The organism is Bartonella sp. AP280QHHD (assembly GCF_042196125.1).
Lineage (GTDB): Bacteria > Pseudomonadota > Alphaproteobacteria > Rhizobiales > Rhizobiaceae > Bartonella.
The window spans coordinates 1-43,263 of record NZ_JBHIPQ010000025.1; the positions used below are offsets into that span (position 1 = coordinate 1).

General features: G+C 37.4%; 33 protein-coding genes, 1 tRNA gene and 2 pseudogenes. 19 read left to right on the forward strand and 17 right to left on the reverse strand.

The features are described 5' to 3' along the window. Together ACFIMK_RS03040 and ACFIMK_RS03045 are read left to right on the forward strand one after the other, a co-directional pair. Positions 1 to 486, forward strand: a 486-nt coding sequence (locus tag ACFIMK_RS03040; RefSeq protein WP_375693518.1) for a DNA adenine methylase, incomplete at its 5' end; no start/stop codon positions are given. A 65-nt stretch (positions 487 to 551) separates the two neighbouring features. After that, on the forward strand, positions 552 to 920 hold the full coding sequence (locus ACFIMK_RS03045) for a helix-turn-helix domain-containing protein (RefSeq protein ID WP_375683581.1): 369 nt from the start codon (positions 552 to 554) through the stop codon (positions 918 to 920). A 100-nt stretch (positions 921 to 1,020) separates the two neighbouring features. Here ACFIMK_RS03045 and ACFIMK_RS03050 read toward each other — a convergent pair. The 8 genes from ACFIMK_RS03050 to rpmH all read right to left on the reverse strand — a co-directional run bounded on the left by ACFIMK_RS03050 (position 1,021) and on the right by rpmH (position 7,841). Next, positions 1,021 to 1,105 (reverse strand) — tRNA-Leu (locus ACFIMK_RS03050). A gap of 114 nt (positions 1,106 to 1,219) precedes the next feature. Beyond that, on the reverse strand, positions 1,220 to 1,840 hold the full coding sequence (locus ACFIMK_RS03055; protein WP_375612252.1) for a 2,3-bisphosphoglycerate-dependent phosphoglycerate mutase: 621 nt from the start codon (positions 1,838 to 1,840) through the stop codon (positions 1,220 to 1,222). A 28-nt stretch (positions 1,841 to 1,868) separates the two neighbouring features. Then, positions 1,869 to 2,681: a 4-hydroxy-tetrahydrodipicolinate reductase gene (gene dapB / locus ACFIMK_RS03060; protein WP_375638529.1), complete on the reverse strand. Its 813-nt coding sequence runs from the start codon at positions 2,679 to 2,681 to the stop codon at positions 1,869 to 1,871. 1,214 nt (positions 2,682 to 3,895) lie between these two features. Next, positions 3,896 to 4,588, reverse strand: coding sequence for a glutathione S-transferase family protein (locus ACFIMK_RS03065; protein ID WP_375612254.1), 693 nt, complete (start codon positions 4,586 to 4,588; stop codon positions 3,896 to 3,898). A 139-nt stretch (positions 4,589 to 4,727) separates the two neighbouring features. Beyond that, positions 4,728 to 5,372: a ribosome biogenesis GTP-binding protein YihA/YsxC gene (gene yihA, locus ACFIMK_RS03070; RefSeq protein ID WP_375613494.1), complete on the reverse strand. Its 645-nt coding sequence runs from the start codon at positions 5,370 to 5,372 to the stop codon at positions 4,728 to 4,730. Next, positions 5,369 to 7,207 (reverse strand): membrane protein insertase YidC, encoded by a 1,839-nt coding sequence (gene yidC / locus ACFIMK_RS03075; protein ID WP_375613495.1) that lies wholly within the window; start codon positions 7,205 to 7,207, stop codon positions 5,369 to 5,371. Before yidC ends, yihA begins: the two co-directional genes overlap by 4 nt. Then, complete coding sequence (gene rnpA, locus ACFIMK_RS03080) at positions 7,197 to 7,589, reverse strand: ribonuclease P protein component (RefSeq protein WP_375612257.1); 393 nt, start codon at positions 7,587 to 7,589, stop codon at positions 7,197 to 7,199. Before rnpA ends, yidC begins: the two co-directional genes overlap by 11 nt. 117 nt (positions 7,590 to 7,706) lie before the next feature. After that, positions 7,707 to 7,841: a 50S ribosomal protein L34 gene (gene rpmH / locus ACFIMK_RS03085; RefSeq protein WP_375612258.1), complete on the reverse strand. Its 135-nt coding sequence runs from the start codon at positions 7,839 to 7,841 to the stop codon at positions 7,707 to 7,709. 584 nt (positions 7,842 to 8,425) lie between these two features. Here rpmH and ACFIMK_RS03090 point away from each other — a divergent pair. Continuing rightward, the gene (locus ACFIMK_RS03090; RefSeq protein WP_375638531.1) at positions 8,426 to 9,487 is read left to right on the forward strand and encodes an Mrp/NBP35 family ATP-binding protein; all 1,062 of its coding nucleotides are present in this window, start codon (positions 8,426 to 8,428) and stop codon (positions 9,485 to 9,487) included. A 373-nt stretch (positions 9,488 to 9,860) separates the two neighbouring features. Here ACFIMK_RS03090 and ACFIMK_RS03095 read toward each other — a convergent pair whose 3' ends face one another. From ACFIMK_RS03095 to ACFIMK_RS03125, 7 genes are all read right to left on the reverse strand, one after another. After that, positions 9,861 to 10,652, reverse strand: coding sequence for a pyrroline-5-carboxylate reductase (locus tag ACFIMK_RS03095; protein WP_375638533.1), 792 nt, complete (start codon positions 10,650 to 10,652; stop codon positions 9,861 to 9,863). A 56-nt stretch (positions 10,653 to 10,708) separates the two neighbouring features. Beyond that, on the reverse strand, positions 10,709 to 10,954 hold the full coding sequence (locus ACFIMK_RS03100; protein WP_375612261.1) for a hypothetical protein: 246 nt from the start codon (positions 10,952 to 10,954) through the stop codon (positions 10,709 to 10,711). 102 nt (positions 10,955 to 11,056) lie between these two features. Then, a complete protein-coding gene (locus ACFIMK_RS03105) occupies positions 11,057 to 11,425 on the reverse strand; it encodes a YraN family protein (RefSeq protein ID WP_375638555.1) in 369 nt (122 codons plus the stop codon). A 4-nt stretch (positions 11,426 to 11,429) separates the two neighbouring features. Next, complete coding sequence (gene rsmI, locus ACFIMK_RS03110; RefSeq protein ID WP_375613498.1) at positions 11,430 to 12,317, reverse strand: 16S rRNA (cytidine(1402)-2'-O)-methyltransferase; 888 nt, start codon at positions 12,315 to 12,317, stop codon at positions 11,430 to 11,432. A 2,056-nt stretch (positions 12,318 to 14,373) separates the two neighbouring features. Further along, positions 14,374 to 16,038, reverse strand: a complete 1,665-nt coding sequence (locus ACFIMK_RS03115) for a 4Fe-4S dicluster domain-containing protein (protein ID WP_375647183.1) — start codon at positions 16,036 to 16,038, stop codon at positions 14,374 to 14,376. Between the two features lie 3 nt (positions 16,039 to 16,041). Continuing rightward, the gene (locus tag ACFIMK_RS03120; RefSeq protein WP_375683086.1) at positions 16,042 to 16,962 is read right to left on the reverse strand and encodes an electron transfer flavoprotein subunit alpha/FixB family protein; all 921 of its coding nucleotides are present in this window, start codon (positions 16,960 to 16,962) and stop codon (positions 16,042 to 16,044) included. Between the two features lie 51 nt (positions 16,963 to 17,013). After that, positions 17,014 to 17,760 carry an electron transfer flavoprotein subunit beta/FixA family protein gene (locus ACFIMK_RS03125; RefSeq protein WP_375628246.1) on the reverse strand — a complete coding sequence of 249 codons (747 nt, stop codon included), beginning with the start codon at positions 17,758 to 17,760 and terminating at the stop codon, positions 17,014 to 17,016. A gap of 514 nt (positions 17,761 to 18,274) precedes the next feature. Between ACFIMK_RS03125 and ACFIMK_RS03130 the strand changes: the two genes are divergently transcribed. The 3 genes from ACFIMK_RS03130 to ACFIMK_RS03140 all read left to right on the forward strand — a co-directional run bounded on the left by ACFIMK_RS03130 (position 18,275) and on the right by ACFIMK_RS03140 (position 21,004). Next, complete coding sequence (locus tag ACFIMK_RS03130; protein ID WP_375641024.1) at positions 18,275 to 19,093, forward strand: hypothetical protein; 819 nt, start codon at positions 18,275 to 18,277, stop codon at positions 19,091 to 19,093. A gap of 178 nt (positions 19,094 to 19,271) precedes the next feature. Then, positions 19,272 to 20,192, forward strand: a complete 921-nt coding sequence (locus ACFIMK_RS03135) for a sulfite exporter TauE/SafE family protein (RefSeq protein ID WP_375613503.1) — start codon at positions 19,272 to 19,274, stop codon at positions 20,190 to 20,192. Between the two features lie 2 nt (positions 20,193 to 20,194). Beyond that, positions 20,195 to 21,004: a TIGR02186 family protein gene (locus ACFIMK_RS03140; RefSeq protein WP_375613504.1), complete on the forward strand. Its 810-nt coding sequence runs from the start codon at positions 20,195 to 20,197 to the stop codon at positions 21,002 to 21,004. A gap of 22 nt (positions 21,005 to 21,026) precedes the next feature. Here the strand turns inward: ACFIMK_RS03140 and ACFIMK_RS03145 are convergent, their stop codons facing one another. Then, complete coding sequence (locus ACFIMK_RS03145; RefSeq protein WP_375613505.1) at positions 21,027 to 21,308, reverse strand: DUF6460 domain-containing protein; 282 nt, start codon at positions 21,306 to 21,308, stop codon at positions 21,027 to 21,029. A gap of 1,090 nt (positions 21,309 to 22,398) precedes the next feature. Between ACFIMK_RS03145 and ACFIMK_RS03150 the strand changes: the two genes are divergently transcribed. The 12 genes from ACFIMK_RS03150 (at position 22,399) to ACFIMK_RS03205 (ending at position 40,540) form a co-directional block, all read left to right on the forward strand. Further along, positions 22,399 to 24,024, forward strand: coding sequence for an ABC transporter substrate-binding protein (locus ACFIMK_RS03150; RefSeq protein WP_375651310.1), 1,626 nt, complete (start codon positions 22,399 to 22,401; stop codon positions 24,022 to 24,024). A 342-nt stretch (positions 24,025 to 24,366) separates the two neighbouring features. Further along, positions 24,367 to 24,585: a hypothetical protein gene (locus tag ACFIMK_RS03155; RefSeq protein WP_375612270.1), complete on the forward strand. Its 219-nt coding sequence runs from the start codon at positions 24,367 to 24,369 to the stop codon at positions 24,583 to 24,585. Positions 24,586 to 24,941: 356 nt separating this feature from the next. After that, complete coding sequence (locus tag ACFIMK_RS03160; RefSeq protein ID WP_375675782.1) at positions 24,942 to 26,573, forward strand: ABC transporter substrate-binding protein; 1,632 nt, start codon at positions 24,942 to 24,944, stop codon at positions 26,571 to 26,573. Between the two features lie 909 nt (positions 26,574 to 27,482). Next, positions 27,483 to 29,114 (forward strand): ABC transporter substrate-binding protein, encoded by a 1,632-nt coding sequence (locus ACFIMK_RS03165; RefSeq protein ID WP_375638547.1) that lies wholly within the window; start codon positions 27,483 to 27,485, stop codon positions 29,112 to 29,114. 400 nt (positions 29,115 to 29,514) lie between these two features. Then, complete coding sequence (xseA, locus tag ACFIMK_RS03170; protein ID WP_375638549.1) at positions 29,515 to 30,945, forward strand: exodeoxyribonuclease VII large subunit; 1,431 nt, start codon at positions 29,515 to 29,517, stop codon at positions 30,943 to 30,945. Then, positions 30,923 to 31,549, forward strand: coding sequence for a DNA-3-methyladenine glycosylase I (locus tag ACFIMK_RS03175; protein WP_375638551.1), 627 nt, complete (start codon positions 30,923 to 30,925; stop codon positions 31,547 to 31,549). The genes xseA and ACFIMK_RS03175 overlap by 23 nt, the downstream gene beginning before the upstream one ends. A gap of 1,625 nt (positions 31,550 to 33,174) precedes the next feature. Continuing rightward, positions 33,175 to 34,800 carry an ABC transporter substrate-binding protein gene (locus tag ACFIMK_RS03180; RefSeq protein ID WP_375638553.1) on the forward strand — a complete coding sequence of 542 codons (1,626 nt, stop codon included), beginning with the start codon at positions 33,175 to 33,177 and terminating at the stop codon, positions 34,798 to 34,800. 361 nt (positions 34,801 to 35,161) lie between these two features. Further along, positions 35,162 to 36,778, forward strand: coding sequence for an ABC transporter substrate-binding protein (locus ACFIMK_RS03185; RefSeq protein WP_375612275.1), 1,617 nt, complete (start codon positions 35,162 to 35,164; stop codon positions 36,776 to 36,778). A 110-nt stretch (positions 36,779 to 36,888) separates the two neighbouring features. Next, a complete protein-coding gene (locus tag ACFIMK_RS03190) occupies positions 36,889 to 37,962 on the forward strand; it encodes an ABC transporter permease (protein ID WP_375612276.1) in 1,074 nt (357 codons plus the stop codon). A gap of 2 nt (positions 37,963 to 37,964) precedes the next feature. After that, positions 37,965 to 38,894 carry an ABC transporter permease gene (locus ACFIMK_RS03195; RefSeq protein WP_273790732.1) on the forward strand — a complete coding sequence of 310 codons (930 nt, stop codon included), beginning with the start codon at positions 37,965 to 37,967 and terminating at the stop codon, positions 38,892 to 38,894. Then, entirely contained in the window at positions 38,887 to 39,771 is an 885-nt protein-coding gene (locus tag ACFIMK_RS03200; protein WP_273790733.1) for an ABC transporter ATP-binding protein, read from the forward strand. Before ACFIMK_RS03195 ends, ACFIMK_RS03200 begins: the two co-directional genes overlap by 8 nt. Further along, positions 39,758 to 40,540 carry an ABC transporter ATP-binding protein gene (locus ACFIMK_RS03205; protein ID WP_273790734.1) on the forward strand — a complete coding sequence of 261 codons (783 nt, stop codon included), beginning with the start codon at positions 39,758 to 39,760 and terminating at the stop codon, positions 40,538 to 40,540. Before ACFIMK_RS03200 ends, ACFIMK_RS03205 begins: the two co-directional genes overlap by 14 nt. Before the next feature lie 550 nt (positions 40,541 to 41,090). Here ACFIMK_RS03205 and ACFIMK_RS03210 read toward each other — a convergent pair. After that, positions 41,091 to 41,841: pseudogene (locus ACFIMK_RS03210) on the reverse strand (autotransporter domain-containing protein); the annotation flags it as partial. On the opposite strand from ACFIMK_RS03210, the pseudogene ACFIMK_RS03215 reads away from it, so the two are divergent. Then, positions 41,812 to 43,263, forward strand: a pseudogene (locus tag ACFIMK_RS03215) (filamentous hemagglutinin); the annotation flags it as partial. The pseudogenes ACFIMK_RS03210 and ACFIMK_RS03215 sit on opposite strands and share 30 nt — an antisense overlap.

The window sequence follows — 43,263 nt, forward strand, 5'->3', positions numbered from 1 at the left end:
CCAGAAAGCCTTTCCAAAGTTGAAAGAGCCGCACGTTTTTTGTTTCTCCAACGTTGTGTGATGTATGGGAAAAAAGATTATGTCTCTTTTAGTTTTGGAAGGAAAAAGCCTATAGCATTTAATCCCGAAAAGCTGTTATCAAGGATGAGACGTGTTAGACAGAAGCTTCTTGATACGACGATCTTAAATTTGTCGTGGGAACGGGTTATCGAGCTATTTGATGCACCCGACAGTTTATTTTACCTAGACCCGCCTTATCTTGTGAAGAAGAAGTGTTACAGCTCTGGGAATTTTGTTGAAGATGATTTTGTGAGTATGGCAAAAGTTCTCAAAAGCATACAAGGCAAATTTGTCTTGAGTCTGAATGATTGTGATGCGGTTCGAGAGATTTTTAAGGATTTTGACTTTTTAGAATTAGAGACCCTTTGGACCTCTGGTTTTGCTAAAAAACCACCCCGAAAAGAACTCTTGATTCGCAATAATTGAAGAAAATCATAAAAAGATTTGTTAGAATCAGAAGAAAATATTTCTTCTCTAATAGGACTTTTTATATGGTTACATCTTTTGGTAAAATTTTACGGAAACTTCGCATTGATCACTCCGAACGCCTTTTAGATATGGCTAAGAAATTAGACATATCTGTATCATTTTTATCTTCTGTCGAGATTGGCAAAAAATCTGTTCCTGTAGGACTGGAGGAAAAGATCATAGAGCTTTATGGTTTAGATAAAGCTATGGCTTCTCTCTTAAAAAAAGAAGCCTATTCTTATCGAAAAAGTTTTACAATCAAGACTTCTGATCCGTTGAGGCATGAAGCTGTTGGTGAGTTTGTTAGAAATTTAGAGAATTTTTCACAACAAAACTTAGCAGAATTAAAAGACGTTCTTGAGAAAGTTTGCAAAAAAAGAGGCGTCCTATAGAGATAGGTTGAAAAATCCTATTCCCTAACTTTTATTTACGCGTCCCTCACTGTAAAAAATATATGGAAAATCAATAAATTATTTTGGATAAAAAAGAACATGGTGCCCAAAAGAGGACTCGAACCCCCACGCCTTACGGCACAGGTACCTGAAACCTGCGCGTCTACCAATTCCGCCATCTGGGCTTATAAAATTCATCTAAGCGCATGAAGCAACTCTGTCAATAAAATTATAGAATTTATTTTTTCAGCTTAAAACGATAGCATTGAACTTTTGAGGGAGATCATGATTTTAGAAGTTTAAGGTGTGAGGACTGTCTTTGATAAAATTGTTGAATCCGGATTAAATGTGTAAATAATAGGAATGCCGGTCGCTAATTCTTGAGATATAATTTCCTCACCGGAGAGACCTTCAAGCACCATAATAAGAGCACGAAGAGAATTTCCATGTGCTGCGATCAAAACAGTTTGGGAGCGCAAAATATAAGGCTGGATATGGTAAAGATAATAAGGCCAGATGCGTGCACCGGTATCGCGTAGGCTTTCTCCATTCGGCGGCGCAATCGTATAGGAGCGGCGCCACATTTGCACTTTCTCCTGCCCCCATTGTTGGCGTACTTCATCTTTATTTAAACCAGAAAGATCACCATAATTACGTTCATTTAATGCGGGATTTTTTATCACTTCTAAATCTGATTGTCCCATTTGCTCTAAAATGTGCTGAGCGGTTTTTTGAGCTCGCTGTAAGGCAGATGTATAAGCGATATCAAACCTCAAACCATATTCTTTCAGTTTTTTTCCTGCTGCTATCGCTTCTGCATGACCTTTTTCTGTTAAATCGGGATCTTTCCAACCGGTAAAAAGGTTTTTGAGATTCCATTCACTTTGTCCATGACGAATTAGTGTAAGTATGCGTCCCATTATAAATTGCCTCTATTCTATTGATTACTTAAAATTCATCGTTCAATCCCAAAACATCGAACATTGAATAAAGACCGCTTTCATGATTTTGTGCCCATAAAGCTGCTTTTAATGCGCCATTGGCAAAGATAGAGCGTTCTTGCGCTGTATGTGAAAGAACAATGCGCTCATTGGAACCAGCAAAAATGACACTGTGTTCTCCAACAACTGTCCCACCACGTGAACAGGAAAAGCCAATGGCGCCTTTTTTGCGTTTACCTATATGACCATTGCGTTCGTTGACACACACATTTTTAAGCATAACATTGCGGCCTTCAGCTGCTGCTTGGCCAAGAAGAAGGGCTGTTCCAGAAGGAGCATCAACTTTGTTAGCGTGATGCATTTCATAAACTTCGATATCAAAATCATCGGCTTCTAATGCTTTAGCGGCTTTCTTTACAAGGTTGGCTAAAAGATTTATTCCAAGGCTCATATTTCCGGATTTGACAATTGTTGTATATTTCGCAAAATCTGCAATTTTTTCTTCTTCTGTTTTGCTAAATCCTGTGGTGCCAATAATATGGACAAGGCTTTTTTGAGCAGCGTAGTTAGCATAAAGAATACTGGCTTCTGGTTGTGAAAAATCTAAAATACCTTCTGTATTAGAAAAGGCATTTTCGGGATTGTCAGTGATACTAATCCCAAGAGAATCTGAACCAATTAATGCACTGGCATCTTTTCCTACAAACGGTGAGCCTTTACGTACAAGAACAGCACAAAGTTCTACATCTCTCCTCTGCTGGATTGCTGTAATGAGTTCACGTCCCATTCTTCCATTTGCACCAACAACTGTAAGGCGCATTTTTATCTCCTTATAATACTTTACTGTGCAGTATAGGCAAATTCTTGCCTTCTTTCCAATGGTTCTTTTTCTTTATAGAAAAATTTTTTTCCTGCTTTAATTTATCTTGTTGTGCTGTAAAATACTGTTGTTTAGAGCAAGTGATATAAGATCTACAAATTTAAATAGAGATGTTTTTCGTTGAGTGTGTGATGAATATTCCTAAGTAAGGTTTGCTTATGACACCTAAAGGAGATTGTGTATTACTTTACGCTTTTGTTTCTTTCGTTCTTTAAGGGGGGAGCGTTCTTCATGCAAAACAAGATCTCCCAAACAAAATACACCTATGTTGTCAATTCATGCGCTTTTCTTAAAGAAATATTTATCAATTCTTCTAAACTTATTTTATGATAGTGCTCGTGAGTGGTATCACGAGAGAGTATCCATGAATAATATAACATCTATTCTGCACCACTATCTTTATGCTTCATAAATAGAGAAAATTAGCATTATCACGTTTTGTTAGCCTTTAATGTTTTAATAATTCTTGGCACTTAGGCATTTTCATTCTTTTCTTTAATATTCTTTCATTTACCAATTCTATTTGTGACGCATAAGAAAGCGATTTTGATTGTTTTAAATGTGATGAAGGTAATGAGAAAAAGGTATTTGGAATTGATGATTAAAGTAAAAAAACGATTATTTATCATTGTATATAAATATGTTATCCATAAATACAATCACGTAAAAAGAGGGTAAAACAAGGGGCTAACAAGAAGTTGGATTGTTTACACACGAGAGTTGGTCGGATTCTTCATCTTTTAGGAAAGTCAGTTAAAAAAATTGTTATGTTGTAAAAACGCATGATGAGGATTTTTTTATTATAGAGCAAATAGTATATATGTTATGCAATGCGTTTTTTCATATATTGGGGAGACTTGAGGATAACATGCGTTAAGTATTGTTATTTTATTTGCCTAGCTTCTAATGATGCTACAGCTCTTGTATTTAAAGAGAGTCGTTAAAATGCTTTCTTAAATATTTTTTATCCCTGTGCTAATCTTTTTTTGTGACACGATAAGAAAGTATTTTTTTTGATTCAATTATAATGGGTCTTATTCCCTGTTGAATACGATTTAAATCATTATATCGTTTATACGCATGCATAAAAGTTCATAAACCTATAAATATCCTTTAGATAAAATATCACTTTTATTTTTGTTTGTGAGAGAAGGCTAGAAATCAAGATCTGCATAGTGAGCACTTGCAACAATTCCGCGGACGCGATCTGTTAAAAGAGAACGAAAAGAAGGGCGTGATTTAATTCTCATATACCAGTCTTTGGCAGCAGGAGATTGTTCCCAGTCAATTTCCCCTAGAAAGTCAAGTACAGAAATAGAAGCTGCTGCTGCTAGATCTGCATAGGATAAGGCAGAACCGACTAAGCTATCGCGAGAGGCACAGAGCCAATTGAGATAGTTCATATGTGGTAAAATATTGGCACGTGCATTGCGTAAAATTTGTGAATTAGGAGCACCACCGCCGATGGCAAGTGGCATTTCACGTTTATGGATTCGTTCTCGTACGATATGGCGCGTTGCTTCATTTTCGAATTTATTTAAGAACCAGTCATTGAGACGGCGTACTTCCGCACGATCTAAAGGATTTTCTGGAAAGAGCTTATTTTCTTGTCGTAAACTTCCATGTGTTTCGTCTAAATATTCGCAGATAACAAGAGGACCTGATAATGGAACCTCGTGTTCATCGAGAAAAACAGGAACATGACCAGCGGGATTGAGGGCTAGAAATTCGTGTCTTCTTGCCCATTCATATTCTTCAATCAGTTGAGTGGTTACACCATATTCCCCAAGAATGAGGCGTATGAAGCGCGAGGCAGAGGATAGGGGAGAGTGAAAAAGTGTCAGCATAATTTACACTATCAAATAGAGTTGAAGAGAATTCTTTCAAGTAATCATTTTTATAAAGATGCTTGACTAGAAGTACAAGATCATTAGTAGCTGCTAGTAATTATAATTAATAAATTGTTAATGACTAGGAATTGTTCTCTTATGCGATGGTTTGCAAAATGGCAGCACGTAATTCTTCTAAACCGATAGCTTTTTCTGAAGAGGTTACAAGAAGCTCAGGATAAGCTGCTGGGCGTTTAAGAAGCTTTGTTTGTGTGCTCATAATTAATTTTTCCAAGGCATTTGATTTGATTTTATCGCTTTTTGTCAAAACAATGTGATAAGAAACAGCTGCTTTATCAAGGAGAGCAAGAACATCTTCATCATTATTTTTGATTCCGTGCCGTGAATCAATTAAGATATATACACGTTTTAACGTTGTGCGCCCCCGTAAATAGCTAAAAATCAAATTTGTCCACGCATCAACAAGATTTTTAGGAGCAGCAGCAAAACCATAACCAGGCATATCTACTAATGCTAGAGGGGGAAGGTCTCCTAGTTGCCCACTGAATCCATCGGGGATAAAATAATTAAGCTCTTGAGTCCGTCCTGGTGTATTTGAGGTACGTGCTAAGCTTTTTTTTTGGACGAGTGCGTTGATTAAAGATGATTTTCCAACATTGGAACGTCCTGCAAATGCAATTTCTGGTGGTCCTTCGGGGGGGAGAAAGCGTATTGCTGGTACACCACGAATAAAAATCCAATTGCGAGAAAAAATTCCAGAAAGGGAAGAATCTCTTGTCATTCATGCACTTCTTTTTTGGGTGATCTTCTCCAGATGGCTTTCAGATTATCAAAAAGCTCAATTTTAACTCCTTGGCGCTTCATCATGATACCTTGCTGAATGATTGATAATATATTGTTCCATGCCCAATAGATGACGAGACCAACAGGGAAAGAGGCGAGCATAAAAGTAAAGACAACAGGCATCCATGTGAATATCATCGCTTGGGTTTGGTCTTGAGGAGCGGGATTCATACGCATTTGTAAAAACATCGTTATTCCCATAATCAAAGGCCATGCACCAATCATAAGAAATGTTGGCGTTGTATATGGCAAGAGACCAAACAAGTTAAAAAGAGAAGTTGGATCGGGTGCCGCTAAATCTTTAATCCAGCCAAAGAAAGGGGCATGGCGCATTTCAATGGTGATATAGAGAACTTTATAAAGAGCAAAGAATATTGGGAATTGAACCAACATCGGCCAACAGCCTGCAAGGGGATTTATTTTTTCGGTTTTATATAGTTCTATTATTGCCTTTTGTTGTTTGGTTTGGTCATCGGGATACTTTTCTTTTATTTCTAGCAACCGCGGTTGTAAAAGCTTCATGCGTGCCATAGATTTATAAGATTTATTGGCTAGAGGGAAAAGAAGAGTTTTTAAGAGCACTGTGACAAGAAGGATGGCGATACCAAAATTCCCTGTTTGTTTATAAAGAATATCAATGAGGGAAAACATTGGTTTGGTGATGAAATCAAACCAGCCCCAATCAATTAAAAGAGCAAACTTTTTGATTTTTAGGTCATTTTGATAACTATTAATAATTTCAACTTGTTTTGCACCAGCAAAAAGACGATTTGTAACAGTTTTTGTTTCATTTGGGGCAATCGTTAAAAGCGACCCTAGCAAGTCAGACTGATAATGTGTTTGCAAACGATCAAAATAAATAAAACGGCTTGTATATTCTTTATTTTGCGGGGGAATAACTGCTACAGCCCAATATTTATCGGTAATACCAATCCAACCTCCTGTTACTTTGGAAAAAGTCACGCTCTTTTGCCCATTATCAGGATTTGGGTCAAGCTCTGCTAAGGTTTTATATTTTTCAGTTTTGAGCGAATCTCCAGCAATACCTATCATACCTTCATGAAGTAAATAGGTTGCATTTGTATGTTCTGGTGGTGCAGCACGTGCAACGCGGGCATAGGACGAGAGATGTATTGGTTGATCACTTTCATTGCTGATAGAATCCTCAATGGTAAACATGAAATGATCATCAACAGAAAGGGTCCGTCGGAAGATTTGTCCCTGTCCATTATTATAAATTAAAGTGATAGGTGTTGAAGGAGTCAGGATTGTATTGTTTCCCTCTACTTGCCATTTTGTATCCGATTGTGGCAAGGCTTTTGCTGGCAAAGACGCACTTGCAAAACCAAATTCAGCAAGGTAGGTCGTTTTGAAACCTTTAGGGTTTAGCAAATCGATTTCCGGTGATTTTTTATCGACTGTTAAACGATATTTTTTGAGGTGAAGATCATCAAATTGTGCACCAACAAGATTAATAGAGCCTTCCAGTTCATTGGTTTGGATCGCAATACGCTCTGTTTTGGCCAATACAGCTTTCCGGATTTCAGGTGTCATGGGCTGTTCGATGATAGATGTAGCTTGATACGTTGAGGTATCGTCAGAAAAATCTGTCGTGGTAGTAGAAAGGGCTGATTGTTGTTTTGACAATTGCTGTGCGATGACTTGTTGTTTTTGTAACTTTGCTTGTTTGGGAGCAACATGAAGAAATTGCCATGCGATGAGCACCACGAAAGATAAGCCAATAGCGATAAAGAAATTGCGATTATATTCCATCCGTACACCCTTGTTGTTGTTGCTGATGTTTTATTTTTGGTTTTATTCGCCGATTTAATTCACTAATCAAGGATGTAAAAGGTGCATGTAACACATCACGGTACGCTACAATGACATAGTCTGTTCCTGCTTCCATGTGGTTTGTTACACCAACTCTCACGGCCTCACGCAAGCGCCTTTTAATACGATTACGTTTCACAGCATTACCGTTTTTACGGGTAACAGTGAAGCCTACACGTGCAAAAAGAGAATCTTTTCTTTCTGTTGTTTGTTCACGAGATTTAACTTCGAGCAAAAATAAAGGACCACGTCGTTTTTCTCCTGTACGGACAGCCAAAAAGTCTGCTCTTTTGCGAATACGGCAGGGATGTTTTTTCTTCATAAAAGAATATTTCGCAATTTCATTAAATGCCTGCAAGCAGACATTGTAGGTTCATAATAAAAGTTTCACAACGAAGAAACGATGAGCAATCCTCAACGGTTGTGAAAATTTAAATGGTTAAGCAGAAAGCCGCTTACGTCCACGAGCACGTCTTGCAGCAATAATTTTACGTCCTCCAGCTGTGGCCATGCGTGCACGAAACCCATGGCGGCGTTTACGGACAAGTTTAGAGGGTTGGTAAGTACGTTTCATTTATTTAAATACCGCGGAGTGCGGCCCTTCTTAATCTTCGTTTTATGAGTAGTTATGCGCGAGATAAACAATTTTATCCTATCATACGGCTGTTAACCCATAAGGAAAAATATAAAAAAAGTCAATCTTAGATTGTTTTTCTCTCTCTTGAAAGAATACAAAACACCTTATAACTATCTGTAACGCTTTTTTACAATACTGTAGGAGTGTTAGAAAATAACGATTGAAGCTACAGAACATAAATAGCTAGGGCCTTAAAGAATTAAAGAAGGTGTGACTGATTACTGTATGCTCAATTTAAAATATCCTTTAAGATTAAGAGTTTTTTTCAGTTTTTGTTTTTACAAAATTTTTATCAGAATATTCATTAAAGTGGTTGTAGCACAAACGTGATTGATAGGATTTTATAGCAGATTTTATGTTTGAGCTTCTTTATTTTAAGGATGGTTTCATATTTTTAAAGAGATAAGAGATGTATACTTTATAATGCTGAGTAAAGTAGAAAATTATCAGGTGATGAACCTTGTAAGTATTTTTCGTTCTTATGCTTATATTTGCTGGTATTTTTATAGAGAGGAAAGAACATGAATCTTATCACAAGTGAGGCTGTCCGCAACGTATTACGTACAATCAAAGGACCAGATCTTGAAAGCGATATTGTGTCGTTGGGTCTTCTTTCAGAAATATTGATTGCTGATGGTAAGGTTTTCTTTTCCATTACAGTTCCTGATGGAGGTGTGCAAAAATGGGAATCATTGCGTCGTTCTGCTGAAAAGGTGGTATGTGCTTTGGAGGGAGTGAAATCTGCTGTTGTTACACTTACAGCAGAAAAAATAACAAAGACAGCACCTAGTCGAAGAGCAAATCTCTTACCGATCAAAATGCCCATAGAAGGTGTGCGGCATGTGATTGCTGTTGCTTCTGGAAAAGGAGGGGTCGGAAAATCTACGATGGCAATAAATATCGCCTTAGCTTTACAAGATTCTGGTTTCAAGACGGGGGTGATGGATGCTGATATTTATGGTCCTTCGTTGCCACGTTTGACAGGACTTGTTAATCAAAAACCACAGCTTATTGGAGAAAAAAAGATTCAACCTCTTGAAAAATTTGGACTTAAATTGATGTCGATGGGATTTTTGGTTGAGGAAGAAAAGCCGGTAGTATGGCGTGGTCCTATGGTTATGGCAGCTGTAACGCAATTGTTACGAGATGTTGTATGGGGGCCTCTGGACGTTTTAGTCGTTGATATGCCGCCCGGTACAGGGGATGCACAATTAACGCTTGCCCAACAGGTACAATTAACAGGTGCGTTGGTTGTCTCTACGCCCCAAGATCTTGCTTTAGTGGATGCACGTAAAGCAATAGAAATGTTCATGAAAGTTAATGTTCCTATTTTAGGACTCATTGAGAATATGAGTTATTTTATCGCTCCTGATACGGGAAAACGCTATGATATTTTTGGCTATGGTGGTGCACGGGCAGAAGCGGAACGTCGAGAAGTCCCTTTCTTAGCGGAAATACCGCTTGATGCAGCTTTACGATTTTCTTCAGATGAAGGAATCCCTATTTTTGTTGCTAAGCCTAGTGAAGAGCATGCTAAACTATATCGTAAAATTGTTGATCAAATAAAAAATCAACTCTTTTGAATGGGGGGGATGTTATAAGAGAGTTTATTAAAACACAATCATGAAAGACATAAAAATAGTCGCTTCTTTGTAAGAGGAAGTTTTAATGTGTGAATGGAGTATATAGGTTAAATAAACAAAAAATTATTCATGCGTTTGGATAACCTGAAGGGGAACAAAATTGAAGAGCTAGAGCTGTGAGGTAGAAAAAAATATTGGACTTGAGGCAAAAAGAAGAAGACCGAAAATAAAAATAATTTAGAAAAATTGTAAAAGGTTGTAAAAAATATTTTAATAATCAATTTTTTCATAAAAAAGCATTTTTTGATGTGAGTTTTCTTGATATACATCTTCAACATTTAGTTTTTTCTTATTGAGATGATAAAAATATTGGTCAAGTCTTTTTAGAAGCATTCATTTTTTGCAAAGTAGCTTCAAGAGCCATTGTTAAAGCATTCTTTCCCCCTTGTTGAGAAAAGTAATTTGACAAAAATTCATTTGTTCCACCCTTTGTTGAAAACTCTTTTTCAAGCAGTGCAAAATCGAGAGATACAGAACGATCCGTTGCTATAGTTTTACGCATTTCATCTGTAAGATTTCCAAACATCATGGTAAGGAATTCTGCTGATTGTTGTTTTTTTAACCCTTGTGTTATAAACCATTGATGGGCAGTTTTTATAAAATTAAAATATACTCCCATAAGTGAACCAGCTGTCATAAAAAGATTAAACTGCTCTTCCTTATCCAGCACCAATGTGCCCCCCAATGCATCAAATAAAGTGCGCAAAAAGGGATGATTGGGATAGATTGGTGTCAAATTTTTGCATTTTGCAACAAAAGGTAATGGAACAGCACGATAAACTTTATGATTAATCCACTCTTCTATTTCTGCTGCTTTTGCCATAGCAAGTACGGAAATAACCAGCTGTTCTGGACGAAAACAAAGAGAGCGCAAAACGTCTTCTGCAATTTGATTGGGCAAGCAAAGAAAAACACAATCACTAACATCGAGCAACGCTTGGTTATTTTCAGCAATCATAACTTTATCATAAGTGCGTGAAAGGCGCTTTGCTGTTTGTGCATTGCGAGGCGAAACAATAATGGAAGAAACATCAAAGTTGCTTGTCATTAAGCCATTCACCATTGAAGCACTGATTGTACCCGTTCCCAAAAAGCCAAGTCTCATTATCTATTTCTCAGTTTCATATTTTAAAAGGAATTTCAATCAACATCTCAGGTGTTTTAACTAACATAAACGCTAATTGAAGAAGCAACACATAACATAGCAAGAATAATCAAAACCAAATAGATTTTGGGCTTGTCAAAGAGAACGGCAAAAGCAGAAAACCAACCAACAACAGCTGCGGCTAATGCAAATAAAAAACCTGGTTTATTCATAAGCACAATATGCATTGCCATTAAACCACCAATAATTAGCGCTCCAAAAATGATGAGCAAACCTGTTGCAAACTTTTCATAATCATCCATATTTCGCTCCTTATAGCGCTCAATTATTACACACTTTTTAACGCATATGCACATAAAAACGAAATGTTTTTTATTGAATATGGTTAAAACGGGGGGTGCCGTTTATTGATCAGATGTAAAAAATGCAGGGATATGCTGTGGCCAACGCCAAGGTAAAATTGCAATTAAATCAAAGCGTACAGACAAAAGGGCATAATCTTTTTGCCGTGCGAGCCAAATATCGGCAGCTGCCTCAATTCGCTTTTCATTCATTCGGGAAACCGCTTCCATTGCTTCAGCCAACGTTGAACGTGCTTTAACTTCAACGATTAACACAAGATTTCCGCGTCGTGCAATTAAATCAATTTCTCCACATTTTGTTTTAAAACGCCTTTCGGCAATGTGAAACCCTTTGCAACGTAGCCACAAAGCTGCCAATTTTTCTGCACGAATCCCTCGATAAAAAGACTTTTGTCTGCGTTTTTTTTGTATCATTTTACGCATTTTTTAAAAAGATTAATCGCTGAAAAAGTTCCTGCTTTTTAAAACCGGTTTTTTTTGCAACAAAAGCTGCCGCTTGAGCAGCAGAATGTGTCCGTGCGCGTTCTAATAGCATTTCATCAATTTCTTGATCACTTATCACATTTAAAGAAGAAGATGATTCTCCAACAAGGACAACAATTTCCCCACGAATATGTGCTTGTTTTCTGTAATTTTCTAACAAATTTCCCAAATTGGAAACATCTACTGTTTCAAACTTTTTTGTTAATTCACGACAAATGGCAGCAGGTCGATCAGCCGAAAAAAGAGTGACCATATCCTGTAAAGTTTCAACAAGACGATGCGGTGATTCATAAAAAATCAAAGTTGCTGGAATCTCTTTTAATTGTTCCAACCGTTTTCGGCGCTGTAGCTTTCGTGCACTCAAAAAACCTGCAAAAAAAAAGCTATCAGTAGGAAGCCCTGTCGGTATAAGAGCGGCTAAAAGAGCGGATGCTCCAGGAATAGGAATAATTTTATGACCAGCTTTACGGGCCTCTTCCACCAATCGAAATCCAGGATCAGAAATAAGTGGTGTTCCGGCATCTGAAACAAGTGCTACTGTTTTGTTTTCTGCTAAAGCCGCTAAGAGCTTCGGACCCGCTTTTTGCGCATTATATTCATGATAGAGAAAAGGTTTTTTTTGAATACCGTAACGTTCCAACAAAACACGTGTTACTCGCGTATCCTCACACGCTAAAATATCAATTCCTGCAAGTACTTGCAAAGCACGAAGCGTAATATCTGCAAGATTTCCGATAGGTGTTGCCACAAGATAAAGCCCTGATTCTATAACGGGTGCAGAATAAGCATGCGCACCTATAAAATATGCTTTTTCACACATGCTCTTTTCTTTTCATTAAATTCTCCTCACCACAAGATTTTTATCCATACTCATAAGCCATTTTAGCTCATTTTTTACCAGCACATTTTTTATCATTACAAAGGCTTACCTTATTCGAATAATCGATTACACTACAATAAGATAATTTCATATTTAATATCTTAATTTAACATTATTATCTATTTTGATCCGCGTTATTTTTTCCAGTAAAACAAATTCCAAATGTAACCAATATTCTATCTACCCCATGATTTTCTATAAAGTTTTTCCTTCGAGAACCAAAAAACAATTTTACCCAATGTTATAATCTCATGCTTGTTTGTGCTCTTTTAAAAGCTAAGCTTTTTAGATTATTTCCATAACGCCGATTTTTCAAATATTCTATTGATATCCAAACTGTTTTTCTGAGCAAATGTAAACAGCCCCTTTTGAAACACATACAGTTAACTGGCAGCTGACTTGATCAAATATAAGCTCTTATCAGCAAAATACTTTATTTTTTCATATTCTCTACAGCTTTAACAGTATACAGTATAATGAGTACCTTAGAAAAGTTTAAGGCTAAATTTTATCTTAAACATTTGATTTATAATAGAAAATTTATTATTTTGCCTATTAATTAGGAGCTTTAAATATCGTAACATTATCTCAGCTCTTCTTATAGTCAATTAATCAAAATCATTTTTGTGCATCTTGAAACCTCCTTAAAACAAAGATTATCGCCTCATTGGAGATCGCAGAGAAAATAATGCTGTTAGCTTGTACTTTTTATTTCATAAATATGGAACTGTTCGTTCACAGGATTGCGTTATACCTTTTTCGGATAGTGTCGCAAAATTATTGTTTGATATGAGAGCTATCTCTTAAAAACAAGCCCATGATTGAACAACACAAGTCTGCTTTAATTTTGGATACCTTATTTTTTCTGAAGGATATGCTCCCATAAAAAACGTAAGTTATAAAAGCGGGGACAATACGTTATTTCTTCTTTTTAGAGGATATTGTGATGCTTTTGAAAGTTTAAAAACCAAATGGACAGATGATAGTAAAGAGGAAAACAGGTTTTTTCCTTTCAGGTTTCATATTCTTGCTAAATGAAACTGTATTTTCGTTTCAGAGATTACTCAAATAGAATATGCAATATTTTTGCTCTAGCTACAAAATCTGGAACGGCGTGCAGAGCTTTCATTCATCTTAATCTTTCTTTTAAATATACCACTATGTTCAATTTGGATGTTGATTTACAAGCAACAGCGAAAGCACAAGCTTTATAAACAAACAACTCTATAAAACGCGTCATAGAGTGGTTATGAAAGCTATTTTGGTTTTTATCAGATGTTTTGCTAATAGCGATAGTCTCCATGGCTTGGTATCTGCTTATTCTTACGGTATTTGTACACATTCATTGCAGTATATTGGTAAAGGGCAGTATATTGGTAAAGGTTAGATGCAAGACGATTATCTTTAATGCAAAAATAAAAGGTTAATGTAAGATTTTTTCGTGTCATTATCATTAGAAACATAAAAAGGGCTTGAGCAAGCATGCTCTTTATCTCTTTATCTCGCAATGTTTTTTCTACATTTGTTTGTGGTTTTCTTGAGTGAGCATTACTTGCCAAGTGTAGGAGAAAAAATAAACTTGAAGTGTACCTCCGTAGGTTTTGCTCTTGGCTAGTTAAAACGATTGATGTTTCTTATGAGAGGGCTAAAAGCATTTTGGATCATGTGGGAGAGGGGGTAAAGTAGAACGGGCTTATTTCCTTTCAGATTTTCGAGAACCGCGGTTTTTCCTTTATTGCAGAATTTTCAAGAATATATTCATTATTGTTTTGCCATTTAGATAAAAAAATTTTGATAAAAATATGTTATGTTTTTCTATTGAAAAAAGTCATGTGGTGAAGAGAGTATTTTATATGAGAATAGAGTTCTTTTTACATTGTGAAAGAACGTATGAAGGAAGGTGATTGATAGATTTCTGATCTGGGAAATATTTTTATTCAATGTGTTTTATATATTACAATTTTAGGAAAATGAACAATGATTATACATTGGGGAATTACATATTGGGATAGAAGGGGCCCTCATTGCCTTGCGGACAGATCCAAGTGATATTTTGGTTTGGATCTTTGATATCGCATGTTTTACAATGTATGCAATTTGAAGCGTTGATCATATAAGTCAGATGATCATTATCCTCTAGCCATTCGTAGACAGCGGCGGGACAATAGCGTGTAGAGGGTCCTCCATAGATTGCATATTCAGAGTCTTTTTGTTTTTTTAATGAGGCTATTTTTAAATGACAAGGTTGATTTTCTTCATGATGCGTATTGGAAAGGGCAACACTTGAAAGGCGATCAAAGGTTACAACGCCATCTGGTTTTGGGTAAGAAATGGGTTGAAATTTTTCTGCTGGTTCAAGGCATGCATAATCTTCCTTTCCATGGGAGAGTGTTTTAAATAAGGAAAATCCGAACAGTTGTTGCCACCACATATCAAAACCAGCAAGTTTAATTCCATATTTTGTCCCATATTTTGCCCAAAGCGGTTTGGCATTTCGCACTTTATAAAGATCTTTTCCAATGAGCCCTTTTCGCCATTGTTCTTCGATTTCTTTAACCTCATCATGGGCACGCCCTTGTGCAAGAGCGGTAGCCATTTTATCGGCAGCTAATATGCCAGATAAGATGGCATTGTGTGATCCTTTGATACGAGGAACATTGACAAATCCAGCAGAGCAGCCAATAAGCGCCCCACCAGGAAAGGTGAGTTTTGGTACAGATTGCCAACCTCCTTCGCTGATAACACGTGCACCATAGGAAAGACGTTTTGCGCCTTTAAAGATTTTATAGAGTTTTGGATGTGTTTTAAAACGTTGAAATTCTTCAAAGGGAGAAAGATAAGGATTTTTGTAATCTAAGTGCACAACAAAACCGACAGAAATGATATTGTTTTCTTGGTGATAAATAAAGCCACCGCCACCGGTATTATTGTCTAGGGGCCAACCAGTGAAATGTTGTACTAAACCGCGTTGGTGTTTGTTGGGGGCAATTTCCCAGAGCTCCTTGAGACCAAGACCAAATTTTTGTGGTTCTCGATTTTTGCTAAGATTAAAATGTTGTATCAGTTGTTTTGCAATTGAGCCGCGTGCTCCTTCCGCAATCAGAGTATATTTTGCTAATAAAGCCATCCCAGGCATATAATTTTTTCCAGGGGTTCCATCTTTGTTAAGCCCCATATCACCGGTGAGAACACCAATGATAGCTCCGTTATCTTTTTGGATGATGGGTTCTGTTGCTGCAAAACCAGGATAGATTTCAACACCCAACGCTTCAGCTTTTTTGCTTAGCCAGCGGCAGACGCTCCCAAGCGAAACGATATAACATCCGTTATTTGATAAGATTTTAGGGTGCAAAATATTGGGAAATACTGTGGACTTTTGAGGCTTTAGAAAAAAAAATTGGTCTTGTGTGACAGGGGTTGTGAAGGGATGGTCGTTATCATTTCGCCATTCTGGTAAGAGTGTGTCGATACCAATGGGGTCAACAACTGCGCCAGAGAGAATATGTGCACCAACTTCGGTTCCTTTTTCAACAATTGTGACAGAAAGCTCAGGATTAATTTGTTTAAAACGAATTGCGGCAGAAAGCCCTGCTGGTCCTGCTCCGACAATGACTATGTCAAACTCCATACTTTCACGTTGGTCATGCAGAAGTGCTTTCATGGCTTATAAAGCTTTCTCCAATTCTGGAATAATTTGGTGGAGATCACCTACAAGGGTGTAATCGGCAATTTGCATGATGGGAGCTTCTTCATCTTTATTAATGGCAACAATAATTTGTGCATCCATTATACCGGCTATATGCTGGATTGCACCGGAAATGCCAACGGCGATATAAAGTTCAGGGGCAACGACTTTTCCTGTTTGTCCAATTTGCCAATCATTGGGAGCATAGCCTGCATCCACTGCTGCGCGGCTGGCACCTAAAGCAGCATTTAATTTGTTTGCAAGAGGAAGAAGCAGGGCCATAAATTTCTCTTGAGAACCAAGACCACGCCCGCCTGATATAATAATACGTGCTGAGGTGAGTTCAGGACGATCACTTTTGTTTGTCTCTGCTTTTACGAAAGAAGAAAGATTTGGATTGGGAGCTGGTGTTATTGTTTTAATGGGAGCAGAATTATTTTGGGAAGGAGTTGGGGTGAAAGAAGCGGTGCGAACTGTTATAATCTTTTTATAATCATTGGTGCGTACAGTTTCAAATGCATTGCTTGCATAAATTGGTCGTTTGAAGGTATTGGGTGAAAGAATGGCGGTAATATCTGAAATTTGCATAAGATCAAGAAGAGCTGCTACGCGCGGCATCACATTTTTCCCAGTACTGCTGGATGCTGCCATGATCACATCATAATCCTTTGCTAACATGAGAATTGTATCTGCCATAGGCTCGGCAAGTTGATGGGCTAAATAGTCTGCTTTTGCAATAAGAACTTGCCGCACACCATTAAGTTTAGCACTATTTTCCGCTATCGTTTGAATTTTTTCTCCGCAAACCAGAATATCGATATCATTACTGAGTACGCGTGCAGCGGTGAGTACTTTTGCTGTTTCTTCTGTATTATGATCGGCCAATAAAAGAATTGCCATAAGTTTTTGCCCTTTTATGTGAGTGTTGCTTTTACTCTAGTGGTGAGAATATTAAATGCAGTTCTTCTGTTTTAAGGCTCTGACAAGTTCTACTACATTTGCCACTTTTATACCGGATTGACGGGGTTTTGGCTCTTCAACGCTTAAAATTATTAAGCGTGCTTTCGTATCGACGCCAAGATCAGTAAGAGATTTTTGTTCAATGATTTTCTTTTTTGCTTTCATGATATTGGGGAGAGAGGTGTAACGCGGTTCATTGAGCCGTAGATCGGCGGTCATAACCATGGGAAGGGGAAGACAAAGGGTTTGTGTTCCATTATCAACTTCACGAGTAACTGTAGCATGCCCATTTTCTATGTTAAGATGTGAGGCAAAAGTTGCTTGTCCCCACCCAAGAAGAGCAGCGAGCATTTGTCCTGTTTGGTTGCTATCGTCATCAATTGCTTGTTTTCCTAAAAAGACCATGTCGGGTTTTTCTTCATCAACAATGGTTTTGAGAATCTTAGCAATTGCTAAGGGTTCAAGTGTTTGATCCGTTGTGACAAGAAGTGCGCGATCAGCTCCCATTGCAAGTCCTGTTCGTAGAGTTTCTTGAGCTGCTTCTGGGCCAATTGAAACAAGAAGAACTTCTGAAATTTTACCGGATTCTTTTTGGCGAATGGCCTCCTCCACGGCTATCTCATCAAAAGGATTCATAGACATTTTTACGTGAGACAGATCAACGCCTGTACTATCCGGTTTGACGCGTATCTTGATGTTATAATCAACAACACGTTTGACAGCGACAATTATCTTCATAATGATCCTCTTTGTTTGTATGTTACAAGTTTATAGCAATACTCATAAGAAACCAAATTGTTTAGAATGAAGTCTCAATTTATAACTTGTGTTCTCTTTCGTATAAGCTTTTTTATGTTTACTTGTACTTTCTCGTCGTTATTTTCAATCTTCATATTTTTGGCATTGCCATAATTGCCTTATTTGCTTGAATAAAAAGTAAAAAAATCAATCTGTCTTGTGAGAATATTCTTTTTTAGTTTCTTATGCTTTGTTTATGATGGTGCAATAGGTCCTTTATGCAATGAAAAATTAAGTGAAAAAGATAAAAATGGGGGAATGATTTTGCTCTTCAAATCTTGAAGACAGAAAAATTAAAGATCTTTCTTTCAAATATTTTAGATAAAGATTGGGGAAAATATTTCTAACAAAAAAGTTTTTGGGAGTTCTTAAAGCTCTATTTACTAAAATAGAGCACACTTTCTCATCATTTGTTGCGATTCTTTTCAAAAAGGTTAATGAGGGGTAGGCGTTTGTGAATACGAAGGGTCATACGATCGACCAAGCGACCAAACAGGTTAGGAACGATAAAGTCTTTTCTTTTGTTGAACAGAAAGAGAGAATGGATACTTCTGTAGAAGTAACGATGTCGGATATTGCTCAAAAATTACGCACCGTTTATGCGCAAATGCAAATGAAGCATTCGCCTCGTTCTTTAATGCAGCAGAGTTCTGTAGAAGAGCATTTTAAATCTTACTTAGATGATATTAGTCGGGCCATTTTGGCTGAACATTATATACGTCGTCAAAGAGAAAAAAAGCTTTTCCAGTCTTTAGAGCAGATTAAAACAATTGTTCAAAGTTTGCAGAGTGAAAAAAAAAGCTTAGAAGAAGCAGCGGTAACACGACGGGTGTCTCGTTCAAAATCACCTGATTCTGTTGTACAAAAACTTGCTCACATGGAATGTGAGGGAAATCAAGAACGCTTATTACTTCAAAAGGTGCAAAATTATTCGAAAGAAAACAGCATAATTTCACTCCAAACAAATGTTGAAAATACGTTGCAGCAAGAAAATAGAAGCCCTTTGCCCAGTGATGCTCTGCAATCTTCTTTTAAAAAGGTTGAGGGAGTAGTGAAGCATGCTGTGATAAAAGAAAAGGGGATGATGGGTGCTCAGGCATCTAATCATTGCATTGAGAATGATTTTTCTTCTTTAAGGACGCAGTCTCGGGAACATGTGTCGTTTTTATCTTATTTGCTAAAAAAAGGTGTTCTTTGTTTTTTAACCGTTGCATTTGTGGTAGCGATAACGTTATGTTTTTATAGCTTTTTAAAAGGAGCTCGTTTTTTTTAATTTTTATGATGTTGATGTTAATAGATGTGAAATGTATTGCGCATTCGTGTTTGTGCGGAAGCTATAGCAACTAAAATTATCCTTTTAAACACGCAACAGAGATTATTGGAAAAGAGGATAATTGGAGAAGGATTCTCTAATTGTAAAAAAACCTCAAATTATCTTGAAGGTTCTGTAAGTGAGTATTTATTTACCAATTGCTGAAATGTCACTCAATATGCTGATCTTGATTGGTATGGGAGTCGTTGCTGGTTTTTTTTCAGGACTTTTTGGAATCGGTGGTGGGTTTCTCATCACGCCGTTATTGATTTTTTATAATATTCCTCCTGCTATTGCTGTTGGAACAGGTGCCAACCAGATGATTGCTTCATCTGTAACAGGAGCAATTACACATTTTAGAAGACGTACGCTCGATATTAAACTTGGTATTCTTTTGGCGATTGGAGGAGGGATTGGTTCTTTAATCGGGATTCAGGTTTTCTCTGTTTTGAAAAAGTTAGGTCAATTAGACTTAATGATTTCGCTTCTTTATGTGATTCTTCTTGGAAGTGTAGGAAGCTTGATGATCGTTGAAAGTTGGTATGATATGATGCGCAAGCGTAAGGCAGGAAAAGCCAATATTCGTCTTGCTGGTCGACATAATTGGATTCATCGCTTACCCTTAAAAATGCGTTTTCGGACATCTATGATATATGTTAGCATTATTCCAGTTTTAGGGATTGGTCTCATTGTGGGGTTGTTGTCTTCTATTATGGGAATTGGTGGGGGGTTCTTTATGATACCAGCATTGATTTATCTTCTGCGTGTTCCAACCAGTGTGGTGATTGGGACTTCACTTTTTCAGATTACATTTGTGTCTTCTTTCACGACAGTTTTGCAAAGTATGACTAATCAGTCCGTTGATATTGTCTTGGCTTTTTTGTTAATGCTTGGAGGAAGTATTGGTGCGCAATATGGAACACGGGTTGGACGGAAGTTAAAGGCTGAACAATTGCGTATGGCACTTGCATTTTTAGTGCTGATTGTGTGTATGCGTCTTGCTTTTCAATTATTTATACGCCCTGATAATCTTTTCTCTCTGGATATTCTTATGAGATAAAAATGGGTAGATTATTTTCTTTATACATCATTACAGGTTGCTTTTGTTTTATTTCTTTTTCTACATGGTCACATGTTGGGACGCCAGCTACATTCATTGATCAAGTTGACCACGAAACTGTCCAAATTATTGTAACAACGAATACGATTACTGTGGATGCAAATTTTGCTGGTCGTGATCTTTATATTGCTGGTGTTTTAGAAAATATTGATCCGTTATATTCTCGACAGAACCGTTATGATATTGTTGTAAGCTTAGAGGGACAAGATCGGACAATGGTGATGCGAGAAAAAAAACGCAATGCCGGTGTATGGGTCAATACAGATTCTCTTATTTTTAAAAAGGTTCCTCTTTTTTACTCTATGGTCACAACACGTGAAATTGACGATATTACGAGCATTGAAGATTATAAACGCTTAGGGTTAGGATTACTCTATTTGCCATTGCAGACGGATGAACAAGATCAGAAAAAAATACAAACCTTTCGCGATGAACTTATAAAATTGCAAAAAGCTAAAAGCCTTTATTATGAGGAAGTGGGTGGGGTTCGTTTTGGTTCTGACACACTTTTCACAGCGCATTTTCGTTTGCCAGCAAATATCCCGGTTGGACATTATAAAGTTCGTGCTTATCTTTTTCGTGATGGACAGTTTATTGATAGTGCAACAACGACTCTTGAAATTGTTAAAGCACATATCACCTATACAATTTTTTATGCAGCGCACAAGTATCGTTTTTTATACGGTATTGTTGCAGTGATTATTGCTATTACTACAGGATTTTTATGTCGTTTGATTTTTCGAAAAGATTAACGCAAGGAAAATGTTAAGGCTTTTATTTTTTATGAAAAATTCGTAAGATAAGAAAAATAGGCACAACAACAATAGCTCCTGTCATAGTTATATGGAAGAAATTTGTAAGCGTTATAAATCCTGCTTCCCATAGTGATTGAAAAAAATCTACTATTTTTTGTATGAGGTTTCGAGGTGTCCATCCCAAAAAATTCATTACGATGCCAATGAAGAATGAAAGAATAAGCAATTTTAGACTAACGCGGCTTAATTTTTCTCCAAGAAACGCATGAAAAGAATTTAATAATTTTTTTTTTCGCTTCATTCTAAGATACTTTCGAAGATCGTGTTTTTTATTGTATTATCATAGTACAGCGATGTTATTATCATAAAGGAAAAACATTTTTTTATTTTTTCTTACTTTTTTGAGTTTATCACCTTAGTCTGGTTAACGGTGCTGGTTTTTGAAATATACACATGTTTTATTGCATTTTTTGCGATATTTTCATGGCGCTTCTTTTGTTAAATGAAGGGATATCCTTTCGTCTCGAGAATTTGTAGAGAAATTTTATAACGTTTCGATGTTTCACATCAGAGTGAGAGTTGTAGTATATTGAAGATTTTGTAACGAACTTATTATTATCGTGTATAGAAATAATATTTCAAGACAGTTTACTTAAAAAAAGACTATCTATTCTAATAAGGGTGTGCTTATATAGGTATTATATTTAGATATTTCAACCTTAGTGCATTGAAAAGATCTTTTTTCTGAAAAAATGTAAGCAATGAATTGAGTGTTGTTAAAGGAGCAAAGATATTAAAAATACGATGTGGAAAAAAGTTTTGTTATGTATGGGTGCGTAAAGGAATATCAGGGGGAGCCCATGCTCCTTTTATTTAGAAATAAAATATAATTTACAAGCTGTTATTTGGCAGAGGATTATGGAAAAATTCAAAATTCCTCTTGTAGGGGGAGGAGGTCATGTCGGTTGATGGGTGAATTTTCCTGTTTTGTTAAAATGTCAAATTGTTAGTAGAGCTCTTTGTTATTAAGGCGCTTAAGCTAACAAAGAAGAGTCTTTTGATGGCATAAAAAGGCGAGAGGAAAGAAGAGACAAGCTTACCCGACAAAAGAGAGAAAGTAGTGGTTTTATAGTCTTCAATCGTAGGCGTTATGACATCATGAATAGGCTCTGTTATGGGGAGCATTCATTGTATGTCAGAGTGTTTGTTGTTGCATGTTTTGGTTTGTCTTGGCTTATAGCCATGGGTAGAAGTCCGTGGTTGGTAAGTGGTGTTGTTTGAAGGTTTTAATAATACTTTGTTTGAGGCGCTTATGGATCATCTAACCTTATTATTAAGCATGTGCTTGTTGTGTGGGAAATTTATATAGTAAACTTTAAAAGGAAAAGTCTATGAACTTGAAGAAAAAAATATTACAAAATAGCAGCTCTCTTGTTTCTGCTTTTATAGCTTTGGCGATGGTTGCACAACAAGTTTCAGCAAAAACACCCGCTGATACCCTTGTGATGGCTTGGAATCTTGATGCAATTAGTACATTTGATCCCGCACAACTTAATGATGTTTATGGAAGTGAAATTGTTCGCAATGTTTGTGATAATTTGGTCAGTACTGCGACAAATGATCCTGCTAAAATGGTTCCCGCTTTAGCAACACATTGGGATGTTTCAGGTGATGATCACAGTACAGTGATTACTTTTCATTTACGTGATGGTTTGAAGTTTAATGATGGTCGATCAGCCAATGCCAATGATCTTCTTTGGAGTATGAAGCGGATTGTCAAATTGAAGATGGGTAATGCGGCAATTTTTAATGAATATGGAATTGCAGAGCAAAATGTTGATGATGCTTTGCAAGCCCCAGATAAGAAAACAGTGGTGATGAAATTTGATAAGCCTTATCCAGCAGAGCTCATTCTTAATAATATTGTTGCAAGTCCGGCAACAGCTTTGCTTGATCGTCAGACAATTATGAAGCATGAAAAAGATGGCGATTTTGGAAATCAGTATTTGAAAAGTCATGCTGCTTGTGTTGGTCCTTATCAGTTAAAAAGTTGGCGCTCTGGAGAAGCTCTTTTGTTGCGTGCAAGCTCTCACTATTGGGGACAAGCGCCTAAACTGAAGCAGATTTTAATTCGCCATGTTGCAGAGCCCGGAACACAACGTTTGTTGTTGCAAAAACATGATATTGATGTTGCTCGTGATTTGACCCCTGAAGATCTTGCAGATCTGCAAAAAACAACAGATGTTAAAATCGAAGAAGTGTTAGAACCATCTATGATGTACTGGGGATTTAACATGACAAATCCTATTTTTGCTAAGGAAAAAGTACGTTTGGCGATGCGTTATCTCATAGATTATGAAGGTCTTGGCAAGAAGCTTCTCAAAGGTGTTGGTGTTCCACGGGCCAGTTTTATTCCTCTTGGCAACTTTGGGGCTTTAGATGAAAAAGAAGGGCAACCCTTTAAACTTGATATTGCAAAAGCTAAGCAGCTTTTAGCAGAAGCTGGTTATCCGAATGGGTTTGAGGCAAATTTTCTCGTATCAAATGCTCCTTATAGGGTGTTGCTTGCTCAGTCACTCCAAGATAGTGCCGCAAAGGCGGGGGTGCGTCTTAAAATTGAACGGATGGCCGGTACACAGTTGTTTTCTAAACTTTATGCACGGGCTTTTGATACGATTTTTGTCGGATGGAATAATGATTCTGCGGATCCTCATACTATGGCTTCACGTCTTGTTTATAATCCAGATAATCGGCTTGAGGCAAAAAATACCGCCTATCCTAGTTGGCAATATGGGTATTTGGATGAAACGATGAATCAAAAGGTTCAGGATGCATTGTTTCAAAAAGATCCGCAAAAACGGGCACAACTCTATGCTGATTTACAACGTGAATTGATGCAAAAAGGACCTTATGCGTTTATCTTTCAGAAATATACTGTTATCGCGATGACGCCTGATATCAAAAAGTGGGTTTGGAATAGTGCGCCACATATTTTTTATAGTAAAATTGAAAAATAAGAGTGTCTTCAATGCTGTTCAATAGATAAAGGGCATCGTCATGATATATTCGGCGTATTGTATAAATTTTAAGCTTTGCAATGCGCCGAAGATCATAGGTAATGTGTGATATATTGTTGAATGTCTTTTCAAGACATTCGTTTAAAGATATTTTTCATTCTCATTAGAGGTGTATTTAAGTGGATGTTAAGATCGATATTTCAATTTTTCTGAATTAGAAAGTGGTCAATTTATTTGTTAAAAAACTGAGTATAACATAAAGAAACGAAGTGTAACAAATATCGCCGAATTTAGTGGTGCTAAAGGTGCAAAGGTTTTGCGATGTTGAAGGAAAGTTTTGTTATGGGGGTACACAAGGGATATCAGTTTTTTATGGTGTTTATATTTTCTTTTGCTTTGAAAGATGATGAGATGTCATTTGGAGGGTGTTATTTTACGGGGAGTGATGAAAAAATTAAATTTTCTTTTGAAGAAGGAATAAAAGTCGTTGCATTTGGCAAACTAACGAATTTTTCTGTTTTATCAAATCGTCAAATTGTTATGAAGGCTCGTTGTTATTAAGGTACTTGAGCTAAAAGGGGTAGTGCTTTGATGGTATAGAAAACGCCGGAAGAAATACGAGACAAGCTTGCTTAACAAGATAGAAAAAATACAGGTTTTATAGTCTTCAATAGTAGGCGTTATGATATCGTGATTAAGCTCTGTTGTTGGTGAGCATTCATTGTATATTAGAGTGTTTTCCTTTGTATGTTTTAGTTTGGCTTATAAGTGTAGACAAGAGGAGTCATTGGCAAGAGGTGCTTGTTCTTGAAGATTTTAAAGTTTGGTCTTTAGGAGCCTATCGTTCGTCTAAACTTAAATTAAGCACGTTTTGCTGCATGGAGAATTTATACAATAAACGTTAAAAGGAAAATTCTATGAACGTGAAAAGAAAAATATTGAAAAAGGGCAGTTCTTTTGTTTCTGCTGTTCTTGCAATGGGGATGTTTGTGCAACAAGTTTCAGCAAAAACACCCGCCGATACGCTTGTGATGGCTTGGAATCTCGATCCAATAAATACATTTGACCCTGCACAACTCAATGACCGTTATGGAATTGAAGTGGTTAACAATATTTGTGATAATTTAGTCGTTTCTGCTACAGATGATGCGGCTAAAATGGTTCCCTCGTTAGCGAAGAGCTGGGATGTTTCAAGTGATGATCAGAGTACGGTGATTACTTTTCACTTGCGTGATGGTTTAAAGTTTTATGATGGTCGTCCTGCGAATGCCAATGATCTTGTTTGGGGTATGAAGCGGGTTGTCAAATTGAAATTGTCTAATGCAGCAACATTTAATGAATATGGGATTACAGAACAAAACGTTGATGAGGCTTTTCAAGCACCGGATGACAAAACGGTGGTGATGAAATTTGATAAACCTTATCCAGCAGAGCTCATTCTTAGCAATATTTCCACTAATCGCACTGCTGCCTTGCTGGATCGTGAGACACTCATGAAAAACGAACAAGATGGTGATATGGGAAACCGATATTTGGCCAGTCATTCTGCTTGTGTTGGTCCTTATCAGCTAGAGAGTTGGCGCCCTGGAGAAGGAATTTTGTTGCGTGCAAGCTCCAATTATTGGGGGGAGGTGCCTAAATTGAAGAAGATTTTAATTCGCCATGTCGCGGAGCCTGGAACGCAACGTTTATTATTGGAAAAACATGATATCGATGTTGCACGTAATCTGATGCCAGAGGATTTGGCAGATCTCCAAGCAACAACGGATATTAAAGTTGAAAAAGTTTTGGCGCCCTCCATGATCATATGGGGATTTAATGCGACAAACCCTATTTTTGCCAATGAAAAAGTGCGTTTGGCGATGCGCTATCTTATTGACTATGAAGGACTCGGTAAGACTCTTCTCAAAGATGTTGGTATTCCACGTGCAAGTTTTATTCCTCTTGGTAACCTTGGAGCTTTGGATGAAAAAGAGGGACAACCCTTTAAACTTGATCTCCAAAAAGCAAAGCAACTTTTAACAGAGGCAGGTTATCCGGATGGTTTTGAGGCCAGTATTTTTGCCGGTGCCTCTCCTTATCCTTTTGCTTTGCCTATTGCTCAGTCTCTCCAAGACAATGCAAAAAAAGTTGGAGTACGTTTTAAAATTGAACGTTTTGTAGGTACGCAGTTGTTTTCAAAATTTTATGCGCGTGGTTTTGATACGATTTTTTTCGGATGGAATAATGGCTCTGGGGACCCCCATACAATGGCTTCACGTCTTATTTATAATCCAGATAATCGGCTTGAGGCTAAAAATACAGGCTATGCGAGTTGGTGCCATGGGTATTTGGATGAAACTATGAATCAAAAGGTTCAAGATGCATTGTTTCAAAAAGATCCCAAAAAACGGGCGCAAATGTATGCTGATTTACAACGTGATTTTATGCAGAAAGGGCCTTATGCTTTTATCTATCAGACATATGTTTCTGTAGCGATGACACCTGATGTCAAAAAATGGGTTTGGAATAGTGCACCACGTATTTTTTATAGTGCAATTGAAAAATAAAAAGGTATCAGGTTTATAAAATATAAAAAAACATGGTCATGATATATTTGATGTATTGCAAAGCTCTTTAATACTTTGCAATACGTTGAATTCTATCGGGAATGGATTACCATGTTGTGTAGAGAATTTTGTTTCAAAACATTCTATTGGGAAGAGAGGTTATTTATTTCGATAAATTCTACGTATATAGATATTAATATTTGATATTTCAATTTATATGTATAAAAAGTAATAAATTTGTTTGTTGCAAAAGACAGGTGTAACGAATAAAGCAAAATTTAGTGTTTCTGAAAAAATGGGGACTTTATAAAATGTTTTGGTGAGAAAAACTGTTGTATGCGGGTACGTGGGGAAACATCAAGCTACTCTTCTCATACCTCAGGTTACATTCCTTATGACTTAAAATATGATAATCTATAGGTTCGAAGCTGTTATTTGATACGGAGTTATAATAAAGTTCGAATTTTCTTCTGAAGAAGGGTGAAAATGGTTACGAAAAAATTTATTCAGGATCATCAAAATATCAAATTGTTTTGAGGCTTTTGAAGCAATTAGAGTAGCGCTTTGATGATACTTTTTAGAAAATCGCAAGAAGAAACTTGAAAAAGAAATCTTTTTAATGAAGCAAGGAAGGATTTTGGTCTGATATGCTCTGAATTATAAGTGCCGTGATGTCGTGTGCTATCGTGCGTGATAGCTTCATTTTAATCAGATCGTTTTGCGTTGCATATGTTCGTTTGTTCTATACGTATTTGGGAGGGAAGGAGCTTTTGAAAAGTGGCTGCTTGCTTTTAGAGATTTTGATATTTTACCTCTAGGAGGCGTGTTTTCTAAGCATGATCTTATCATTTTTGCATGTTGTCACATGAGAAGTTATACAATAACCTTAAATCTTAAAAGGAAAATTCTATGAACGGGAAAAGAAAAATATTGAAAAAGGGCAGTTCTTTTGTTTCTGCTGTTCTTGCAATGGGGATGTTTGTGCAACAAGTTTCAGCGAAAACACCTGCCGATACGCTTGTGATGGCTTGGAATCTTGATACAATAAGTACATTTGATCCCGCACAAATCAATGACCGTTATGGTAATGAAGTTCTTGTTAATGTTTGTGATAATTTAGTCGTTTCTGCTACAGATGATGCTGCTAAAATGGTTCCTTCTTTAGCGAAGAGTTGGGATGTTTCAAGTGATGATCAGAGTACGGTGATTACTTTTCACTTGCGTGATGGTTTAAAGTTCAATGATGGTCGTCCTGCGAATGCTAATGATCTTATTTGGAGCATGAAGCGGGTTGTTCAATTGAAGATGGCTACTGCGGCGACATTTAATGAATATGGGATTACAGAACAAAACGTTGATGAGGCTTTTCAAGCACCGGACGACAAAACGGTTGTGATGAAATTTGATAAACCTTATCCAGCAGAGCTCATTCTTAGCCATTTTGCCACTAGTCGTACTCTTGCTTTGCTTGATCGTGAGACACTCATGAAACACGAAAAAAATGGTGATATGGGAAACCGGTATTTGGCAAGCCATTCTGCTTGCGTTGGTCCTTATCAGCTAGAGAGTTGGCGCCCTGGAGAAGGAATTTTGTTGCGTGCAAGCTCCAATTATTGGGGGGAGGCGCCTAAATTGAAGAAGATTTTAATTCGCCATGTTGCGGAACCTGGAACACAACGTTTATTGTTGCAAAAACACGATATCGATGTTGCACGTAATCTGATGCCAGAGGATTTGGCAGATCTCCAAGCAACAACGGATATTAAAGTTGAAAGAGTGTTAGAGCCATCCGTGATCATATGGGGGTTCAATGTGACAAACCCTATTTTTGCCAATGAAAAAGTGCGTTTAGCGATGCGCTATCTTATTGACTATGAAGGACTTGGTAAGACTCTTCTCAAAGATGTTGGTATTCCACGTGCAAGTTTTATTCCTCTTGGTAATCTTGGAGCTTTGGATGAAAAAGAGGGACAACCCTTTAAACTTGATCTCCAAAAAGCAAAGCAACTTTTAACAGAGGCAGGTTATCCGGATGGTTTTGAGGCCAGTATTTTTGCCGGTGCCTCTCCTTATCCTTTTGCTTTGCCTATTGCTCAGTCTCTCCAAGACAATGCAAAAAAGGTGGGGGTACGTTTTAAAATTGAACGCTTCGTAGGCACGCAGTTATTTTCAAAACTATCTGCACGTACTTTTGATACAATTTTTTTCGGATGGAATAATGATTCTGCGGATCCTCATACAATGGCTTCACGTCTTATTTATAATCCAGATAATCGGCTTGAGGCTAAAAATACAGGCTATGCGAGTTGGTGCCATGGGTATTTGGATGAAACTATGAATCAAAAGGTTCAAGATGCATTGTTTCAAAAAGATCCCAAAAAACGGGCGCAAATGTATGCTGATTTACAACGTGATTTTATGCAGAAAGGGCCTTATGCTTTTATCTATCAGACGTATCACACGATAGCGATGACACCTGATGTTAAAAAATGGGTTTGGAATAGTGCACCACGTATTTTTTATAGTGCAATTGAAAAATAAGAAGGTATCAAGTTTATAAAATATAAAAAACAGGGTCATGATATATTTGATGTATTGCAAAGCTCTTTAATACTTTGCAATACATTGAATTCTATCGGGAATGGATTACTATGTTGTGTAGAGAATTTTATTTCAGGAATTCTTATAGAAGATGTGTTTGTTTGGATGTTAGGATTGAATATTTTAACTTCTATTGATACAATTTTCGGATGAAATAATGACTCTAGACATCCCCGTACAACGGCTTCAAGTTTTTTTACAACCCTGATAATCGATTTGAAATTAAAAATATAAGCTGTTCTAGCCGGTGTTATGGGTATTTTGATGAAGCTATAAATCAAAAGTTTAAAGATGTGTTGTTTCAAAAAGATTCACAGAAACGGGCGTAAAGAATTGAAAAATGGTAAGTTTGTTTAGTGAAAAAACAGGTGTAACAAATGTGGCAGAATTCACTGTTTCCGAAATAGCAGGGGCTCTAAAGCGTGTTGTTGAAGAAAAGTTTGGTTATGTACGGGTGCGTGGGGAGATATCAGGGTACCGTGGTACTCATGCTTCGGGACATGCTTATTTTGCTTTAAAAGATGATAAGGCACGGTTGGAAGCTGTTATTTGGCGTGGAGTTATGGAAAAGCTCAAATTCCCTCCTGAAGAAGGGATGGAAGTAGTTGCTGTTGGTAAACTTACGACGTATCCAGGGTCATCGAAATATCAAATTGTCATTGAGGCTCTTGAACCAACGGGGGTTGGTGCTTTGATGACACTTCTTGAAAATCGTAAGAAAAAGTTTTTAGAAGAAGGCTTGTTTGATGAAGAAAAGAAAAAACCTTTGCCTTATATGCCTCGAATTTTAGGCGTTGTAACATCACCAACAGGTGCTGTTATTCGTGATATTATTCATCGTATATCCGATCGTTTTCCGTTGCATATTTTGGTTTGGCCTGTACGTGTTCAGGGGGAAACAAGTGGGAGGGAAGTGGCTGTTGCTGTTGAAGGTTTTAATGCTCTTGGTCTAGGTGGACTTATTCCAAAACCTGATCTTATTATTGTTGCACGGGGAGGAGGAAGTTTAGAAGATTTGTGGGGGTTTAATGACGAAGCTGTTGTTCGTGCTGTTTATGAATCTTCTCTTCCTGTTATTTCTGCTGTTGGGCATGAAACGGACTGGACCTTGATTGATTATGTGGCTGATTGGCGCGCTCCAACTCCTACCGCCGCAGCAGAACGGGCTGTTCCTGTTAAGCTTGATCTCGAGGTGCTGGTGGCATCGCTTGATGCACGTTTGCGCAAGGGACTCGCGCGTTATTTGGATTTTTATCGACAAAAATTGCGTGCTACTCTACGAGCTCTTCCGACTGCCGATCAACTTTTTGCTTTACCACGGCGTGGTTTGGATGAAACTTCAAGTCGATTGCAGCGTGCTCTTTGTGTAAGCTACGATAAAAAACGTTTTTCTTTTCATGCACTTGGTGTGCGTTTTTCACCGCGTTTGTTAAATAGTGAAAAAGCACAACGCAATACAAAGGAATATACGGCACGTCTTCAGCGTGCTTTTGTGCGTAGTGTGGAAAAACAACGTGCTGGGTTAGAGGTAGTATCTAGGCTTTTAAGAAGCACTTCATATCAGAATATTTTGGAGCGCGGTTTTGTTTTGGCTTTGGGGAAAGATCATAAGCCCATTAAACGATTGGTTCAGTTTCCTGAAACAGGGCAAATAAATTTACGCTTTTTTGATGGAGATATCAGTGTTGCAACACAAGAACCTGTTTTTTCTAAACGGTCAAAACACAAGCAGATAAAGTCGCCAAGCGATGATCAAGGAACTCTCTTTTAATACGGTTAATGCCATGCTTGCGGAAGGTCTTCTTAAGGGAGTGGATGAAAAAGTTCGTTGCGCATGGGCTGGAACGGATCCACTTTATTGTGCTTATCATGATACCGAATGGGGAAAGCCTATTTTTGAGGATATTCGTTTGTTTGAGAAAATTTGTCTTGAAGGTTTCCAAGCGGGGCTTTCTTGGTTTACAATTTTAAAAAAACGCTCTTTTTTTCGCGTTGCATTTGATCACTTTGACTTTGAAAAGATTGTTCATTACGATGAGCTAAAGGTGAAAATGTTAATGCAAAATAAAGACATTGTTCGCCATCAAGGAAAAATTCAATCAGTGCTTAATAATGCACTTAGAGCACAAGAAATTATAACAGAGTGGGGAAGTTTGTCCCGCTATTTTTGGTCTTTTCAGCCACCACAATCAGAGCGTTATGAAAAGATAGACTTTCAAACACTGTTGGCTAACCCTATGACACCTGCTTCTCTTCGTCTTTCTCAAGACTTGAAGAGACGTGGCTGGACATTCGTTGGTCCCACAATTTGTTATGCTTTTATGCAGTCCGTAGGGATTGTTAATGATCATCTTGAAGGATGTTTTTGTCGATAAATTGGCAAACTGTCTTTTGTAAGAGTAATGATCAATAGGATAATAATTGAATTATTTAATAAATGTATAGATTATACAATTCCACTGTATAAGATAATTGAAATATACAAACTATACAATATTAATGATTTTCTACTGTTGTTGGCACTAAAAACGATAAAGGTATAATTTTGAGGATGAAAAAACAGATGCCAAAAGAAGTGATACCTTAACTGTTATGTATCTGAAGTGAGATAATGGTAATGTCTTGTATGTTTTAAAGAAACATTTAGTACACCAAAACCCATTTCGCGGTGGCGCCCGTGAATGGTATGACAGTAAATCCATTGTGCACTCCATCTTTACGCTTATGAAGGAGCAAATCGGCACCATCACACACTTTACTAGCTCTCAATGTTGTGCAACAGTCTTTGGCATTTGTAATGGTTGAGAAGAGTTTTTTTTATTTCTGTTAATGACATGACGGTTATAATTAATGAATATTTTATTCATGATTATTGACGAATGCAAAGTGGTTTTTAGATGGGGTGCTGTTGTTGCATTGTTTTACTTTGCTTGTATGACTGTCGGTTTATTTATATGTAGGTCGATTGCTCAATGCTTACCTAGGTAATAAAAATAAAATACAGCGATGAAAAATTGAAGTTAAATGACTCAAGCTGCTTGTGTTAGGTTTTATTATCTGATAACTTTCCTTCACTAGAGAGGAATTTTACTGCGTGTGAGCTCCAGTTTTGGGAGGATACTTAAGCTCAGACAGACTGGTATTCACTGCATTGCTTCGTTGAATCTCTGTATGTTTCCGCTGGAAACGAGAGTTCTATTGCGGTATGTTGTTTTCTGTTCTATTTTTATGGTGGTAAAGCAATGATGCACACTAAAGTCTAGAAGGGTTTATATTCGTTATGTCTTTTGGGGGGGGGAAGCGTCTAATGAATTTTGTTTTTATCAATGGGGGATGCATTTTAGTGTATATTCTTTTATTGTAAGCTTTATTTCTCAAAAGATAAAGCGTGGAAGGAATGATTCTTCTCATTTTTCCTTTATCTTTGTTAACGCGTTTGGTTTTGTTGGTAAAAACGTAAAACTTTTGACACTTATTTTTCAAAAGATTAAGCAGCTTTTTGTGGGGGATAGCGTTTTAGAAAAGATATTTTCTTATGTCTTTCTGCTGTTCCAGTGTCGTTTTTGTCATGTAGTAAAGATGCGCCGTATCTTGAAACAGTGTTTGAGGGGGATGACTATTTTAAAAGTTTGCATATTTTATTTTAAATGTCGCCTAAAGGAATAGAATAATGAATTCATAAATTTTTGCGTAATGATTTTTTTAAAGCTCACTATTTTTGGGGCGACAAGGCTTATTGATGATTAATAGAGAACTGATATAGTGCATTATCATATGCAAAGAGGTTATGAAAAGAATGTAATACTGGTTAGCAAAACATATATTGCATGTTCGTTATGGTTTATTGAGACGTAAGTCAATGAATTTATCAAGTAGATGACTCTGTGTAGGTGATTAAAAATATAGGCGATTAGAACGTATTTATTCAATGTTATAATTATAAATTTGCTATATTATTTCAGCGTCATTAATTGATAAAAATAAATAAAGGGAAAAGTTTATGAACTTGAAGAAAACAATATTGAAAAGTAGCAGCTCTCTTGTTGCTGCTCTTATGGCTTTGGGCGTAGTTGTACAACAGGTTTCAGCAAAAACACCCGCTGATACCCTTGTGATGGCTTGGAATCTTGATGCAATCAGTACGTTTGATCCCGCACAACTTAATGATGTTTATGGAAGTGAAATTATTTACAATATTTGTGATAACTTGGTGAGTACTGCGACAGATGATCCTGCTAAAATGGTTCCCGTTTTAGCAACACATTGGGATGTTTCAGGTGATGATCACAGTACGGTGATTACTTTTCATTTACGTGATGGTTTGAAGTTTAATGATGGCAGATCAGCCAATGCCAATGATCTTGTTTGGGGTATGAAGCGGATTGTCAAATTGAAGATGGGTAATGCGGCAATTTTTAATGAATATGGAATTACAGAACAAAATGTTGATGATGCTTTGCAAGCTCCCGATGAGAAAACGGTTGTGATGAAATTTGATAAGCCTTATCCAGCAGAGCTCATTCTTAATAATATTGTTGCGAGTCGTGCAACAGCTTTGCTTGATCGTAAGACGATTATGAAACACGAAAAAGATGGCGATTTTGGAAATCAGTATTTGAAAGGTCATGCTGCTTGTGTTGGTCCTTATCAGTTAAAAAGTTGGCGCCCTGGAGAAGCTCTTTTGTTGCGTGCAAGCTCTCACTATTGGGGACAAGCGCCTAAACTGAAGCAGATTTTAATTCGCCATGTTGCAGAGCCCGGAACACAACGTTTGTTGTTGCAAAAACATGATATTGATGTTGCTCGTAATTTGACACCTGAAGATCTTGCAGATCTGCAAAAAACAACAGATGTTAAAGTTGAAAGAGTGTTAGTGCCAACTATGATGTACTGGGGATTCAATACGACGAATCCTATTTTTGCTAAGGAAAAAGTACGTTTGGCGATGCGTTATCTCATAGATTATGAAGGTCTTGGCAAGAAGCTTCTCAAAGGGATTGGTATCCCACGGGCCAGTTTTATTCCTCTTGGCAACTTTGGGGCTTTGGATGAAAAAGAGGGGCAACCCTTTAAACTTGATATTGCAAAAGCCAAGCAGCTTTTAGCAGAAGCTGGTTATCCGAATGGATTTGAGGCAAATTTTCTCGTGTCAAACACTCCTTATACTTTGTTACTTGCTCAGTCACTCCAGGATAGTGCTGCACAGGCGGGCGTACGTCTTAAAATTGAACGTGTAGCAGGTACACAGTTATTTTCAAAAGTGGATGCTCGAGCTTTTGATACGGCTTTTATCGGATGGAATAATGATTCTGCGGATCCTCATACCATGGCTTCACGTCTTATTTTCAATCCAGATAATCGTTTTGAGGCTAGAAATACAGCCTATCCTAGTTGGAAGCATGGGTATTTTGATGCTAAGATGAATCAAAAAGTTGAAGAAGCGTTGTTTCAAAAAAATCCGCAAAAACGAGCGCAACTCTATGCTGATTTACAACGTGAATTAATGCAAAAAGGACCTTATGCGTTTATCTTTCAACAATATAGCGTTGTCGCGATGACGCCTGATGTCAAAAAATGGGTTTGGAATAGTGCACCGCGTATTTTTTATAGTAAAATTGAAAAATAAGTGTGTCTTTTTAGTGTTATCAAAGCTAAAAAGAGCTTAATCATAATTGCATGATGAAAATATTCTCCCATATAAAGCTCTTCAGTTTTTTTAGGATGAAACTGTGAGGGATGTTTGTGTAGTAGCAGTATATAATTAAGATCGTTTATAGGGAGCGATGAATATAGAAAGTTATATTGGGGAGGATCTTTGTTTATGGTTATAGATTCTCTGCATCCCGAATATAGACTGATGTATAAGAAAATTATTTTGTAGATGCTTAGTTTGATTAAATGAAATTGATGTCTAATGCTATGCTATTTAAGCAAAATCACAATCACTTTGTGTGAAAAGGTAGAAGAATACAAAAGGAAGAGATAAAATGGGAAAACAAAGAATATTGAAAAAAATTTCTATTTTATTAAGCTCAATCATTTTTTTTAATGGGGCTGTAACAACGGCATTCAGTGCCTCATCTAAAGATATATTGGTAATGGCATGGAATATTGATTCAATTAGTAGTTTTGATCCAGCGCAAACTGTTGAGGTTGTGACGAGTGAGTTATTAACGAATATTTGCAGCGCGTTAGTGCAATATGATGAGCATGATCCTACAAAAATTCGCCCTGCTATGGCAAAATCTTGGGACGTTTTAGACAATGGCAAAAGAATAGTCTTTCATCTTCGTGATGATTTAAAGTTTAATGATGGAAGGATGGCTACAGCGCAAGATTTGGTATGGTCGATGCGACGGATTATTAAATTAGGATTAAGCTATGCTCAATCTTTAATGGATTATGGGTTTACCAAAAACAATATTGAAACAAATATTCAGGCTCTTGATGATAAGACTTTACAATTAAAATTAGATAAACCCTATCCTATTCAGCTCATATTGACTGTTATTGGACAATCTTATGCTTCTGCTTTGCTTGATCGGAAAACAATTGAAGCACAGAGTATTAACGGTGATATGGGGAATAAATATTTAGCAACACATACAGCTTGTGTTGGACCTTATAAATTGGTGAGCTGGTCTCCAGGAGATAAAGTTGTGTTAGAGGCGACACAACATTATTGGGGCGATGTGCCTAAAATTAAGCAGATTGTTGTGCAGCATGTAGCGGATTCATCAAGTCAAAGACTTCTTTTGGAAAAAGGTGATGTGGATATAGTGCGTGATCTTTCTTCAGAGGATATTTTAGATCTTGAAAAAAAAGGAGGTCCAGTCAAAATTAGTCGTGTTTTGCGTCCGCAGATTATTTACTTATCGTTAAATAATAAGAATGCAATTTTTGCGAATGAAAAGGTCAGATTGGCACTTCGTTATTTGGTTGATTATGAAGGTCTTGGAAAAACTGTTTTGAAAGGGATTGCTATTCCTCGGGCAACTTATATGTCTTTAGGTGTTCCAGGTGCTTTAGATGAAAAAGAAGGTTTGCCTTTTCAGTTGGATTTGAAAAAAGCAAAACAACTGATTACTGAAGCTGGTTATCCTAATGGGTTTAAAGCTAATCTTTTAGTTGGAAGCCTTAGTTATATGTCGTCTGTTGCACAGTCTATTCAAGCCAATGCACGCAAAATTGGTGTTGAGCTTACAATTGAAAAAATGGCACAAAATCAATTGTTGAGCCGTGTACGTGGTGGAAATTATGATACTGCTATTATGGGGTGGGGGAGTGCCGATCCTGATGGACATCCTGCTTCATTAAATCACGTGTTTAACCCTGATCCAACATTTACAAAAAAGCACAATATGTATTTAGCTTGGCGCGCTGGGTATTATGATGAAAATATTAATAACATGGTGATGGATGCTTTGTTTGAGAAAGACCCCAATAAGCGTATCATGCAATATCGTACTTTACAGCATTATGTGCTAGAGCATGGTCCTATGGTTTATTTATTTCAGACATATTATACCGTTGGTATGGGGCCTGATGTCAAAAAATGGATTTGGAACAGTTATAGACTTTATTACAATGAAGCAGAAAAATAAAAAGAAGCATGTTATAGAAAAGGATTGTAGAACATGCTTAATAAGAGATTGTTTTGTTATATAAAAAAGTATTTGCTTTATGTTTTGTCGCTACAGAGGGGATTTTTATAATGGTTTTGCCACTTTCAGAGACTGAAAGAGCTGTATCAGAAAAGCAGAAAAAATTATTTTTATGGGATTTTTTATGCAAAGGATTGAAACTTCTTATTTCAGTTTTTATCACATTGCTTGGGTTGGTGACGATCACTTTTTTTCTTGGTCATCTTCTTCCTCTAGATCCGGTTCTGTCTATTCTTGGTGATAATATCAGTCAGGAAGCTTATGATGCAATGTATTATAAGCTGGGTCTTGATAAGCCGTTGATTGTCCAATATTGGAAGTATCTTCATAATGTATTTTTGTTTGACTTTGGAGATGCTTTAACTTCTGGGCGACCTGTTCTAGCCGATATTATGCGTGTGTTTCCTGCAACATTAGAGCTTGCAACCGTTGCTATTGTTATTGGCACAAGTCTTGGAATTCCATTTGGTGTTTTTGCAGCAATGTATCGCGATTCATTTATTGATTATGTTGTCCGTGTTTTTACACTTGTAAGTTATTCTACTCCAACATTTTGGCTCGGATTAATGGCGTTGTTAATATTTTACGCCAAGCTTGGCTGGGTTGGTGGCCCAGGACGACTTGATTTTCTTTATGAATATTCTTTTGAACCAAAAACAGGATTTTTCCTTTGGGATACTGCAAGCCAAGGACAATGGCAGGCTTTTGGTAATGTTTTTAGTCACGTTATTATGCCTGCTTTGATCTTGGCTTTCGGTGCTATGGCTTATATTAGCCGTATGACTCGTGGGTTTATGATTGAGCAGCTTAATCAGGAATATATCATTACTGCACGTGTAAAGGGATTATCGTGGGCGCGAACCGTTTGGGGGCATGCCTTTCGAAATGCTGCTGTTCAAATTATTACCGTTGTTGCACTTTCTTATGCTTTTTTATTAGAAGGGGCTGTTTTAACGGAGACAGTTTTTGCTTGGCCTGGTTTTGGACATTACTTGACAAATGCTCTTTTAGCCGGAGATATGAATGCAGTTGTAGGATGTACTTTACTTGTAGGATTTATCTTTGTCGCCATTAATTTATTTTCTGATTTGCTTTATCGCATTTTTGATCCAAGGACACGTTGAATATGACAGTAAGTAATCATCATAAATCGCAATCATCATCTTCTTTGGGTAGTTGGTTAAACGATCCTGTTCCAAACTCCATAATTCAAGCGAACATACAAAGAATTTATCACGCACTGGCTAAGTTTTTTCATAACTTTTCGGCTGTATTCGGTCTGCTTATTATTTGTATTATTATCATATGTGCATTTTTTGCTCCTTGGATTGCTACGCATGATTTTCTTAGCAATGATCTGGGGCATCGGTTGCAGCCACCCTCTATGGCGCATTATTTTGGAACAGATGAATTGGGACGTGATATTTTTAGTCGCCTTGTTTTTGGTTCCCGTATTACTCTTTATGTTGTTTTTCTTACAACAGTTATTGTAGGTCCAATAGGGCTTATTGTTGGAACTGTATCTGGTTATATGGGCGGATGGGTTGATACTGTGCTCATGCGCATTGTCGATATTTTTCTTGCTTTTCCAGGTTTGATTTTAGCTCTTGCATTTTCAGCCGCATTGGGACCAGGGATTGAAAATGCTTCTATTGCAATTTCAATTGCAGCATGGCCACCAATTGCACGTTTAGCACGTGCTGAGACTTTGACAATACGTTCTTCTGATTATGTTTCTGTAGTTCGCCTGCAAGGGGCCTCTGCTTGGCGAATTATTTTGTTTCATGTTGCGCCCATGTGTATTCCTTCAGTGATTGTACGATTAACTTTGGATATGTCTGGAATTATTTTAACGGCTGCTGGTCTTGGTTTTTTAGGGTTGGGAGCTCAACTTCCAAGTCCTGAATGGGGTGCGATGCTTTCTTCAGGGCGGGAATTTATGATGACAAATTGGTGGTTGGCGGCAATACCAGGCTGTGCAATATTATTTGCAAGTCTTGCTTTCAACCTTTTAGGTGATGGTCTTCGTGATGTATTGGATCCACGCAATGGGTAATAAATTATTAGAAGTAGAAGATTTACGTATTTCTTTTCCTACAACGCGCGGCATTTCAGAAGTTGTGCGTGGCGTTAGTTTTTCTGTTGGAAAAGAAAAAATTGGAATTGTTGGTGAATCCGGATCTGGAAAATCGATGACTGGGCGCGCAATACTAAGATTGAGTCCAAAAGCAGCCATTGTTAAAGCTAAAAAAATGCGCTTTGAGGATGTTGATTTATTGGCCGCAAGTGAACCTCAGATGCGAAAAATCCGTGGGAAACGTATTTCAATGATTTTACAGGATCCCAAATATTCACTTAATCCATTAATACGGATCGGGGAACAGATTATGGAGGCTTACCGTATTCATTACCGTGTTTCAAAAGCTGAAGCGAGGGAGCGCACCATATCTATGTTAGAATCTGTTCATATTCGTGATCCTGAACATGTGATGCGTCTCTTTCCTCATGAAATATCTGGGGGGATGGGGCAGCGCGTGATGATTGCAATGATGCTCATTCCAAAACCTGATTTAATTATTGCTGATGAGCCAACATCTGCACTTGATATTACGGTCAGACGACAAGTTTTATCTGTATTAGATGAACTTGTGACAAAATCTGGAACGGGACTTATTTTCATTAGTCATGATTTAAATATGATTGCTGATTTTTGTGATCGTATTTTGGTGATGTATGCGGGCCGTGTCTTAGAAGAGTTGCCTGCTTCTGATTTGTCTCACGCTTGTCATCCTTATACAAAGGCGTTGCTCGCGAGTTTGCCACGGCTTGATAATCCAGTTGATATTTTGGCTGTTCCTGAGCGTGATCCTGATTGGTTGTATAATCCTACGATTGTTAATGGCGTTGAGGAGGTTCCTCATGACAAATTGTGAGAATATTATTGATGTTTCTAATTTATCTGTAACTTTTGGGCACAGGCATAAGGCAGTAACAGTTGTTAAAAATGTTAATTTTCATATTAAGCGTGGTGAAGCTTATGGTTTGATTGGTGAATCCGGATGTGGAAAGTCAACTATTTTGAATACATTGGTGGGGCTTATTCCAGATTATAGTGGAAAATTCCTTTTTGCTGGACAAGAAGTTGAAAAGAAAAGAAGTAAGGATTTTTTACGCTGTATTCAAATGGTTTTTCAAGATCCTTATGCTTCGCTGCATCCAAGAAAAATGGTCCATACGGTTCTTTCTGAATCGCTCAAAATCCATGGAATGGATAATCAAAGAGAGCGGGTGGAGGATGCTTTAGATTCCGTTGGTTTAGATTCTTCATTTCTTTATCGTTATCCTCATGAGTTGTCTGGAGGGCAGCGTCAGCGTATTGCTCTTGCACGTGCTTTAATTATTGAGCCAGAGGTGTTGTTGCTTGATGAGCCAACATCTGCATTGGATGTGTCGGTACAGGCTGAAATTTTAAACTTGTTGAAATCACTGCGCGTGAGAAAAAAGCTTACTTATTTAATGGTATCCCATGATCTTGCTGTTGTTGCACATATTTGTGAACGTGTTGGAATTATGCATAAAGGGATTATTCTTGAAGAGCTTAGCAATGATGAATTGCGTAATCTACATGCGCAACACGATTATACAAAGGAGTTTTTTGAAGCAAGTATAGAGCCTATTGTCCATAGAGAGCAAAGAGCATGATCAATTTTACAGAAGAGAAAATGCAATTTTATTTGTTTTGAAGTTTCTGGAGATGTTTGGCGGCATTGTTAAGAGGGAAGGGGATAATAGGATTTTTTCAGTATGAATTTTCTGGGCAGTGTTTGAGCTGTAATATTTTAAATCCTATTAGAACTTCCATTTTGAAATATATGAGTGACTTATAACATACATCCCTTTGTTTGATATTATTGCATTATTTTTTACTTATCATTTTATGTTCAAAAGTTTTATTTTGGAATTTTAAGCATTAAATTCGTGAGAAATAACAAACGATAGTAATGTTGTATTTTCTAGAAAAGCTTCTCATTATTTTACAATATCATTTTGTTTTTGGTTGTTCTCTTTTTTACAGTTTTATTCTTTATAAAAAGAATTTTTTGTAAAAAACATCCAATGGTCAATGACTGTCTTCAAATATTTCGCTGTTCTCTATTTAAAAAAGCGCTTAAAAACAGCTTATAATAAACCAAAAAGGCAGCAATATGCTGCCTTTTTGTTAAATTGAATAGGCTATTTTTACAGTCTTGATTTAAAACTGATAGAGTATTCCTCCTGAAAAGCTTGCACCACTTATACCAGTTTTTGAAGCTTTTGTTGATAGCTGACATCACCATGAAGGGAGAGGTTAGCGGACAATTGTGGGCCACCTTCAACGAAACTTCCCGAGGGGTCACATTTATAATACTTATCAATATGGAATGTCTGATCATCACCAAAGGTTTTGATTAAGTTTACTTTTCCATAGAAAGACATAGGACGGCTGTTTTCAGTGGCAATGGTTTTTGTCAAACGTCCACCAACACGGGATTATCCATTGAGAAGGATTTTGCATCTTAATGGTCAGATTATCAGCATCTTTAATGGTATCAAACATCAAATGTTGATAGGCAAGCTGTGCCTGCGGTTCGAATGTTACGCCTTGGATACCCGTTGCAAATTGTTTGCTAACAGTTGTGGAGATCGCCAACATTTTTGCATTTTTCAATTTTGTGGTTGTACTAATGAGGGCATTGGTGATCTTTCCCTTTAGGAAGACATAGGATAACAGCGTATCAAGATAGAAACTACTTGTCATGTTGTATGGTTCCATAGGTTGTGAGTAACCATTTTTCCACAGTACTCTTATTTGCATCTTGCATATCTTTTGGGGTGAAAGAGAGTTGCCCGTAGGTTCGGACAAGACCCAAATGTGTTGTAGATATTTTTTCCTTCTGCACGACAAGGTTAATAGCTCCTTGTAGAACAGCATAGTGAAGATTAGCACTGCTATAACCATATCTACTAGAAGTACTTTATCCAATGGCGCCTTTACGCTTATAGCAAAAAGTCATGATCCGTCATTGGGGCAAGTTGCTCTGGTTTTAAATGGTGAAGACGGTGTTCTCAAAAGTGGTGGCGCTTTTGTTTTAACCGCAGATGTTTTGGACAATGCCGGCAGTATTGGCTCAAGTGGTGATGGGGTTGCGCTCAATGTGAGCGCTGATCTGAGTAATAGTGGGCTGATTTATGCCAAGAAATCTGCCATTTTCTCCGTGGATGGGGATTTTATCACTAAGTTTGCCGATGTCATTGCTGAAGACAATCTTATCATCCTTTGTTTAAGTGGAGAGCGGGCTGGTCATGTGATCAACAGCTCGGGTCTTTTAGAAGCCGTGTCAGGCGATATGATCTTCGATGTCTCAGCGCTTACCAACATGCGCGAAGGTGGGGTTGAAGTTAGCGATAAAGTGATTTCTCACAGTTACGTGCGAGGAGAATGGGAAAATATCCCAAATGTTGATAAACACACAAGGATCAAGAAAAATATCGACACTACGATCATTCGTCAGCAGCCTCATTTTACCAATAATGCGGCACAGATTTTGGTAGGGCGTCATCTCACGGTCCATGCCGGTGATATCCGCAATAGCTATAGTTTGATTGCTGCTAATGGCAACATTGAGATGCAGGGTGATACGCTGCTCAATGAGGGGCGTGATTTAATTGAAACAACCAAGATTGTAACTGAAACACGCTACAGATATAAGCAATGTAGTGCCACAAATCCAGCATGTATAGGGCAAGGTGCAGAAGAATGGGATGGTCCTACTTTTACCCAAACACTCAAACGCACTTATGATGCTGTTTACGGCACGATTGAAGCTGGTGGCACGCTTGATGCCAAGTTGACAGGCTATATTGACAATCATGCGGTGCGTGAGGGGGTTGAGCAAGTTGGCTTAAGCTCTGGCGATAAAGGTTTGGCTGGTGTTAAAAACACCGATTTTGACGGTTCCAAACCACTGATTAGTGATGATCGATTAGACGGTATTATCAATGGTTTGAAAGGGCACAAAGGGCTTTTTGCACCAAGCACAAAAACACCCGCACCAGAATCCATACAAGTGCCAACGCAAGATGGGCTTAACTCTGTCAAGACAGAATTGGCTCAGACCCAAACACCGGATGTGCCATTTTTAGTCGAGACGCGTCCAGATTTTATCAACCCAAGTAAATTTTTAGGATCGGACTATTACTTAAAAAAGATTGGCAATTATAAGCCTGAGCACGTGTTCAAAAAGTTGGGGGATGCTTATTTTGAATATCGTCTGGTGGGTGAGCAAATCTTTGAACTGACAGGCAATCGCACTCTTCTTGATGTTGAAGATCCCAATGCTCAAATGCAAAGGCTCTATGACAATGCTGTGGAGCAGCAAGATCCC

Bases quoted from the DNA above. Each gene is read 5' to 3' on its own strand.
- ACFIMK_RS03045 (WP_375683581.1), top strand. From the start codon at position 552: ATGGTTACATCTTTTGGTAAAATTTTACGGAAACTTCGCATTGATCAC.
- ACFIMK_RS03055 (WP_375612252.1), bottom strand. From the start codon at position 1,840: ATGGGACGCATACTTACACTAATTCGTCATGGACAAAGTGAATGGAAT.
- dapB (WP_375638529.1), bottom strand. From the start codon at position 2,681: ATGCGCCTTACAGTTGTTGGTGCAAATGGAAGAATGGGACGTGAACTC.
- ACFIMK_RS03065 (WP_375612254.1), bottom strand. From the start codon at position 4,588: ATGCTGACACTTTTTCACTCTCCCCTATCCTCTGCCTCGCGCTTCATA.
- yihA (WP_375613494.1), bottom strand. From the start codon at position 5,372: ATGACAAGAGATTCTTCCCTTTCTGGAATTTTTTCTCGCAATTGGATT.
- yidC (WP_375613495.1), bottom strand. From the start codon at position 7,207: ATGGAATATAATCGCAATTTCTTTATCGCTATTGGCTTATCTTTCGTG.
- rnpA (WP_375612257.1), bottom strand. From the start codon at position 7,589: ATGAAGAAAAAACATCCCTGCCGTATTCGCAAAAGAGCAGACTTTTTG.
- rpmH (WP_375612258.1), bottom strand. From the start codon at position 7,841: ATGAAACGTACTTACCAACCCTCTAAACTTGTCCGTAAACGCCGCCAT.
- ACFIMK_RS03090 (WP_375638531.1), top strand. From the start codon at position 8,426: ATGAATCTTATCACAAGTGAGGCTGTCCGCAACGTATTACGTACAATC.
- ACFIMK_RS03095 (WP_375638533.1), bottom strand. From the start codon at position 10,652: ATGAGACTTGGCTTTTTGGGAACGGGTACAATCAGTGCTTCAATGGTG.
- ACFIMK_RS03100 (WP_375612261.1), bottom strand. From the start codon at position 10,954: ATGGATGATTATGAAAAGTTTGCAACAGGTTTGCTCATCATTTTTGGA.
- rsmI (WP_375613498.1), bottom strand. From the start codon at position 12,317: ATGTGTGAAAAAGCATATTTTATAGGTGCGCATGCTTATTCTGCACCC.
- ACFIMK_RS03115 (WP_375647183.1), bottom strand. From the start codon at position 16,038: ATGAAAGCACTTCTGCATGACCAACGTGAAAGTATGGAGTTTGACATA.
- ACFIMK_RS03120 (WP_375683086.1), bottom strand. From the start codon at position 16,962: ATGGCAATTCTTTTATTGGCCGATCATAATACAGAAGAAACAGCAAAA.
- ACFIMK_RS03125 (WP_375628246.1), bottom strand. From the start codon at position 17,760: ATGAAGATAATTGTCGCTGTCAAACGTGTTGTTGATTATAACATCAAG.
- ACFIMK_RS03140 (WP_375613504.1), top strand. From the start codon at position 20,195: ATGGGTAGATTATTTTCTTTATACATCATTACAGGTTGCTTTTGTTTT.
- ACFIMK_RS03145 (WP_375613505.1), bottom strand. From the start codon at position 21,308: ATGAAGCGAAAAAAAAAATTATTAAATTCTTTTCATGCGTTTCTTGGA.
- ACFIMK_RS03150 (WP_375651310.1), top strand. From the start codon at position 22,399: ATGAACTTGAAGAAAAAAATATTACAAAATAGCAGCTCTCTTGTTTCT.
- ACFIMK_RS03155 (WP_375612270.1), top strand. From the start codon at position 24,367: ATGGGGGTACACAAGGGATATCAGTTTTTTATGGTGTTTATATTTTCT.
- ACFIMK_RS03160 (WP_375675782.1), top strand. From the start codon at position 24,942: ATGAACGTGAAAAGAAAAATATTGAAAAAGGGCAGTTCTTTTGTTTCT.
- ACFIMK_RS03165 (WP_375638547.1), top strand. From the start codon at position 27,483: ATGAACGGGAAAAGAAAAATATTGAAAAAGGGCAGTTCTTTTGTTTCT.
- xseA (WP_375638549.1), top strand. From the start codon at position 29,515: ATGGTAAGTTTGTTTAGTGAAAAAACAGGTGTAACAAATGTGGCAGAA.
- ACFIMK_RS03175 (WP_375638551.1), top strand. From the start codon at position 30,923: ATGATCAAGGAACTCTCTTTTAATACGGTTAATGCCATGCTTGCGGAA.
- ACFIMK_RS03180 (WP_375638553.1), top strand. From the start codon at position 33,175: ATGAACTTGAAGAAAACAATATTGAAAAGTAGCAGCTCTCTTGTTGCT.
- ACFIMK_RS03185 (WP_375612275.1), top strand. From the start codon at position 35,162: ATGGGAAAACAAAGAATATTGAAAAAAATTTCTATTTTATTAAGCTCA.
- ACFIMK_RS03190 (WP_375612276.1), top strand. From the start codon at position 36,889: ATGGTTTTGCCACTTTCAGAGACTGAAAGAGCTGTATCAGAAAAGCAG.
- ACFIMK_RS03195 (WP_273790732.1), top strand. From the start codon at position 37,965: ATGACAGTAAGTAATCATCATAAATCGCAATCATCATCTTCTTTGGGT.
- ACFIMK_RS03200 (WP_273790733.1), top strand. From the start codon at position 38,887: ATGGGTAATAAATTATTAGAAGTAGAAGATTTACGTATTTCTTTTCCT.
- ACFIMK_RS03205 (WP_273790734.1), top strand. From the start codon at position 39,758: ATGACAAATTGTGAGAATATTATTGATGTTTCTAATTTATCTGTAACT.